This is a genomic window from Veillonella criceti (assembly GCF_900460315.1).
Lineage (GTDB): Bacteria > Bacillota > Negativicutes > Veillonellales > Veillonellaceae > Veillonella_A > Veillonella_A criceti.
The window spans coordinates 1250172-1307842 of the sequence record NZ_UHIO01000001.1; the positions used below are offsets into that span (position 1 = coordinate 1250172).

At 39.7% G+C, this 57671-nt stretch carries 58 protein-coding genes, 3 tRNA genes and 1 pseudogene (1 of these 62 only partly in view); 7 read left to right on the forward strand and 55 right to left on the reverse strand.

Annotated features, from left to right (window positions below; genetic code table 11):
- Nucleotides 1–7: 7 nt before the first annotated feature.
- From DYE54_RS05650 to DYE54_RS05710, 13 genes are all read right to left on the reverse strand, one after another.
- The gene (locus DYE54_RS05650) at nt 8–823 is read right to left on the reverse strand and encodes a M55 family metallopeptidase (RefSeq protein WP_115310323.1); all 816 of its coding nucleotides are present in this window, start codon (nt 821–823) and stop codon (nt 8–10) included.
- A 12-nt stretch (nt 824–835) separates the two neighbouring features.
- Nucleotides 836–1867, reverse strand: coding sequence for an ABC transporter ATP-binding protein (locus DYE54_RS05655; protein WP_281267706.1), 1032 nt, complete (start codon nt 1865–1867; stop codon nt 836–838).
- Nucleotides 1864–2979, reverse strand: coding sequence for an ABC transporter ATP-binding protein (locus DYE54_RS05660; protein WP_245935696.1), 1116 nt, complete (start codon nt 2977–2979; stop codon nt 1864–1866). The genes DYE54_RS05655 and DYE54_RS05660 overlap by 4 nt, the downstream gene beginning before the upstream one ends.
- A 9-nt stretch (nt 2980–2988) precedes the next feature.
- Entirely contained in the window at nt 2989–3894 is a 906-nt protein-coding gene (locus tag DYE54_RS05665; RefSeq protein ID WP_218564757.1) for an ABC transporter permease subunit, read from the reverse strand.
- A gap of 10 nt (nt 3895–3904) precedes the next feature.
- The gene (locus tag DYE54_RS05670; RefSeq protein WP_115310324.1) at nt 3905–4825 is read right to left on the reverse strand and encodes an ABC transporter permease; all 921 of its coding nucleotides are present in this window, start codon (nt 4823–4825) and stop codon (nt 3905–3907) included.
- Between the two features lie 142 nt (nt 4826–4967).
- On the reverse strand, nt 4968–6599 hold the full coding sequence (locus DYE54_RS05675) for an ABC transporter substrate-binding protein (RefSeq protein ID WP_218564758.1): 1632 nt from the start codon (nt 6597–6599) through the stop codon (nt 4968–4970).
- Between the two features lie 68 nt (nt 6600–6667).
- Complete coding sequence (locus DYE54_RS05680; protein ID WP_115310325.1) at nt 6668–7837, reverse strand: DmpA family aminopeptidase; 1170 nt, start codon at nt 7835–7837, stop codon at nt 6668–6670.
- A gap of 280 nt (nt 7838–8117) precedes the next feature.
- Nucleotides 8118–8732, reverse strand: coding sequence for a hypothetical protein (locus tag DYE54_RS05685; protein WP_147285262.1), 615 nt, complete (start codon nt 8730–8732; stop codon nt 8118–8120).
- A gap of 247 nt (nt 8733–8979) precedes the next feature.
- The gene (locus tag DYE54_RS05690; protein WP_115310327.1) at nt 8980–9390 is read right to left on the reverse strand and encodes an arsenate reductase ArsC; all 411 of its coding nucleotides are present in this window, start codon (nt 9388–9390) and stop codon (nt 8980–8982) included.
- 8 nt (nt 9391–9398) lie between these two features.
- Entirely contained in the window at nt 9399–10433 is a 1035-nt protein-coding gene (arsB, locus tag DYE54_RS05695) for an ACR3 family arsenite efflux transporter (protein ID WP_115310328.1), read from the reverse strand.
- 26 nt (nt 10434–10459) lie between these two features.
- Complete coding sequence (gene arsA / locus DYE54_RS05700) at nt 10460–12217, reverse strand: arsenical pump-driving ATPase (protein ID WP_115310329.1); 1758 nt, start codon at nt 12215–12217, stop codon at nt 10460–10462.
- Between the two features lie 31 nt (nt 12218–12248).
- On the reverse strand, nt 12249–12608 hold the full coding sequence (gene arsD, locus DYE54_RS05705) for an arsenite efflux transporter metallochaperone ArsD (RefSeq protein WP_115310330.1): 360 nt from the start codon (nt 12606–12608) through the stop codon (nt 12249–12251).
- A gap of 78 nt (nt 12609–12686) precedes the next feature.
- The gene (locus DYE54_RS05710) at nt 12687–12980 is read right to left on the reverse strand and encodes an ArsR/SmtB family transcription factor (protein WP_115310331.1); all 294 of its coding nucleotides are present in this window, start codon (nt 12978–12980) and stop codon (nt 12687–12689) included.
- A gap of 309 nt (nt 12981–13289) precedes the next feature.
- Between DYE54_RS05710 and DYE54_RS05715 the strand changes: the two genes are divergently transcribed.
- From DYE54_RS05715 to DYE54_RS10370, 4 genes and pseudogenes are all read left to right on the forward strand, one after another.
- Nucleotides 13290–13736 (forward strand): hypothetical protein, encoded by a 447-nt coding sequence (locus DYE54_RS05715; RefSeq protein ID WP_115310332.1) that lies wholly within the window; start codon nt 13290–13292, stop codon nt 13734–13736.
- Nucleotides 13737–13915: 179 nt separating this feature from the next.
- Nucleotides 13916–14311 (forward strand): flavodoxin family protein, encoded by a 396-nt coding sequence (locus DYE54_RS05720; protein ID WP_174900338.1) that lies wholly within the window; start codon nt 13916–13918, stop codon nt 14309–14311.
- Between the two features lie 84 nt (nt 14312–14395).
- Nucleotides 14396–14827, forward strand: a pseudogene (locus DYE54_RS10365) (oxidoreductase); the annotation flags it as partial.
- A complete protein-coding gene (locus DYE54_RS10370) occupies nt 14806–15258 on the forward strand; it encodes an oxidoreductase (RefSeq protein ID WP_281267711.1) in 453 nt (150 codons plus the stop codon). The pseudogene DYE54_RS10365 and the gene DYE54_RS10370, both read left to right, overlap by 22 nt.
- 80 nt (nt 15259–15338) lie before the next feature.
- Here the strand turns inward: DYE54_RS10370 and DYE54_RS05730 are convergent.
- From DYE54_RS05730 to DYE54_RS05900, 35 genes are all read right to left on the reverse strand, one after another.
- Nucleotides 15339–15415: transfer RNA gene (locus DYE54_RS05730), tRNA-Arg, on the reverse strand.
- 129 nt (nt 15416–15544) lie between these two features.
- A tRNA-Gly gene (locus DYE54_RS05735) sits at nt 15545–15618 on the reverse strand.
- Nucleotides 15619–15629: 11 nt separating this feature from the next.
- Nucleotides 15630–15706: transfer RNA gene (locus DYE54_RS05740), tRNA-Pro, on the reverse strand.
- 208 nt (nt 15707–15914) lie between these two features.
- Nucleotides 15915–16292, reverse strand: coding sequence for a VOC family protein (locus DYE54_RS05745; protein ID WP_115310333.1), 378 nt, complete (start codon nt 16290–16292; stop codon nt 15915–15917).
- An 11-nt stretch (nt 16293–16303) separates the two neighbouring features.
- Complete coding sequence (locus DYE54_RS05750; RefSeq protein ID WP_115310334.1) at nt 16304–17527, reverse strand: chloride channel protein; 1224 nt, start codon at nt 17525–17527, stop codon at nt 16304–16306.
- Nucleotides 17528–17546: 19 nt separating this feature from the next.
- On the reverse strand, nt 17547–17927 hold the full coding sequence (locus DYE54_RS05755) for a PaaI family thioesterase (RefSeq protein WP_115310335.1): 381 nt from the start codon (nt 17925–17927) through the stop codon (nt 17547–17549).
- A 12-nt stretch (nt 17928–17939) separates the two neighbouring features.
- Entirely contained in the window at nt 17940–19181 is a 1242-nt protein-coding gene (menC, locus tag DYE54_RS05760; RefSeq protein ID WP_115310336.1) for an o-succinylbenzoate synthase, read from the reverse strand.
- Between the two features lie 114 nt (nt 19182–19295).
- The gene (menE, locus tag DYE54_RS05765; protein ID WP_115310337.1) at nt 19296–20747 is read right to left on the reverse strand and encodes an o-succinylbenzoate--CoA ligase; all 1452 of its coding nucleotides are present in this window, start codon (nt 20745–20747) and stop codon (nt 19296–19298) included.
- Nucleotides 20748–20764: 17 nt separating this feature from the next.
- Nucleotides 20765–21607, reverse strand: coding sequence for a 1,4-dihydroxy-2-naphthoyl-CoA synthase (gene menB, locus DYE54_RS05770; protein ID WP_115310338.1), 843 nt, complete (start codon nt 21605–21607; stop codon nt 20765–20767).
- Nucleotides 21608–21741: 134 nt separating this feature from the next.
- Nucleotides 21742–22656, reverse strand: coding sequence for a 2-succinyl-6-hydroxy-2,4-cyclohexadiene-1-carboxylate synthase (menH, locus tag DYE54_RS05775; protein WP_115310339.1), 915 nt, complete (start codon nt 22654–22656; stop codon nt 21742–21744).
- Nucleotides 22646–24364, reverse strand: coding sequence for a 2-succinyl-5-enolpyruvyl-6-hydroxy-3-cyclohexene-1-carboxylic-acid synthase (gene menD, locus DYE54_RS05780; protein ID WP_218564759.1), 1719 nt, complete (start codon nt 24362–24364; stop codon nt 22646–22648). Before menD ends, menH begins: the two co-directional genes overlap by 11 nt.
- 15 nt (nt 24365–24379) lie before the next feature.
- Nucleotides 24380–25543 carry an isochorismate synthase gene (locus DYE54_RS05785; RefSeq protein ID WP_115310341.1) on the reverse strand — a complete coding sequence of 388 codons (1164 nt, stop codon included), beginning with the start codon at nt 25541–25543 and terminating at the stop codon, nt 24380–24382.
- Nucleotides 25544–25647: 104 nt separating this feature from the next.
- The gene (locus DYE54_RS05790) at nt 25648–25944 is read right to left on the reverse strand and encodes an ArsR/SmtB family transcription factor (protein ID WP_115310342.1); all 297 of its coding nucleotides are present in this window, start codon (nt 25942–25944) and stop codon (nt 25648–25650) included.
- A gap of 77 nt (nt 25945–26021) precedes the next feature.
- Nucleotides 26022–26648 carry a hypothetical protein gene (locus tag DYE54_RS05795; RefSeq protein ID WP_115310343.1) on the reverse strand — a complete coding sequence of 209 codons (627 nt, stop codon included), beginning with the start codon at nt 26646–26648 and terminating at the stop codon, nt 26022–26024.
- On the reverse strand, nt 26638–28176 hold the full coding sequence (locus DYE54_RS05800; protein ID WP_115310344.1) for a DUF2157 domain-containing protein: 1539 nt from the start codon (nt 28174–28176) through the stop codon (nt 26638–26640). The genes DYE54_RS05795 and DYE54_RS05800 overlap by 11 nt, the downstream gene beginning before the upstream one ends.
- A 62-nt stretch (nt 28177–28238) precedes the next feature.
- The gene (locus DYE54_RS05805) at nt 28239–28688 is read right to left on the reverse strand and encodes a universal stress protein (protein WP_115310345.1); all 450 of its coding nucleotides are present in this window, start codon (nt 28686–28688) and stop codon (nt 28239–28241) included.
- A gap of 117 nt (nt 28689–28805) precedes the next feature.
- Nucleotides 28806–30044, reverse strand: a complete 1239-nt coding sequence (locus DYE54_RS05810; protein ID WP_115310346.1) for a hypothetical protein — start codon at nt 30042–30044, stop codon at nt 28806–28808.
- 16 nt (nt 30045–30060) lie between these two features.
- On the reverse strand, nt 30061–30819 hold the full coding sequence (locus DYE54_RS05815; RefSeq protein ID WP_115310347.1) for an amino acid ABC transporter ATP-binding protein: 759 nt from the start codon (nt 30817–30819) through the stop codon (nt 30061–30063).
- A 12-nt stretch (nt 30820–30831) separates the two neighbouring features.
- Complete coding sequence (locus DYE54_RS05820) at nt 30832–31485, reverse strand: amino acid ABC transporter permease (protein WP_115310348.1); 654 nt, start codon at nt 31483–31485, stop codon at nt 30832–30834.
- A 117-nt stretch (nt 31486–31602) separates the two neighbouring features.
- Nucleotides 31603–32412 carry an amino acid ABC transporter substrate-binding protein gene (locus DYE54_RS05825; protein WP_115310349.1) on the reverse strand — a complete coding sequence of 270 codons (810 nt, stop codon included), beginning with the start codon at nt 32410–32412 and terminating at the stop codon, nt 31603–31605.
- 230 nt (nt 32413–32642) lie between these two features.
- Entirely contained in the window at nt 32643–33128 is a 486-nt protein-coding gene (locus DYE54_RS05830; RefSeq protein WP_115310350.1) for a hypothetical protein, read from the reverse strand.
- 29 nt (nt 33129–33157) lie between these two features.
- A complete protein-coding gene (gene trpS / locus DYE54_RS05835) occupies nt 33158–34144 on the reverse strand; it encodes a tryptophan--tRNA ligase (RefSeq protein WP_115310351.1) in 987 nt (328 codons plus the stop codon).
- A gap of 156 nt (nt 34145–34300) precedes the next feature.
- Nucleotides 34301–36133, reverse strand: a complete 1833-nt coding sequence (gene glmS / locus DYE54_RS05840; protein ID WP_115310352.1) for a glutamine--fructose-6-phosphate transaminase (isomerizing) — start codon at nt 36131–36133, stop codon at nt 34301–34303.
- Between the two features lie 348 nt (nt 36134–36481).
- Entirely contained in the window at nt 36482–37837 is a 1356-nt protein-coding gene (gene glmM / locus DYE54_RS05845; protein WP_115310353.1) for a phosphoglucosamine mutase, read from the reverse strand.
- Nucleotides 37837–39462 (reverse strand): NAD(P)/FAD-dependent oxidoreductase, encoded by a 1626-nt coding sequence (locus DYE54_RS05850; protein ID WP_115310354.1) that lies wholly within the window; start codon nt 39460–39462, stop codon nt 37837–37839. The genes glmM and DYE54_RS05850 overlap by 1 nt, the downstream gene beginning before the upstream one ends.
- A complete protein-coding gene (locus tag DYE54_RS05855) occupies nt 39446–40402 on the reverse strand; it encodes a CdaR family protein (RefSeq protein WP_115310355.1) in 957 nt (318 codons plus the stop codon). Before DYE54_RS05855 ends, DYE54_RS05850 begins: the two co-directional genes overlap by 17 nt.
- Nucleotides 40399–41217, reverse strand: coding sequence for a diadenylate cyclase CdaA (gene cdaA / locus DYE54_RS05860; RefSeq protein ID WP_115310356.1), 819 nt, complete (start codon nt 41215–41217; stop codon nt 40399–40401). Before cdaA ends, DYE54_RS05855 begins: the two co-directional genes overlap by 4 nt.
- Before the next feature lie 127 nt (nt 41218–41344).
- Complete coding sequence (locus DYE54_RS05865; protein WP_115310357.1) at nt 41345–41659, reverse strand: XdhC family protein; 315 nt, start codon at nt 41657–41659, stop codon at nt 41345–41347.
- The gene (locus DYE54_RS05870; RefSeq protein WP_115310358.1) at nt 41656–42378 is read right to left on the reverse strand and encodes an XdhC family protein; all 723 of its coding nucleotides are present in this window, start codon (nt 42376–42378) and stop codon (nt 41656–41658) included. Before DYE54_RS05870 ends, DYE54_RS05865 begins: the two co-directional genes overlap by 4 nt.
- A 19-nt stretch (nt 42379–42397) precedes the next feature.
- Nucleotides 42398–43204, reverse strand: a complete 807-nt coding sequence (gene yqeB / locus DYE54_RS05875) for a selenium-dependent molybdenum cofactor biosynthesis protein YqeB (protein WP_115310359.1) — start codon at nt 43202–43204, stop codon at nt 42398–42400.
- Nucleotides 43201–43809, reverse strand: a complete 609-nt coding sequence (locus tag DYE54_RS05880; RefSeq protein WP_115310360.1) for a nucleotidyltransferase family protein — start codon at nt 43807–43809, stop codon at nt 43201–43203. The genes yqeB and DYE54_RS05880 overlap by 4 nt, the downstream gene beginning before the upstream one ends.
- Nucleotides 43810–43818: 9 nt before the next feature.
- On the reverse strand, nt 43819–44577 hold the full coding sequence (gene yqeC / locus DYE54_RS05885) for a selenium cofactor biosynthesis protein YqeC (RefSeq protein ID WP_115310361.1): 759 nt from the start codon (nt 44575–44577) through the stop codon (nt 43819–43821).
- A 56-nt stretch (nt 44578–44633) separates the two neighbouring features.
- The gene (locus DYE54_RS05890) at nt 44634–46940 is read right to left on the reverse strand and encodes a xanthine dehydrogenase family protein molybdopterin-binding subunit (RefSeq protein ID WP_115310362.1); all 2307 of its coding nucleotides are present in this window, start codon (nt 46938–46940) and stop codon (nt 44634–44636) included.
- On the reverse strand, nt 46940–47395 hold the full coding sequence (locus DYE54_RS05895; protein WP_115310363.1) for a (2Fe-2S)-binding protein: 456 nt from the start codon (nt 47393–47395) through the stop codon (nt 46940–46942). Before DYE54_RS05895 ends, DYE54_RS05890 begins: the two co-directional genes overlap by 1 nt.
- Complete coding sequence (locus DYE54_RS05900; RefSeq protein ID WP_115310364.1) at nt 47386–48174, reverse strand: FAD binding domain-containing protein; 789 nt, start codon at nt 48172–48174, stop codon at nt 47386–47388. Before DYE54_RS05900 ends, DYE54_RS05895 begins: the two co-directional genes overlap by 10 nt.
- A 76-nt stretch (nt 48175–48250) precedes the next feature.
- Between DYE54_RS05900 and DYE54_RS05905 the strand changes: the two genes are divergently transcribed.
- Nucleotides 48251–49165, forward strand: coding sequence for an epoxyqueuosine reductase (locus DYE54_RS05905; protein ID WP_115310365.1), 915 nt, complete (start codon nt 48251–48253; stop codon nt 49163–49165).
- On the opposite strand, the gene yfbR is transcribed toward DYE54_RS05905, so the two are convergent.
- From yfbR to DYE54_RS05920, 3 genes are all read right to left on the reverse strand, one after another.
- The gene (yfbR, locus tag DYE54_RS05910) at nt 49144–49752 is read right to left on the reverse strand and encodes a 5'-deoxynucleotidase (protein ID WP_115310366.1); all 609 of its coding nucleotides are present in this window, start codon (nt 49750–49752) and stop codon (nt 49144–49146) included. The genes DYE54_RS05905 and yfbR overlap by 22 nt on opposite strands.
- Before the next feature lie 87 nt (nt 49753–49839).
- Nucleotides 49840–50718 (reverse strand): D-alanyl-D-alanine carboxypeptidase family protein, encoded by an 879-nt coding sequence (locus DYE54_RS05915; RefSeq protein ID WP_245935697.1) that lies wholly within the window; start codon nt 50716–50718, stop codon nt 49840–49842.
- Nucleotides 50719–50730: 12 nt separating this feature from the next.
- Nucleotides 50731–51651 carry a mechanosensitive ion channel family protein gene (locus tag DYE54_RS05920; RefSeq protein ID WP_115310367.1) on the reverse strand — a complete coding sequence of 307 codons (921 nt, stop codon included), beginning with the start codon at nt 51649–51651 and terminating at the stop codon, nt 50731–50733.
- 153 nt (nt 51652–51804) lie between these two features.
- On the opposite strand from DYE54_RS05920, the gene DYE54_RS05925 reads away from it, so the two are divergent.
- A complete protein-coding gene (locus tag DYE54_RS05925; protein WP_115310368.1) occupies nt 51805–52578 on the forward strand; it encodes an adenosylcobinamide amidohydrolase in 774 nt (257 codons plus the stop codon).
- Here DYE54_RS05925 and DYE54_RS05930 read toward each other — a convergent pair.
- On the reverse strand, nt 52575–53558 hold the full coding sequence (locus DYE54_RS05930) for an asparaginase (RefSeq protein WP_115310369.1): 984 nt from the start codon (nt 53556–53558) through the stop codon (nt 52575–52577). The genes DYE54_RS05925 and DYE54_RS05930 overlap by 4 nt on opposite strands.
- 210 nt (nt 53559–53768) lie before the next feature.
- On the opposite strand from DYE54_RS05930, the gene DYE54_RS05935 reads away from it, so the two are divergent.
- Nucleotides 53769–55205, forward strand: coding sequence for an aminoacyl-histidine dipeptidase (locus DYE54_RS05935; RefSeq protein WP_115310370.1), 1437 nt, complete (start codon nt 53769–53771; stop codon nt 55203–55205).
- Between the two features lie 168 nt (nt 55206–55373).
- Here the strand turns inward: DYE54_RS05935 and DYE54_RS05940 are convergent, their stop codons facing one another.
- The 3 genes from DYE54_RS05940 to DYE54_RS05950 all read right to left on the reverse strand — a co-directional run.
- Nucleotides 55374–55592: a winged helix-turn-helix transcriptional regulator gene (locus DYE54_RS05940; protein WP_281267707.1), complete on the reverse strand. Its 219-nt coding sequence runs from the start codon at nt 55590–55592 to the stop codon at nt 55374–55376.
- Nucleotides 55593–55810: 218 nt separating this feature from the next.
- Entirely contained in the window at nt 55811–56215 is a 405-nt protein-coding gene (locus DYE54_RS05945) for a MerR family transcriptional regulator (RefSeq protein WP_115310372.1), read from the reverse strand.
- Between the two features lie 311 nt (nt 56216–56526).
- Nucleotides 56527–57671, reverse strand: the 3' portion of a protein-coding gene (locus DYE54_RS05950) for an O-acetylhomoserine aminocarboxypropyltransferase/cysteine synthase family protein (RefSeq protein WP_115310373.1). Its footprint extends 133 nt past the window's final position; the window shows 1145 of its 1278 coding nt (coding positions 134–1278); the start codon falls outside the window, past its right edge; its stop codon occupies nt 56527–56529.

Below are 57671 nucleotides of genomic sequence, written 5' to 3' on the forward strand. Positions count from 1 at the left end.
CCTAGCCTTAATACACAATAAAGCTATGAGCCGTAATAATATCAAGCCAAGATTTACTGATTAAACGAATTGTAAAATCATCAACTTGTTCCATACCTGGATAAAAAGACATTTTATAGGCTCGCTGCCAATCTTTAAAAGTCACTTCATAAGTAAATGATTCTGGCCATTGAATTTTATAGCTCTGCTTTTTATATATTTCCTGCCACTTCCTAATAGCACGACTTAACCGGTCTTTAATGCGCTCTTCAACAATAACCGGTGATTCACAATAGGTAGCACCACCCACACCATGTTTTGTTTCCGCTGTTTCTATAAAGGGCAAAAACCTAGTAGCTTGCTCGCATATAGCTCTATCCCCTGCAAGAAATATAGGTGGTACCCCCATACTCAAAGCGGTATAAGAATTAAGCATGCATTCACTGAGCACTGCTCCATTGAGTCGAATATACAAACTCTGTCCTGTAGAAGTATGACTCCCACTAAACCCTACATCCCCTGATGCAGCATGATAGCCTATATATGCTACTGCATCAAAGCTACTATCCAGACCAACCATCATATTATAAGGATGTCCACTTTTGCCTCGAATCAATGTCACATAATGAGGCATCTTCAAGGGATCAATATTATTGGCCCCGCCATGCCCATCTTTTACAACAATTTCTTTAGCTCCTGTTGCATGTGCAACCTCACAAGCAAGGCGAACTTCTCGTGTCATTTGTCTACGCAAATTGTCATAACCAAATTCACCCACATGCCCCTCTTCACGAAATGCCCAACCAGCACATCCCTCTATATCAGCACTAATAAATAATTTCATATATATCGCTCCTTAATCATTTTTATATCCCATTTTATCATCATACAAATGACAATATACATAATGATCAGGGCTTGGTTCATATCGTTCTGGAACAACAGTTTCACAAATAGACATACATTTAGGACAACGTGTATGAAATTTACAACCCGATGGTGGATTCGTCGCTGATGGAATGCTTCCTTCTAAAATAATACGTTTCCTCTTTAATGTTGGATCTGCAATTGGAACAGCAGATAGTAAAGCTTGTGTATAAGGATGAAGCGGATTCTTATAAATCTTATTTTTATCTCCCGCTTCTACAAAAGTACCCAAATACATAACCCCAATACGATCACTGATATATTCTACTACACTTAAATCATGAGCTATAAAAATATAAGTAAGATTTAAATCCTTTTTCAATTCATTCAAGAGATTCAACACTTGTGCTTGAATCGATACATCAAGGGCTGATACAGGTTCATCTGCAATAATAAGTTTTGGTTCCACTGCCAACGCGCGGGCAATTCCAATACGTTGGCGCTGTCCTCCAGAAAACTCATGAGGATACCGATTCGCATGATAGGAATCAAGGCCTACACGACGTAATAAATCAATTACGCGCTGCTCTAACTCTTTATCATCTTTAGCCAAGTTATAAATACGAATTGGTTCAGCAATAATATCAAATACACTCATCCGGGGATTCAACGAAGCATACGGATCTTGAAAAATCATTTGAATTGTCTTACGAATAGGTCGCATTCGCTTACGATCAAAATTAGAAATATCTTGACTATCAAGCACTACATGGCCCTCTGTAATAGGATCTAAACGACACAAACCACGCCCTAGAGTAGATTTCCCACAACCAGACTCGCCTACAATACCAAAGACTTCATTCTCTCGAATAGTAAAACTTACACCATCAACAGCCTTTACAACACCCCCTTTGCCAAAAAAACTTTCGCTAGCTAAGGGATAATAGATTTTTAAATTCTCTACTGTGAGTATGTCTTTCTTTACTTCATTCTGTAAAGTAACATTTTTTCCTCCCATCATGCCTCAGCTCCTTCATGACTTAATTTATATTGAACCTCTTGGTTTCTCATAAGAGTCTGAGTAACCTCTTCATAAGTATCCCCATGAAACATTATGGGCTGTGGCAAAACTTCCTCGCATGGCTTTAATCTGTTAGGCTCATTTAACCAACAGCGGCTAAGATGACCTGGTGCCACTTCAAAAAATCTCGGCTCTTCCTGAAAACAACGCTCAAATGCATACGAACAACGCGGTGAAAATTTGCAACCTATCGGCATATGTCTAGGATTAGGCACATTACCAGGAATCACTGTTAATTCTTCTACTTTTTCTCCTAATTTAGGAATGGATGCCAATAACCCCTGTGTATAAGGATGAGCTGTATTGCCAAATAAAGAATACACATCAGCCGTTTCTACCACGCGTCCACAATACATAACAGCTACATGGTCACAAATTTCAGCTACTACGCCAAGATCATGAGTAATAAATAAAATAGACGTGCCAATTTTTTCTTTTAGTCGATTCATTAAGTCTAAAATCTGTGCCTGAATTGTCACATCAAGAGCCGTCGTTGGTTCATCAGCAATGAGCACCTCTGGTTCACAAATTAAAGCCATTGCAATCATAACACGTTGACGTTGTCCACCCGATAGTTGAAATGGATATTCTTTCATCATTTTATCTACTCGAGGTACTCCAGTCATTTCTAAAATATTACGAGCTCTATCATAAGCTTCCTTTTTGGACAAACTTTCGTGATTTTTAATACATTCGATAAGTTGATTTCCAATAGTCATAACTGGATTTAAACTTGTCATAGGTTCTTGGAAAATCATAGAGATTCGTCCGCCTCTAAGTTCCCGTTTCTTCTCTTCAGGAATGTGAACAATATCATCACCATTAAGGAGAATTTCACCTTCCACAACTTTACCTTTCGTTCCCATAAGCAAATTCATAACCGATAAAGCTGTTACACTTTTACCACTCCCTGATTCTCCTACAATACCAAGAGTAGATCCTTCTTCAAGAACTAATGACACATCATCTACGGCCTTTACCACCACATCATCAGTAAAAAAGTGGGTATGCAGATGTTTTATTTCTAAAATCTTCTTTTGTTCACTCATCATGCAACCCTCCTATTCAGTCAATTTTGGATCTAGCGCATCACGAAGACCATCACCTAAAGTGTTAAAACTTAATACAGTAAAGAAAATCGCCAACCCTGGAAAAATTGTAGTATAAATATTGGTAGCTATATATTGACGCCCATTAGATAACAAAAGCCCCCATTCAGGTGTTGGTGGCTGAGCCCCCATGCCAAGGAAACTAAGGCTCGATGCCGTTAAAATAGACGTACCAATAGACATTGTATATTGCACGATAATATCTGGAATCGCCCCAGGTAAAATATGTTTAAATAATATACGCGCATCGGAAGCGCCTAAATTTATAGCCGCCTTTACAAAAACCGCTTCTTTAATAGCCATCGTACGACTTCTTACAATACGTGCAAAAGTAGGTGTAGAAAAAACGGCTACAGCGATGACAACATTGTATAGACCACTACCTAAAATAGCTACAATAGCAATGGCTAAAATAATTCCTGGAAAGGCAAATAAAGTATCACAAATACGCATTACTACGGCATCAAGCCAACCTCTATAATAACCACTAAGTAAACCAAGTACAGTGCCTGTCACAGCACCAATGGTTACCGCTGATAAACCAACTGCCAAAGAAATGGGGGTACCCAAAATAACACGAGAAAATAGGTCACGCCCAAACTCATCCGTACCAAACCAATGTATACTGTTTGGCCCTTGTAAAATCGCAGAATAATCATATTCATTCACATCAAAAGGTACAATCCAAGGTCCCACAAAGGAGAGTACAACTAAGAAAAAGATAAAAAACAAAGCAATAACTGAATTACGCTGTTTAAAAAATCGTTGCGTCATAACCTTAGTCGGACTTTTAATCTCTTCATGCATATCCATCATACCAGGTGTTCCCGGTTGAATGGCTTGTAATTTTTCACTCATAAGGAACCTCCTAGGATAATTTAATTTCAGGATTCAAAGTAGCATACAACATATCCACCAATGTATTTATAATGATAAACTGAGCTGAAAATATCAGAATCAAAGATTGAATTGCTGGATAGTCACGATAATTTACTGATTGAATCAATAAGGACCCTAAACCTGGAAAAGCAAATACAGCTTCTACAACAACAGCGCCCCCTAACAAGAAGCCAAATTGCAGGCCTACAACCGTCACTACAGAAAGCATAGAATTGCGAAAAGCATGTTTCCATACCACTACCTTTTCAGTGAGCCCCTTAGCGCGAGCTGTGCGAATATAGTCTTCCTTCAGAGTTTCCACAATAGATGATCGAGTAAAGCGAGCAATAATTGCTGCAATACTAGTCCCTAAAGTTATAGCTGGCAAAATATAACTTTTAAATCCCGTCGCCCCTGTAGATGGTAACCAATGTAGTTTAACACTAAATATCATAATGAGTAAAAACCCCATCCAAAATGAAGGGATAGATATTCCTGACACAGCGGTAGCCATACCTGTATAATCTTGCCACTTACCACGATTTCGGCCTGACCACACACCTAATAACACACCTGCTACAGTCCCCCATCCAAGGCTCAAAAATGTCAATTTTAATGTATTGCCATAACGATACCCCACTTCTTCAGCTACCGGACGTTTTGTACGCAAAGAGGTTCCCAAATCCCCCTGTACTACACCAGTAATATATTTTAAATATTGGGCCGTCACCGGTTCATCAAGCCCTAATTGAGCACGTACAGCCAATACATCTGCTTCAGTAGCTTGTTCACCAGCTACTAAACGAGCCGGATCCCCTGGTATTAATCGTACAAAGAAAAATACGCAGGTCGTCACTAAAAATAAGGTCAACACCATACCCAGTAAGCGACGTGATGTATATTTAATCATAGGACCTTCTCCTTTCGAATAACAAACGTCCTTACACCTCTCTCTTTTTTAATAATTAGACCTTATAAACGAGTAGACCACCAGCCGTACTGGTGGTCCTTCTCTATTATATTTTCCCAAATACCCGATACACAGCTCCCTCTTATTCAGCCATGCGTGCCTTAGACATATTAATACCATTATCTGGATATAGACGAACATTTACGATTTTATTTGATGTAGCCCATGTAGCTGGTTCATTGGATACAGCAATCATCGGAATATCTTTCCAGAATAAGTCTTGAGCCTTAGCATATGCCTCTTTACGAACTTCATTATCAGATGTGGTTAGAGCTGCCTGAATATAAGAATCCATTTCAGGATTTTGGTAGTATGACAAATTATAATTAAGTGGTGGAATTGATTCCGATGCTAACAATGGACGAATACCCCAATCCGCATCCCCTGTAGATGGAGACCAACCAGCAATATATAAGTCATACTCAGCATCTTTCCCTTCACCTCTAAAACCTTGTACTTTTTGGTTAACAATAGCGCTTTCCATAGAAACAATCTCTACATTAATACCAATTTCAGCTAATTGTTGTTTGTAAAATTCAGCTTGTTTTAAACTAGACGTAGTATTAAAAATAAGTAGTTTTAAAGTTAACCCATTTTCATAACCCGCTTCTTTAAGAAGACTTTTTGCTTTTGTAACGTCATAAGGAACAGGATCATTTCCTTTGTAGAACTGTACATTAGGACCAATTACAGATGTTGCTACACTACCTAATCCATTCCGTACTACATTTAAAAAAGCTTGTTTATCAATACCATGAGCTATGGCTTGACGTACACGAATATCACTAAGTGTTGGTTTTTGTGTATTTATAAATAAATAACGAACTACGATACTTTCAATTTCTTCTGCTTTAATATTGGAATCTTCTTTAAGTGCCGCAAAACCTTCCGTTGGTACATCGAAGACCATCTGTGCATCACCGGATTGAAGCATAGCTACACGGCTAGCACTTTCAATAACAGGTTTAAAACTAATAGACTTAAATCCTGCATCAGCTTCAACAATGGCTTTGCCGCCAGAAACGTCTTTATTATAGCCCCACCATTCCTTATTTAGTTCCAGCTTAATGTGATCTCCAGGTACCCATTCTACAAATTTATACTGCCCTGTACCTACAGGGTGTTTAGCCGTAACATCTACACCTTGTGCTAATTGCTTCGGACTCATCATAACCATAGCTGGATGTGCCATATTATTTACAAAAGCACCAAATGGCTTATTAAGAGTAAACTTAATAGTATAATCATCTATTTTTTCAACCTTTTGAATAACGCCTGAAATAAAGTTAGTGCGTTTTAGGCCTAAACTCTTATCCACCCATTTATTTACATTGGCAATAGCTGCATCAGCATTCCAATCAGTGCCATCAGTAAACTTTACGCCTTTACGCAAAGTAAAGGTATATTCAGTAGCTTCCTTATTAGCTGTATAGCCAGTGGCTAGCATAGGCTTTAATTTCATATCATCTTCAAAACTATACAAACCGTCCATTACTAAACGTTGAATCCCACCAGAAAGAGTATCACTTGTATCCATCGGATCCATAGTTGTAATGTCTACAGGAATAGCAGCTACTACATCCTTAGATTGCGATATGGATTTTCCCTCTGGAATAGTAGTTGCCCCTGAATTTGAATCACTACCGCATCCCGCCATAAAAAGTGTAGCGACTAACAACAGACTACATAAGCTCATCCACTTAAATTTCTTCATGCTTTTCCATCCCCTTTACTCACAACCTATAATCTAATCCTGACTACTAGACTACTAATATTCATTACTTATATCTTGGCTATCAAATCCTCATACTGCTTAAGCACTTCATATAAGCTTTCATACTTATAACCATCTTTGCTCGTTGCTGCTTCTGCAGCTACTAAAGAATTTAGAATCGCCTCATAAGTTGCCTCAGCCACCCCTAAAAAAGCAGGATTTAACGCACTATCACGTATAATCTGTTGTGTATTAAATAAAGGCCCATCATAAGGCACACGATTTGCAGTAGTAAAGCCAATCATAACTTCACCACTGCCATGCCCTATATAAGCACCAGTACGCATAATACCTACACCAGCTCGCTTTATAATACGTTTAAGTTGCCGATCATTAACAGGTAAATCCGTAGCCACAATTACAATAATAGAGCCTTGATCACTTTCACTATATGCAAACTCACCATATTTACACAAATCAGCATCAGCCTGAGACGTCTCAAGATTTTGACCTGCTTGAATGCGCTGATATTGTTCGAGCCACCAACGCCCTAATGGTTTACCATTAAGAATAAAGTCTTTTGTAGCTCCAAAATTACTCTGCACTAGGACCCCAATAGTATATGACTGTTCACACTCTGAAGATGAGGTCCCTATTTTATTCTCAACTCCCCTCACCGTAATTATCCGTGAAGCAGAACCAATCCCTCCTTTAAAGCCAAAACAAATAGTACTACGTCCAGCTCCTACATCACCTTGAATAAAATCCTTGTTTGCCGTCTCAATTGCCTCCATAACTTCAGCATAACCAATGCAACGTTGCTGAATATCATGTAATACACTATCATTACATTCCCCCACCACTGGATTGATAGAGCCTACAACAAGTCCCTCATTTTTAGATTGTCCAATAATGTACTCATTAAGAGCATCACTAACTTTCCCTACATTCAATGTATTTGTTAAGGCAATAGGCGTTTCAAGAGTCCCCAATTCCTCAATTTGCATTAACCCAACACTCTTACCGAAGCCATTTTGCACAAAAGCAGCTGCTGTATATTTAGTAGTAAATGGATTCCCTTCACCTGGAATAACCACAGTCACACCAGTCCGAACCGTTCCTTCATTGAGTGTTTTATGACCTACCCTAACTCCAGCTACATCAGTAATAGAATTCCGAGCCCCTATTGGCAAGCAACCTAATGACACGGGAAAATCTCTAATCCTATGGTCTGACACCAAACCACCTCCCTCCACCAACAATATACATTTGTATTTCTATACGATAACACAAAAACTATAGAATTACAATAAAATCAGCGTTTAACTCAACATGTATACAGTATATCTTTTTATTTATAAATTCACATACTAAAATGCACCACAGATTGGCTTAATCTGTGGTGCATTACTTTATATCAGCTCCCACCCAATAACTATAAATTAGGTGAAACGCTGACTAAACTATACGAATACACTGTATCAAAACACTGTATCAATATCTCTATTTAATTCTATTCTAATTTCTATATCCTACTCGTTGTGCCAATTCTTCCATAACATCATGTACCATTGATAAATCCGCTACTTCTCCTCCATCAAAAGCTTCCACTTCAGATGTTTTTAAAGAATTAGTATCATAGTAAACGCGACATTTACTATAATAAATTTTATCTGTATTTAAATCATACACCATATAACGTGTAAACGCATCGGAAGTATCCTCATTCATAAAGCCATAACTCGCTAATTCTAACAATCCTTTTTCAACACAATTTGGCTGTACATATGACTTAAATGCTGAATTTACCAAACCTGTATACAACACATAACGAGATACATCGGTAAAATTATTTTTAATATATGCTTTAAAATACGAAACCGGCAAATTAGCTTTCATCGCCAAAATAACTGGTAACGCTCGTTCTGAAATTTGCTTTTTAGATTTTTCTTTAGTATCTTTTTGAAGTTTATCATCAATCTCTTCATTAGTTGAGTCAAGTTTGCCACGTAACAACTGTGCAATAATGTCTGAATTCACAACTTTAAGCTTATCACGACCATCGTAAACATGTGATTTATAATGGCCTAAATGCTTTCCTTGATCAGTGGCCCCAACGACATTCGACATCATTGGCATAGCGCCAATACACTGAAAAGTCCTACCTCTAATAAAGTACCTTTAAAACGATTATTTATTTTCATATGTAATCCTCGCTTTCTAAGAAACTATATCTATAATTCACAATATGCACATGAATTTTATATGTAATTCTTATAAATTATTGAAATATAGCCTAGTAACCGTACAAAATCTACTCATGAAAATCAGTACATACACAATCTGTCCATCATAAAATACACAATTTATACATCGTAACTTACATGTTATCCTTTTTTAAAGTACGTTCTATAAAGGCCTTAACTTTTATTTCAATTTTATGAATCGTATTCTTAAACTCTACTTCTGATGTTCCGGTAGGATCTTCCAAACCCCAGTCTTCTTTTTCACAAGAATAAGGTAATACGGGACAACCTACATTACACCCCATAGTAACAATATAATCTACAGGCGGAATGTCATCTAATAATTTAGGATATTGAGACACCTCCATATCAATCCCATATAGTTCTTTTACATAAGCAACCGCATCAGCATTAATAGACGCTTTCAACGTTGTTCCTGCTGAATAGGCCTCTATACTCTCCCTAGAAAAATGTTTCATTAGCGCTTCGGCAATCTGACTTCGACAAGAATTATGAACACATACAAAGGCAACTTTTGGTTTCATAAGACACCTCACTTAAATTTACTCTCTAAGCTATTTGCAATTTTTACAAGCAATAGCATAACAGGTACTTCTACTAGCACTCCCACTACAGTCGCTAATGTAGCGCCTGAGGATAACCCAAATAGTGCAATAGCAACTGCCACTGACAATTCAAAAAAATTAGAGCTACCAATCATCGAACAAGGAGCGGCAATATTAAACGGCAGTTTAAAATAATAAGCAAGGCCCAGTGTAATCCCAAAAATGGCAAAGGTTTGAATAATAAGTGGAGTCGCTATTAACACGATGTCTAATGGCTGATTCAAAATTGTTTGCCCTTGAAACGTAAAAATAATAACCAAGGTTAACAATAAGCCAATCATAACATACGGATCAAATTTAGGAATAAATACATTTTCTAAATACGCAAACCCTCGAGTTCGTATTAAATACTGTCTACTCAAATAACTAATTACTAGAGGCACTACAATAAATAAAACAACAGATAAAACCAACGTTTCCCAAGGAATTGAAATATTCCCCCGATTCAATAAAAAACTAACAATAGGAACATAAGCTAACAATATAATTAAATCATTTGTCGCTACTTGTACTAATGTATACGCTCCATCACCACGAGTCATTTTACTCCAAACAAAGACCATTGCGGTACAAGGGGCCGCCCCCAATAACACAGCTCCAATTAAGTATTCCATAGCCCGTTCCGTTGTTAGAATGGATTCGTAAAAAACAAAGAAAAATAGATATGCTATGGCATACATAGTAAACGGTTTAACTAACCAGTTAATAAACCAAGTTAAAAATAATCCTTTTGGATTTTTACCAATATTTTTAATGCTTGTGAAATCAATTTTGAGCATCATAGGATATATCATAATCCATAATAAAATGGTCGCCGGCAATGATACATTGTAAAACTCCCATTGCCCTAATAAGAGTGGCACACTAGGTATAAATTTACCAATCATTACGCCTAATACCATACAGACTAATACCCAGGTGGTTAAGTTTTTCTCAAAAAATGAAATATCCTCTGATTTCATTCTATACCTCCAAGTATCTCAACAAATTATAACTTCTGTAAAACATCGCCTTTTATAGACGCCCCATGCCAAGGTAATACAACAATATGACCTGCTGCATATTGAGCCACTTTATTTAACCAATGAATTTCATTCTTGCCTTTATAAGCCAACAAATGATTTGTGCTCTTTGTTTTCCAGAAGGAATTATTTACAATCCACCACTTAGTCTTTATATGTGCCCGTGCTAAATCATCAGCCAGTCGCTTAGCCTCAAAAACAGGGGTTGTTTCTGGTAATGTAACAATGACAACTTCTGTTTCTTCCCCTGTTAGCCTTGGTAAGATATTTTGAACTGATTTTGGAATATCTCCACTAGTTCTAGCCACTTCCCGATGATAGCTTAATGTCGAATCCAATAATAACAATGTATGTCCTGTTGGTGCTGTATCAATAACTACAATCTCATTATCAGCTCGTTCAACAATTTCTGCAAAAGCTCTAAAAACTGCAATTTCCTGCGTACAAGGGGATCGTAAATCTTCAGCAATATATGCTATATCATCCTCTGAAAGACCCTGCGCTTTAGCTTTAGCTAATACATCTTCTTGATAACGTTTCAATTCTGCTTGCTCATCAATATGACTTACCGTTAAATTTTTTGTACCTGAAACGACTTGTTCTAAATGCGCAGCAGGGTCAGTCGTCGTCACATGAACGTTAAATCCTTTAACTACCAGCTTTAAAGCTATACTCGCAGCCATAGTCGTTTTACCAACGCCACCTTTACCCATAGTAAAAATAACTTTACGTTGATTAGCTATAAAATCATTAACCATCGCATCAATCGTATGAATATCATTAAACTCAACAGATTCCTCTTTTTTACAATTAGAAAATGAAGTCTCACCACTTAAAAGCTTTCGTATACTGTCAATGCCAGAAACTGTGTATGCTTGCAATGGAATTATATAGGTATCTAAATCCTCTAATGAAGAGGCTTTCTGTACCATAGCACGAACTTGTTTATTTTGAAACGCCTGTGATATATCGTCATCAGCATCTATTAATACACCATTAATTAACAAAATCTGATGCGTTACCCCCAACTCGGCTAGTTCATTAGCGGCACGGCTCACTTCTAATAAAGGGCTCTCTTCTGGTCTCGTCACTAACATTAAAGTAGTTCGCTTTGGATCTGCCAATACGCGAACAGCCTCTTCATACATAGCTCTTTTATCTCCCACTCCAGATAGCTGTCCTAAGCAGGAAGCGCCATGAGTGCTATTACTAATAAAATTAGACCAAGCAGACGGTAATTGCAACATGCGCAATGTATGCCCTGTTGGAGCCGTATCAAAAATAACATAATCATACTGACTGGCAATGTCTGTATTAGTAATAAAATTAGCAAATGCATTAAAAGCAGCAATTTCAACTGTACAAGAACCAGACAACTGCTCTTCCATATTCTTAATAGCGCTGTCAGGTAAAATGCCACGATAAGGGGCCACAATACTTTCACGGTATTCACTAGCTGCTTCAATAGGATCTAAATTAGCTACTGTCAATAAAGGAATTTCATCAATGATAGTCCCTTCATTGGCTAATGGTCGCTCAAAAATATCTTGCAAATTAGAAGCAGGATCCGTACTAATCAAATATACTTTATAACCATTATCAGCTAATCGTACAGCGGTAGCACAAGCAAGCGAGGTTTTACCGACGCCCCCTTTACCAGTAAAAAATAAGTATTTTGTTAACTCTATTTTTAAAACATCATAATCTAGGACTTTCTCATTCATAATTTTTACCCCTATATAAACAGTAACTCAATTAACAACTTTCACAATCACAACAAGAACTTCCCATATTAGATGTAGCTTCTAAAGGCACATTAAATAATTGACTCAATTCATCATTCGTCAAATAGCGTCCTTCAGCAATAATTTCACCATGCCAAATAGAAATTGGTAGCGCTGAAATTTCATGAGAATTCAACCAATCTTTAACTAGTTCATTATTAGCAAATTCCATCGGATGACTGGCTAAATTAAATCGTTTAACTATACAGCCCTTTTTAGCTAACTGATTAATGACCGTAGAAATCCTCAATAACTCTGGATCTGTCGCCACACCACATACCCCTGTTTCACAACACATCGCTGGTTCATACATATAAAGAATCGTTTCCATAGTCTCACCTTCCTTCTGTCAAATCAAAAAATTTTGATTTGAAATCCATTTTTTTAGCCACCCTTAGGGGTGACTAAATTATTGAATCATTGTAACTGCCATGAATAAATCAGCAATCTGTTGACGGCCTTCTGGTGAAATACGATAAAATGTCCATTTTCCTTCTGGCCTACCTAGCACTATCCCCGTCTCACTCAATATCTTCATATGATACGATAGACCAGATTGTGTCAAATTAAGCTGTTCTAAAAGTACACAAGAACATTCTTCGCCATATTGTAACAACGCAAGAATTGCTAATCGTTTCTCATCACTAAAGGCTTTAAATATTTTAGCTGCGCTTGCTAAATCATTCGTGTCCGCTTTTGCCATAGCCATTACCTCAAATCAAATTTTATTGATTTGATTATATGCCTTCTTAGGAATCTTGTCAATATTAATTTCAAGTTGAAGCATTGCAATCAACCATAATCAACGTCTCTTACTCTTATAAGATAATTCAACTATAAAAAAACATTAGAATATACTAAATGGAACAGAATTAAGCGCTCTATATAAGATAAAAACAAATAGCTTTCACAATATTCTCATTTTATAGAATTTTTGCTATACTTAAGATAATTTCATTATCTATTTATTATCATTTTGTTCTGTCTCTATATTAAGTTAGGAGGAATCTCTATGTTAAAGAAACTACTTGCCGTATTTGCACTCATTATCATTCCAACCATTTCTCTAGCTACATATGAACCAGATTCACGAGTGTGGACTTGGTATCAATCTACACCGTATATAGGCTACTTTATTTCAAAAGAACCTGTTACTTTAATATCTGAGACCAAAGACACTCTTGTTTTGTCTGCAAGAGTTCAATTAGTAAATGGACATGTAAATCCCAATCAAATTAAATATGTAACATCTGTCGTTATTGGTACATACAATAAAAAAACAGGAAAACGAACTCACCAAGAGCTCGATATAAAAGAATTCTATGAAAATGGTAAAACTTTTACTAATTTACCTTCTAGTAGTGCCAAAATAGACGTACCAAATAACCTTGAATATTCTATTTATTGGACAAAGTTACAAATGATTTTAGATACATATAATAACCAAAAGAAAAAATAAAACTTCTAAATTACAATTATAAAAAATAATAAGAGATAGGAATATATTCAAAAGCTTCTCTAGGCTCAAAATAGACTTAAGAGAAAATATCGATATATTCCTATCTCTTTTTTATTTATTCAAAATTTCTCCACTAAGCAAGGCAGTTTTTGCTTATCTTCTATCACTTATAACTATAATTGATAACTTTCATAAATAATTATGTTGTAACAGGTGCTGACACTGAATTAATTTCTTTATACCCACTTCAATATCGTGGCTGTGTCAGCTGTTTTTACTGTAAACGAAAAGATAAAGAACATGGAACCTGTATCATTCGCGATGATTTAAGCCCCGTTTTAGAAAAAAAAATCAAAAAAGCCGATGCTGTTATGCTTGGTAAAACTATGCCATCTGCCTTTATCTATTCTATGAACGTGACCGAAGAACTTAGCTACCAATTTAATTTACGAGATAGTTTGAAACCATTTGAAATGTTTGCCCAAACTATTTTTGCTAAAGAACCAATTAAATATTATGCCTATAATACATTTCAGTTCGATGATTACAGTAAAATATCACATGACGATACTTAACTTCCCTAAACAATTTTAAGGCAGAAAATACTGCGTACTCGTATTTTTCTTTCCTAATTAGTATACTTAGCTCATGCACAAGGTGCAAAATCAATTGTCCAAATTGCCCATTCAGGGATTCGGGCCCAACGCCCGCTAACCCAAGGCTTCGATGTAGTAGGTCCCAGTGCGGAATTATTTAGTGGCGCTCGTGCCATGAGCACAGAAGAAGTCTACGAAATGGTTCAACACTTTGCCTATGCAGCTGAACTAGCTCTCAAAGCAGGTCATGATGGTGTTGAAATCCATGGAGCTAATGGCTGGTTAATTCAACAATTTTTCTCTGAAACTTACAATCAACGTAATGATGAATGGGGTGGATCACTAGAAAATCGTTTACGTTTTCCACTCGCTATCGTAGATGCTATTGATGAAATGAGAAAAAATATAATCGACCAGACTTTATTATTGGCTACCGTTTTTCGCCTGAAGAACCTGGGGAATACGGCCTCACTATTAAGGAAACCTTTGCCCTAGTCGATGCTCTTTTGGAAAAACCAATTCAATACTTACATGTATCTCTTTGGGATTTTTACAAAAAAATTCGTCGTGGTGCAGACACTACACAACTACGTATAGAAGCACTCCACAAACGTATTAACAACCGAGTACCATTTATCGGCGTTAGTAATCTCTATACGGCTGACGATATGCTCAATGCCTACAACACAGGTTATGTAGATTCCTTAGCCATCGGTAAATCTGTCATGCTAAATCCTAATCTTGTTCAATTAATCGAATCTGGTCGTGAAAGTGAAATTGAAACTACCTTTGATTGGGACAAAGCCGAAAAATATCGTTACACAAATGCTATGCTAGATGGCACATGTAGAGGCATCGATTTTATCCAAAATCAAAACAATTTGAACTACGCTATAAAAGCGAAGATTATTAAGAAATTAAATTAAACTAATAAAATTTAATCAACATAATAATCCCATGCAAAAGGAGCCGCTTCAAATCTGAAGCGACTCCTTATTTTTTAGTATGGTGATCCAGGAGGGATTCGAACCCCCGACCCACGGCTTAGAAGGCCGTTGCTCTATCCAACTGAGCTACTGAACCATATGAAATTAAAAAAAGAATTTTTCACCGTATATATTATACACTAACTATTATAGAAAATGCAATTCAAGTCAATTCGTATTCCTATAATCTCAGTATATTACACAGAAAAAAATCCACATAAAAAAATGGAGCGGGTGAAGGGAATCGAACCCTCGCGACCAGCTTGGAAGGCTGGGGCTCTACCATTGAGCTACACCCGCAATTAAAAAAATGGTCGGAGCAGCAGGATTCGAACCTGCGACCCCCTGGTCCCAAGCCAGGTGCGCTACCAAACTGCGCTATGCCCCGATTTAAAAGAAATGTATTCTTTTCGTCGTGCTTTTTATTTACTCTTTCGCAACAACAAAGTTATTTTATCACACTTAAAAAATGTGCGCAAGTACTTTTTTGAAAATTTTTAAGTTTTTTCTTACGCACATCTTAAAATTATAAATCAAGGTCATTAGGCCATGAATAACACCGTATCTAATCATTAATACGCCATGATAACAATACATCACTCATAACAACACAATTCCACTAAATTCCCATCACCATCACGCAGGTACACGCTTTTCATAGGTCCTAACGCACCATTTCTATTTACAGGACCTAGTTCAATCGGATATCCCTTCGCTGTAATCTCCTTTACAACTGCTTCAATAGTGCCATCTACAACTAAGCACAAGTCCAAACTTCCATAGGTTGGATATTGGGCCGCTGGTAAAAATTCTGCTTTTTTCGTATGAATGTTAAATTTTTGATTACCAAAATGCAAAGCATAACGGCCATTGTTTTCTTTCACAGTCATACCTAAAATTTCACCATAAAAATGCAGACATGATTTCAAATCTTGTGTAGTAATTACTAAGTGATCTAATCTGTTAATATGCATCGCCAAACTCCTTATACTCGTGTTTTCAACCACTGTTGTGTCAACATACCCATCCCCATGGCTAGTGCGATAGGAAATAATAACTCTACGGAAAACCGAGATAATTCTAACATAAATATAGCTGACGTAAGTGGCATTTTTTGTGCCAAACCCAGAAATACAACGGCCCCTAAAAAAGCAGCTAAACCAATGGAAATAGGTCCTACTATTGCACTCCAGGCTACAGCCATCGCTAACGCTAAGGTACTCCCTAACATCATGGATGGGGTAATTTTACCACCATAGGCCCCCACAGCCAAAGCTAGCAATACCGCTATCCATTTAGAAGCAAATAAACCTAACGCATACTGCCAAGATACTAACTCTGCAAATGTAAGTTGATTCCCCGGCTTACCATTGCCTAAAATAGCAGGAAAATACATAGCCATAACACCCACTAAACCAAATGCTACTACAGCTAAAAGAATTATCTTAGGACTTTGACGATTAAACTTAGGTAATTTAGCCTGCGTTTTATCAAAAAAAACAACCGCAATCCCAATTATAATCCCCAATATGACAGCAAATTCTGCAAACGAACCAACGATAGCTGGTTGTGGCATATCATACTGAATCGTATCACCAAGCCCCAAACGAACTATAAAAGTCGCGATACCACAAGCTATAAAGGCAGAGCTTAACGCGCGCACATTCCACGTCAATAACAGCGTTTCCAAAACAAAAATAGTAGCCGACACTGGCGAATTATATACGGCCGCTAAGCCCGCCCCAGAAGCACAGGCGATTAATAAGGCTTTATTCTCTTTTGTCACGTCTACATAGCGCATCACCCACGTAATAAGTGCTGACGTCGCCTCTCGTGGTGCCACTTCTCGTCCTAAAGGAGAGCCCATCCCTACAGTAATAATCTGTAAGGTAGCATGCAATAAGGTAGTTATAGGGGGCATTTCTTTAGTTACATCAGTAACCGCCGTTTTCACTTCTACCAATTTGCCCCCATAGCGATGTATCAAAAACCAGCCTACACCAGCCACTAAACCACAAGCTAGTAGTGCGCCTAAACGATGTAAGCCACTCACTTGAGCAACCCCCATACCAAAACTATAACCATCAGCCGTACTATAGCTATACATTACATGTTGTATGACATGTAATAAATTAGTAAATAAAATTCCGACTATCCCTGCAAATATGCCTACTAAGACAACTAAACCAAATATTTTACGCTCTAGCATACTAACTAAACTCCTGTACTCAATCTTTTTTTGCCATATTAATTAGGGCATTAACGACTGTCACCTGTGAAATTCGTTGTCCCGCTTCATTAGTCAATACAATCTCCCATACATGATTTCGTTTTCCACCATGCAATAAAGTGCCTGTTGCTTTTAGTACACCTTCAGCTTTCATAGCTTGTAAATGATGAGCCGTTACAGTTTGCCCCACACCTACATACGCCCCCTGCCCCATACGATTGCTTGCCATCCCTGCAATCGCTTCACAAAAAGCAATCGTGGCACCACCATTTAAATAACCAAATGGCTGTGCGTGAAACGCAGACAGTTCCATAGCACTTTCAAAGCCTGTATCTGTCAAATTCACATATTGTATCTGTAATTGATCTACTAAATTCATATGACTATCCTTTTACTCTCTATTAAATTCTTGGCAATCTATCGCATAGGCCTGTAACAAACTTCTATTAACTGTAGTTCCCAAGCCCGCTTCAAAAGTAACATCCATATGCCCATTTTTAAACTCAATAGGCGTAGTAATAATATCCCGTTCAAAGTAACGACTCATATTCGATAGGTCCCCAGCCATCCAGGTATCAGCCAAGGCCGCTAACTGTACATGCATATATTTTGAAACGCCACTTTCTACCATACTGCCTATCCAAAACCCAATATGCTCTCGACGACAATAGGATAAACAGCGTAAGGTTTCACGCAGCCCCCCTAAGCGCCCTACTTTAATATTGAGCAAATCTAACCAACCTGTTTTATGCATAGCTACTAAATCAGCTAAAGACTGTACACTCTCATCAAAACATAAAGGGGTTTTGATTGCTTGACGTAGCGTCAAGGGTAAATCTTTGTATACAGCTACCCCAGACTGTCCCTGAGGCACCTGAAAGGGTTCTTCCAAGGATTTCAGGTTGTATGCGTTCAAAGCCACAAGATCCTCAGCCTGAGTTACAGGAAAACTACAATTTGCATCGCCTGCTAATGTAATCTGCGGAAAGGCTTGTCGAACGGCTTCTACTCGCTTAAGCGCATCACGAGGTGTCAGCTTTAATTTGATACGCCTGCAACCTTGCTTGACATGAGTAGCAACGGCTTGTAATAACTCAGGAATTGGCATATCCCCAAGAACAACACCAGACTCAATCTGCTGTTTTTTACTACCAGCCACTAAGGTATCCATGGTCGATATACCTCGTTCCCCATAATAGGCATGGAGTAATGCATTTTCTAGCCCTGCCCAAGCCATAGGATATTGTAAACGACTCTTTTCAGTCAAAGCAAATGAACTATGCTTGCTAGCACCGCTTATTAATAAACGATAACAGTCCCAAGGCTCTGCCAGCGTTTTACCTACAAAAAATGGCAGCCACGCAGTCTGTAGTATTTTTTTACTGTCGGACAACGTTTCTGCCGTATAAAAAGGGTCAGTGAAAGCCACCACTTCGCCATAGCTTGTATAGCCTGTGGTGGTTGTCACTTCCACGATTAAACTTTCTCGATTTGTTACACTTCCCTGTGCAGTTTTAAAGGTAAAACGCAAGGGCAAGGCGATATGCCATAGCTTAATGGCCGCTATGGTAATCGACGAATCATTTGTGGCTATTTCATTTTGATTACCAGTAGTTAAGCTAGTCCTCTTCATCGCCTCGCACCTCCTACTTTATCGATAACATCATATAATTACACTGTAGGTCCTACATATTCCTTACATATATACCATAAATCAGTACATAAGTATATAGATGTATGGAACTAATTACATATCAGCCGCTTCTTCAATCAAAGTGCGGCGCATTATTTTGCCAGAATTATTCCGTGGCAATTTAGCCAAACGACAAATTGCCTTAGGTTGTTTATAACGACCTAGATGATTTGCTAAATGTTCTTTTACGGCCTTAACGGGGGCCTCGCCAGCATAATATAGAATAGGCACTTGTCCCCACCGGTCATCGGCTTTTGGCACAACGGCACATTCTATAACACCATCTAACCGATATAAACAATCTTCCAACTCTTTGGGATAAATATTTTCACCACCAGAAATAATAATATCTTGTCGGCGATTTACAATATACAAATACCCTTCTGCATCCAAATAGCCCATATCATCCGTATTAAAAAAGCCTACAATAGGTGGCCGCCCCAAATAACCTGTCATTAGCATAGGGGATTGTAACCAAATCTCCCCAATCCCTGTTTCATCAGGATTGCGTACTTCAATGACTACACCTGGCAAGGGTTTACCGACAGCGTCCCGTTTTGCAGGATGTGCCAATACATTAACCGTAGCACTTTGCGCAAACGTTTCCGTCATGCCATAAGTTTTAAAAATTGGCATATTCTTAGCAAGACAAGTGTCCACTAAGGCATTAGGAATAAACTCGCCACCTAATAGTACAACACGCAAAGCATGTGTCGTAATACGATCTACAATGCGTTGCAATACGGTGGGCACTAAGGACACCATCGTCAATTGCCCTGATGTAATGGCCTCAACTACTCGGTCTTCCTCAAAAGAGGACATAATGGTAGCGGCTGTACCATTATACAAAGTGCGCATAATAATAGATAAGCCTGATACATGAAACATAGGTAATACGACCAGCCAATTATCGGTAGAATCTACGCCTAGTACTTTAGCAGATGCTTTTACATGGGCTTCTATTTGTCCCCAGCGCAAAGGAACCGATTTTACAGTCCCTGTAGTCGCACTCGTATTCATAATAGCGGCAATGGCTTGGTCCATTAAAGGAGGCACTAATAAACCTTCAAAACTTTGGACCAAACGAGTCCTTGTTGCTTCGTCCATAGGAGGAATCTTAGGCCAAACACGCCAAGCTACTTCATTCACTGCACTATGATGAGGACGACAAAAACGGCCATTACATGTAGTCTCTACCTTCTCTTGTACGGTAGGGGATGCAAAAATCAACTTGACACCTAAGGCCTGCGCCTGTGCTTCTTGCTCTGCCACCGTTAAATGAGGATTGATTAAAAAGATTTCCTTGCCTAGCGACCAAAGAGCAAATAATGTAATCGCCATGTTGACTGAATTTTCACTACAAAGACCTAAGCGCGCATCGTCACGCACGACGGATTCTAAAAAGCCCGCTTGCAATACGGTACATTCATAAATTGTTTTATAAGAATAGCCATCAAGAAAGGGCTGATTGGGAGTTGCTTGCGCCCGCTCGCGTAACCATCGCATATACTAAAGGCCTCCTATCAAGGGAATTTAGGGAATTGCTTGAAATCAGGTTTACGTTTTTCTTTAAATGCATCACGGCCTTCTTTAGCTTCATCCGTAGTATAGAACATAAGCGTTGCATCACCACCAAATTGCTGTAAACCTGCTAATCCGTCGGTATCAGCATTGAAAGATGCTTTTAAGAAACGAAGCGCCATTGGCGATAATTGAAGAATTTCTTCACACCATTTCACAGTTTCTTCTTCTAATTGATCAAATGGTACTACTGTATTAACAAGGCCCATATCGAGAGCTTCTTGGGCCGTGTATTGACGACATAAGAACCAAATTTCACGAGCTTTTTTATGACCGACTAAACGAGCTAAATAGCCTGCTCCATAGCCTGCGTCAAAAGAACCTACGCGCGGACCAGTCTGACCAAATTTAGCATTATCAGAGGCAATGGAAAGGTCACACACGATGTGAAGTACATGGCCACCACCAATAGCATAACCATTAACCATAGCAATAACTGGTTTTGGCGTAATACGAATTAAATGCTGTAAATCAAGAACGTTTAAACGAGGAATACGATCTTCCCCAACATAGCCACCATTACCGCGCACACTTTGGTCACCACCGGAGCAAAAGGCTTCTTTATTAACATCGCCACCATGGTTAGCGCCTGTCAAAATAATAACGCCTACTTCTGTGTCGTCACGGGCAATTGTAAATGCATCAATCAATTCCACTACTGTTTTAGGACGAAATGCATTACGAATTTCAGGTCGATTAATGGTAATTTTAGCAATACCATTATATGTTTCATAAATAACATCTTCATAACCACGATCGAGTACTTGCCAATCAAATTTGCTCATAATAAGCCTCCTTCTAAACTATATACTCTATATATTCAATAAAATTTTACTATATCAACTAAACTAGCTGCTATATCGCTATATAATCACTATATAGCCACTATGTAACCACTATTTAATAATAGCTCATAGTATTAACTGATTTTTTTATCATTATAATCAGATAAAAATAGATTTACAATCTCATTAAACGCTTGAGGTGCCTCTACATGCACATTATGACCTACATTAGGTACAATTACATGAGATACATTTTCACAAACCCCAAATATCATTTGACCGATGTCCGTATATTTCGTATCTAATTCGCCTGACACATACAGTATTTCTATTGGTAACTCCGAAATCGCATGGCCCACATAGACCGTCTGGCCTTGCCCTGTACCACGCAATGTATGTGCTAATACCTCTGGCGTATTACTCAATCGGCGATCTTTAATCGTCTGTTGCACCGCTGAAGATATTAATTTTTGTGTTTCAAAAATAGGCAACTGAGACCACATGGCTTCAAACCATTCAATCGAATGGTTTTCTATTTTATGCGCTAAGGCTTCATCAGCCTTAGCCCGTTCTTGACGAGCCTTCATATCTTCTATACCGGGCGACGCCGATTCCAATAATAAAAACAACAATCGTTCAGGCTCATACATAGCCGCATATTGTAACGCTATGCGGCCACCCATTGAATACCCTAATATGCCATAGGGTTCGCGCCCTACCAATGTATGAATCAAGGTATATAAATGCCGTAGCACCGTATCTAACTGGTACATGACAGGGTCATTCGAACGGTCCGATACACCATGGCCTAAAAAATCAACACAATACAGCCTAAAGCCAGGAATTGTTAATTTATCCCATGTATCACCGGCTTCTGCAAAACCATGAAGACAGATTAAAGGCATACCTTCACCACGCAATGCCACATGATAAGAAACATTATCAATGTTAATGTACACATCATCTGCAGCCTCTAATACCGCTTCTACTTCTGACCGTTCACCTTGGTCATATACGCGTGTTTCGTCTGTATCAAATTCATGCTTCATACACACTTACCGTATACTTTCTGTGAAGTTCACGACTAACTTCACGATTTGTTTTCACTTCTAATATATGGATGCCACCCTCCTGTTGCGCCTCTTGTAAGAGACTAGGAAAGGATTCGTACGCCGTAACGACTTGATAATGTATTCCCATAAGGTCAGCCAAAGCACTATATGTAAGGCCTTGAGGCGTTCCAAATAAATACTCAAAATGAGTTACTCCTTTTTGTGGCAAATATTCAAAAATACCACCACCATCATTATTAAAGAGCACTATAACAAGATTTAGACCTTCTGTCTTCCCCATAACAAGGCCATTCATATCATGAAAAAAGGATAAATCACCAGTAACTAATATAGTCGGTTCACCATAAGCAGCACCAATCCCTAAAGCCGTAGATTCTATACCATCGATGCCATTAATCCCACGATTTCCATATACGGAAATCGAAGACGTGCCTCGTTGCCAGAAATAATCAAAATCACGAATTGGCATACTATTAGACACTACTACATTTGTGCCTGCAGTAACACATTGCTGTAAGCTATGGACAAAACGCCCCTCGAATAAAGTAGGCTCGGTAGCCACTTTATTTAATTGCTTACGCATTAACGCTTGCGCCCGTTGCCAACGCTTTAGATAGGTAGGCGCGGTTGATGGATTCATGTCTTGTCTTACCGTATCTAATACACTCACCATTTGAGTAGCCCAGGCCATAGGATCGACCTGAAGTACTACATTCGTCGTCAATGCGCCATTACGATACATTGCCCCTGGATCTATCTGATAGCAAATAGCCTCATGTTGCGCTTTTACAAATTGTTGTAGTCGTTTTGATACAGGAATTTGCCCCACTAATAAAATATACTCCGGAGTCAGTTCCGCTTGCCACTCTGAATCACTCAAAAAGGCATCATAGCTGTCTATCACAATTTCATCATCAATAGCCCGCATAGGCGATAAGGGATCCGCTACAATAGGCATGTGTAACTGCTGAGCTAATTTTAATAGACTGTCCCTATAATTAACTGACCACGATTCATAGCCAGTCAACGGACCACATACCATAATGCCACGTTTCCCCATAAGATCCTTAGCAAGACTTTCGCAAACCTCTATTGTGAGTTGTCCTTGACCTAATACTTTTTTAAAGGGTACTTTTTGACGTCCCTTTTCAAAATGTGTAGCACTCAACTCAGGTACTAACGGTTCTCGCAATGGCACGTTAATATGAACAGGACCAGGTACTACATCAGTAGCTGCCATATAGGCCCGATTCATCACTTGCCGCGGATATATAAAATCATCCGCCTGCGGACTTAACGTTTCAAAATATCGCACATAGGACCCAAAAAGCTTAACTTGATCCATCGTCTGCGGAGCCCCTATAAACTGTGCTTCTGGTGGTCGATCGGCCGTTAATACAATCAAGGGTACACGACTATAATACGCCTCAATAAGAGCTGGATAGTAATGGGCCCCTGCTGAACCAGACGTGCACACTAGAACTACTGGTGTTTGCGAACGCTTTGCAATGCCTAAAGCAAAAAAAGCGGCTGACCGTTCATCAATATTCATATATGTTTTGTATTGTCCATGAGCCATAAACAGCATGGCCATGGTCGTTGACCTTGAACCACCGCTAAAAACCACTTGACGGGCTCCTAGTTGGTACAGTTCATCTACAGCAGCTGCTATATATTCATTCATAGTCATACCTCAACATTATAATGCTTTTAAAATGGTTTGTAATTTAGTCGCGGTTTCTGTATATTCCGCTTCACAATCTGACTCAGCTACTACACCACAGCCAGCATAGGCATATAAATCCTGGCCATGAATTAACGCAGAGCGAATACCTACAATTAATAAGCCATCCCCTGCTTCACGAAATAAAGGTGTATTGCCACATACCCAGCCTACGGGCGAAGCATATAACCCCCGTTCATAGGGCTCATACGTTTTTAATACTTGTAAGGCTTTTTCTCTAGGTTCACCACCCATAGCTGGCGTTGGATGCAATGCTTTGGCCATCGTTAAGATGGAATCGTTTGTATCATGACCATATAACAACGTGCGCAAATGATACAAATTAGGTAATTCCATAATATGCGTATCCTGTACGTCTACCTTATCACATAAAGTAAGCATAGTTTGGCGAATCCGATCAATGACAATCTGGTGTTCACGTAAATTCTTAGCATCCGTAAGTAATCGTTCACCACCATCTTGAATATCATCTTTTTTAAGCGTCCCCGCTAGAGCATAACTCATAAAGTCCTGACCGCGTTTACGAACCAATACTTCTGGCGAAGCCCCTAAAAAGACAGCCTCACCTTTTGCATACGCAAAAATAAAGGCTCCTTGATTCTGTTCAACTAAATTATGAATAATAGAAGTTACCTGGAAAGGCCTATCACTATGAAAGGCCACTTTGCGAGACGCTACAACCTTTTTGACTTCACCGCTCTGAATCGACTTTTGAATGCCTTCAAATAAACGTTCCCAAGCAGGGTAATCACCAGTGGTTACCATTTCATATGTATGTTTTATGTGAGGCACGACTGTCTCTGTTATAACCGGTGCTATACTATCTGCGGTCACCCAATACGCCTTGCCTTCTTCTTTCACATAGTAATAAGTAAATACTACTAGCTCATTCCCCATATCCTGCCAAGTAGAATCATTCATCGTATCAAAAAAACTTTGACTATACCAAGCCCAAGGGTACTCGGGTAATTCGGCTTCTGTAATTCGTTTCACCCGACCAGCCGCCACAATCACACGATTGACCTGCGTATCATGCCAGTATACGCGCTCTGACCCTTCAAACTGTTGCCATACAGCTAAAGGATTGGTTACCTCTGTTGGAAAAATTGTATATTTCATAAAAATCCTCATTAGTAAACTTTGTTAACAACTTATTATACCACTGTCACGGACTAAAAGAAAACCGCCTCTATAGGCGGTTTATCTAATATATACAATTGTCTTTACTGATGCGAAACGTGTTCAATCCCTTGACTTAACAGTACCACGACATGGTCATCATTTAAACTATATAAAGCTGTTTTACCTTCTTTGCGGAAAGTAACTAAACGCGCTTGGCGCAACACTCGTAACTGATGAGATATGGCAGACTGTCCCATGCCCATTGCTTCTGCAATATCAGTCACACACATCTCCTTATTCAATAACTGTTGTACAATACGCAACCGTGTTGAATCGCCCAACACTTTAAATAAATCAGCCAATTGTTGCACATCTACTTGCGCTTGACTTACATCCATGACCCCACTCCTATTTTCTACGAATTTGACTTATCTTTTATTATATACCTAAACATATAATATAAGCCAGTCTTATTTTATTCACCAGCAATCGCCACCATACCCATAGTAGTCGGCTCTCCAATTTGTTCTACAGGCGTACGACTATCAAGTTCTTGTTGCGATTCACTTTCAGGTGTTGCCATTTCTAACGCTACGCCTCGTGAATATACACCGGTTACAATTCCATAACCATCTTTAATTTTCAACGTAGCCAATAAGGTTCCTTTATACGTCGTGTAAAATTGAGGATTTACTTTATTTAAATCTAGCGTTACACGGTTGAACAGCAATTGAAATTCTACCTCAGTACCATCAATTTTAGTGACTCTAGCTAAAATATAATCTCCGGTAGCTGGTTTTGTATCCGCTACTCCTTTTACTTCCAAAATACCATTGGCTTTAGGGCTAACCCACACATATACTTCTTGATTAATGGCTGGTAAACGACCACCTTGCCAAGAGGCTCGACTTCCTAAAAATTTTACTTCTAAATAATCAGACGGAATCCAACTCGCCGTCCGCGACAAAGTAACAGGCCACTGATATTCGCCACCACCTTGCAATAAAGAAGTAGACCGTTGTTGAATAAAGAAAGGAGACACTAACGTAATCGCTGCCACTACTAAAAAGAGTAGCCATTTCACATATACTTTATTTAGCATCTGATGAGTCCTCCTTTCGTACTAAACGGTTAGGATCATTTAGTTTTATTTCACTGGAAGGGATAGAAGAAGTACTCACACTTTCACCCACTTCATTAGCCGTCACGGTGGTTTCAGCCGTCTTATCTGCCAATGACGTAGTCTCCGTTTTAGTATCAGCTGCCTCCTCAACCATGATTTCACTAGCCTTCTTACGACGCATACGTCGTGAAGCATTTGCCACCGACGAGTTAATCCGTCCCTGCTGTGCTTGTTTACGCCACATATAGAAGAGATTGACTACAAATATAGCCGCCCCCACAATAATAAAGGTAAAGCCTCGTTCTACAAAGGTAAATGCAGGATCAAAGAAGCGGGCCCCAATGATAGCTAAGAAAGTAAAAATACAACCATTCACCAAGGCAACACGCTTAGCCATGGTGCCCTGCCACAATAGGACAATTGCTAAACAAATCACATAAAGATTAAAAATAATAGACACTGTTAATGGTGCAACACCGCCATGAGCCAGGCCCATAAGTATCCCCACTACAAGGGGACATAACGTAATCAATAATTCAGGCCCCTGCCGTTTCTGCCATAAAGCATGTAGGCCACCTACCACGAGTGCCAAAGCTAATATAGCTAACACAATACTCAACCAGCCTACATTAGCTACAGCTTCTTCTTGCCAGGTGCGCAAAAAAGTACCATATACCACTACATACATGAGCCCCAATACACCAACACCACGGAACGGCAACGACCAAATACCTTGTTCTCGTGATAAACTCCCCAGTGCATAGGTAGCGGCCGATAAAGCAGCAACAAAGAATAAACCTAATGATAATTGATATGAATTAATTGTAAAGAAAATAGCGCCAAAAATAGCCCCTACATACACCCAAGATAACCATAACACAGACAAGTAAGACTGTGTCCGTTTACGTAATTGCTCGGCAAAGAAAGGACTGCCAGCGGCTAATAAGAGCCATAACCAAATAGGCTCGCCCCAAATAGTCACATCATGAGCCGATACACTCCAACAAAGGGCAATCAACAAATAAACTATCATAGTAAAATTAGAGCCGAGTAAATAGACAACGGGCAACAATAAAACCATGCAAATGAGTGCATAAAAGCCCATGCCTTCACCCGTATAATAGGTATCAGCCATAAGCCACGTAGATAGAATCAGCGCTAAGGCATAAAATAAGCCTACACATTCAGCATATAAACTACTTCGTGGTGTTTTCCACACGCCAAGCCCCAGAGCAACAACAGCCACTAATAAAAGCGCAATACACCAATCCATACGGCCTGCTGGTGAAAAACTATACCAATAACCAGCAAACAATAAAAATAAACCTAAACTAATTAACAGCAACCCTAAAAGTAATACCAATAATCGGCGCCAAGAAGGGCCGTTCTTCGTTTCAATGGTACCATAAAAAACACGCATCTGGGCGGCATGTTCTTTACTAATCCATCCTTTTTCTTCCCATGTAGGTAATTGTTCATGAAGCCAAACAATGCGTTGTTTATTCATAGCGCCTCCATTCCAAAAAGAGGCTTTGCCCTATGGCGAGCAAAGCCTCTTATATGACAATCTTATTTTACAACGAGCACTGGACAAGTAGAATGACTCGTTACATAACTACTTACACTGCCCATGAATAAGCCTTTCAAAGGTCCTAAGCCACGGCTACCCATAACAATTAAATCAGCATTAAATTTTTTGGCAACGGCCAAAACAGCTGGGCCAGGTGAACCGACTTCAAATACATTTTTCACAGCAATATCAGCAGGTACATCTTTAGCCACTTCTTCAAGGATTTTCTTACCTGTTTCTTCCATATCTTCTGCAATTTGTTCGGACACATAGCCACCACTAATTGGGGTTTGGTCAAAATTAGAGATAGCAGAAACAATATTAGCTACATGTACAATGATAAGCTGAGCTTCATTGCGTTCGCAAATAGAAATCGCATGTTGTAATGCACGTTTCGAGTTTTCAGAACCATCAGCTGGTACTACAATTGTTTTGTATTCTACTTTCATATGAATCCCTCCCACTGGCGAATGAGCTTTCCTCATTCACTATGACTTCTTCTATATTTAAGTATTCTCTACCAATATATAAAAGTCCTTTTTTCTTTTGAAAAAAATTTTAAAATTTTATAACACAATCGTCCCACTAGTCATAAGACCTTTATGTTGAATACGAACTCCTTCTACAAGCTTCATTAATTCATCAAGAGGTTGCCCATTATCCGGTGTCATAACGCGAGCTACTACAGCTTGTCCTTTATCAGTCAATGTAATATAAGAAGCAAACTTAATAGCACTACTGTCCCCTCGTTGTAAAGTGCCCGCAATTAAACTGCCTGTATTATGATTATCAATCAAGGTTTTGTATACTTCAATCGTAGCCCCATAATTATTCACTAACTCTTCTACATAATAATCCGCCATTTCTTGACGCGCCGTCATCGTTGGATACGCTGTTGTCGAATCGAGCGTTACTGTTTTTTCCATAGGGAATAAACCCACTTCAATGCGATAGCTATCTTTAGACAATACAGCCCCTGTATTGCCCTTAGTTAATACCTTAAAGCCTTTTGGTTTTACAAAACTGATTTCATCATTTAATACTAAATCCCCTACATTGCGGTATTTCTCTTTAAGAAGTTTGAAGGACGGAACAATGGTTTTCACAATTCCCTGTGTCATATAATCTGTATATTTACTTGGATACATCATAGTCAATGTATAACGCTGCGTAGGGTCCTGCGCCATAATAAATTCTGCATCAAAGAAAGTAGAACCAGTTTCACCGGCATCGCTACGTACAAAAGAATCCCAACGAGCTGTAGTTGCTCCTTTATAATCAAATAAATCCCCGTCTAGTACATAGCCCTTAAGGTCCGGACGATTTTCACGCCATAATGTCAAATAGCGGTCTTTGGTCATGTCTGCTACTGGTTCATTATACCAAGTCGAATTCCAATCAGCTAAGCTCACATTGCCGGTTACAATATTATCTCGTTTCGTAAATGATACAAGAAATGGTTCTGCAATCGAGCTTTCAGCTAAATTAAAGAAGTAACCGCGTTCAGTACTGCCATCTTCCTTGCCTTGTGATTCATAACGCCCATTTGTTAAACGCCATGGTACTGTAAATGTAAAGCCCTCATGGTAATCACGCACTTCTGTCGTAACAGTTGTCGCATATGACTGATAGGCGGCTGGTAAACTAGCTTCACTGTGTACGCCACGTGCTTCAAAGGTCTGTGCTTGAGCTGTTGCCTTCGTTGTATCATAAGCAGGTAAACTCTTTGCATACGCCGTTCCCACTACACCTAATAGAGCCCCTACGGCTAACGTAGCCAGTTTTGCTTGCCAATGTTGCTTCATAATATAAGTCTCCTTTTTATAGCATAGAATCTAAAAATGCTTTGGTACGTGGCGACTTAGGGTTGGCGAAAATAGCTTCTGGTTCACCCTCTTCTTGGATAATTCCATCGGCCATAAAAATAATACGATCAGCCACTTGTCGCGCAAAGGCCATTTCATGCGTTACGATAATCATGGTCATATGCTCTTCAGCTAATTGTTGAATGGTCCGAAGCACTTCACCTGTCAATTCAGGATCAAGAGCCGATGTAGGTTCATCAAACAGCATAATACTTGGATTCATCGCCAATGCACGGGCAATCGCTACTCGCTGTTTTTGTCCACCAGATAACTTAGCTGGATATACATCTCGTTTTTCCCATAAACCCACTTTTTTAAGCAATTGTTCCGCTACAGGTGCTATTTCAGAACTCTTCATGCCTTTTACCATTTGAGGCGCGATTAAAATATTATCCCATACAGTCATATGTGGAAATAGATTAAATTGCTGAAATACCATCCCCATTTGTAACAATAGCTGTTGCTGTGTTTTTTTATCACTATATACAGCAGGACCTTCCCCTGTCGTTTGTACCAAAGGTGTACCATCTACTACTATTGTACCACGGTCTATCATTTCTAGCTGACCTAAACAACGTAAAAAAGTAGATTTTCCTGATCCAGAGGGGCCAATAATCGCCACAACCTCGCCTTTTGCCATAGATAAACTTACATTTTTCAGAACAGGTAAGCCCTCAAAGCTTTTTTCTATCTGTTTCATTTCAATAAAGCTCATAATGTTTCGCTCCTATTCATCATACACAGCATAACGCTTTTCTAAATAATTAAAAATGTTAGTTAATATAAAAGTCATGATTAGATAAAACACACCAGCAACAATAAAAGCCGATGTATCAAAATCACGTTGTACAATACCACGAGTAATACGAAGTACATCATTCATCGCTAAAATATACACTAAGGACGTGTCTTTTAATAAATTAATAGTTTCATTAGATAGTGGTGGCAATACACGCTTAATAACTTGTGGCAAAATAATTTTACGCATAGTTTGTATATAGGTAAAGCCTAAAACTTTAGCCCCTTCATATTGCCCTTTAGGAATCGATTGAATACCGCCACGGAAAATTTCACATAAATAAGCTGCATAATTAAGAACAAAAGAAATAACCGCTGCTGTCGTATCATCTAATTGCACACCCACATAGGGAATGAATGGTAGCCCATAATAAATAAATAAGATCTGTAACATAAGAGGGGTCCCACGCATTACATATACATAAAAAGCCATAATTTTACGTACAATTCCAATCGGTGATAAACGTAATAGAGCTGCCAAAATACCGCCAGGCAGGGATAATACTAAAACAACTACGAATAATGAAATCGTTACGCCTAATCCATTAGCAATAACTGGCGTAATCTTTAATAAATAGTCCATGTAACTGACTCCTTTCAAAGAAAGAAAGGAGGTAAGGTATACCTCCCTTCTATCACTGTTTTATTTACATATCCCAGTAAATGCTTACAGCACTTACGCCGTTATACACAAAGGATATTATTTAAAACCATCTTTATTTAACAAATTACCATTGCCAAACCATTTATCAGCAATTTTCTCAGCCGTACCATCGTTCATCATGTCTTTAAGGACTTCATTCATTTTAGCTTGTAATGCTTTATCCTCTAAACGGAAGCCTACCGCCATTTTGTCAGCACCATAATCGCCATTAGCTACACGGAATGTACCTGGTTTCTGGGTCATTGTGTATTGTCCTACAATGCCATCAACGACTAAAGCGTCAATCCGGCCTAATTCTAAGTCCATAAATGCATTAACGAAATCACCATATTTCTTAACTTCTTTGATACCCCGTTCTTGTGCATCTTTTTCTAAAATTGGCTCTACATTACTCCCCTGTTGGGTACCTACGATTTTACCTTTTAAATCCTCTTTACCTTGAATATCCGAATCATTACGTACTACAATGATTTGTTTATCTTGAATATATGGCGTAGAAAATAAAATATTCTTTTCACGATCTGGTGTAACTGTCACACCATTCCATAAAGCATCAATTCGTTTACTCTTAAGTTCAGCTTCTTTACTGTCCCAATCAATCGCTTTAAATTCAACGTCCATACCAGCCCGTTTAGCCGCTTCTTTAGCTAAATCAATATCAAAACCCACAATCTCACCTTTATCATCACGGAAGCCCATAGGTGGGAAATTATCGTCTAAACCAATGACCATTTTTTTAGGGAGTTCATTTGCACCATTACTACTTGTATCAGAACCACACCCCGCCGTAAACACTACCATGGCCAACATTGTCATACCTAAAGCGGCTAATTTTTTAATATTCATACTAAGTCCCCTCTTTCTTATAGCCAATGCTCTTAAAATTTATGAGTTTATTTTACTTCATCTAACTAAAGTTGTAAAGTATTAAATTTTAATTTTTAAGTCTTATTTTTCATATTACACTAAACTAAAACGCATACATATAAATCCTCAAAGTCTTCAAAATTTTTAAAACACGCCAAACTTTTTAACCTCAATACTAAAAAAGGCCCAACCTAAGTTGGACCTAATTATCAAGCTCGATGGCTTCGTTCATCAATCAATGTTAGTAGTTCTAGTTTCTGATTGTACTGAACAAATTGCAAATCAACCATAACAATCAGAATACCACCACTGTCTGTTACCATATGAATTTCTTCCCAGTTTGCTGTAAACCCCATAATTTGACTATACGGAATAAAGGTGTAATAGTTATCACCATTCCACAACATATCAATCCGTTCCCACAAACTGGCTGGCCGGCGCCGTATAACAATCCCATTTTGGCACACGTAAACTAAAGGCCGTCGCTGTCTTGTCATACGCCACACGCAAAAGCCTACAATGATATAATCAAGGGCAATCTGATTCCACACATCACCACGTTCCGCATGCCACATGGCCCATGTGGCTACGGCCCCAAAAAACAACCACATTACCCAAGACACTACTATATAATCGGCAAACGTTCCCTCAACTTCGCCACAAGGAAAGCGTTTGGCTACTTCTTTTTCATCCATAGCCACACCTCCAACCCCAAGACACCCTTTTATTTACGATGAAGCCCCATAGCTAATTCTACTTCACGATATGTCTTACTTGCTGTTTCACGAGCTTTTAATGCGCCTTCATCCAAAATACGATCCAGTTCTGGACTATCAATTAATTCATTATAACGTTCATGAATTGGTTTTAACGTATCTACTAATAATTCAGCTACATCTTTTTTAAAGGTGCCATAACCTTGCCCAGCATAGCGCTGTTCAATTGTATCATAGGATTCCTTCGTAATCGCCGCATAAATTCCCATTAAATTAGAGATGCCTGGTTTATTTTCTTTGTCAAAATGAACGGAATTATCAGAGTCAGTCTGCGCCCGTTTAATCTTTTTAACAATCGTCGCCTCATCATCAAGTAAACGGATGGTGGCCATCTGATTATCATCGGATTTACTCATTTTCTTCGTTGGCTCTTGTAAGCTCATAACACGAGCACCACCAACACCCATTTTAATTTCAGGTATAGTAAATACTTCACCATATACACGATTAAAGCGTTGCGCTAAATCACGGGTTAATTCCATATGCTGTTTTTGGTCTTCCCCTACTGGCACATAATTAGTTTGATATAGCAATATATCAGCCGCCATCAAAGGAGGATATGTCAATAAACCAGCCGGGATGGAATCACCACGTTTTTGAGATTTATCTTTATATTGCGTCATCCGTTCTAATTCGCCTACATAGCTAATTGTAGTCATAACCCAACCTAAACGAGCATGTTCAGGTACTTCAGATTGTACAAATAAAGTCACTTTCTTAGGATCTAAGCCTACCGCTAAATATAAAGCGGCTAAACGACGCGTATTCGTAAATAATTCTTTAGGATCTTGTGGCACCGTAATCGCATGTTGATTAACGATACAATAATAACATTCATCACTATCTTGATAATCTAAAAAATTGCGCAGTGCCCCTAAATAATTACCTAAAGTTAATTCACCACTTGGTTGAATCCCTGAAAAAATAACTGCCATGAAAAATTCCTCCTATAATAGTTTCTGACAATAGATATATGTTCTGCCAGAAAGCATATCTTTTATATTCATTTACTATTGTACCCCGAATATGTCATTCTGTACATGAAAAATAACCGTGGCTACAAAAATGTAGCCACGGTGTAAAGAGTTTGATTATTCTACGGTCACAGATTTAGCCAAGTTTCTTGGTTTATCTACATCAGCGCCACGAGTAATCGCTGCATAATACGCCAATAATTGTAAAGGTACAACTGCTAAAATTGGAGCCGCATATTTATCAGCACGAGGCACAAAAATCGTATGATCCACATACTTTTCAAGCTCTGTATCACCTGCTAAACCAAGGCCAATAACAACAGCATCACGAGCTTTAACTTCTTTGACGTTGCTCATCATTTTTTCGCGTACATCATCTTGTGTCGCAAGAGCAATCACTGGTACGCCTTCTTCAATCAAAGCCAAAGTACCATGTTTTAATTCCCCACCAGCATAAGCTTCTGCATGGATATAGGAAATTTCTTTTAATTTTAAAGATCCTTCCATAGCTACTGCATAATCGATGGAGCGACCTAAGAAGAATGCATCTTCGCGGAAGCCATAATTACGTGCAAACGCTTTAATATCATCTACGGATTCAAAAATTTCATTGCATAAATTAGGCAATTCATGTAAATCCGTTAAAATTTGTTCCCGCAAGGAAGCATCTAACTTACCATTTAATTGGCCAAGATATACGGCCAATAATAACAAGGCTACTAATTGAGTTGTATACGCTTTAGTAGAAGCTACTGCAATTTCAGGGCCAGCCCAAGTATAAATCACTTGATCCGCTTCACGAGAAATAGAAGATCCTACTACATTCGTTACGGCCAATGAACGAGCACCTAAGCGTTTAGCTTCTTTTAAAGCAGCCAATGTATCACTTGTTTCACCCGATTGGCTAATTACGATAGCCAATGTATTTTTATCAGTTAATGGATTACGATAGCGATATTCAGAGGCAATATCAACTTCTACCGGAATACGCGCTAATTGTTCAATATAGTATTTAGCCACTAAACCGGCATGATAAGCAGTACCACAAGCGGTAATCAAAATGCGATCAATAGACGCTACATCCGCTGGTTCCCAACCAAGTTCTTCATAGATAACTTCTTTATTATCTTTAGAAATGCGGCCGGTTAAAGTATCACGAATCGCTTTAGGCTGTTCGTAGATTTCTTTTAACATGAAATGCTCAAAACCACCTTTCTCTGCAGCTTCCGCATTCCAGGTCACATGGAATACTTTTTTATTAATTGGATTACCAGCGCGATCACTGACGCTAACCGAATCTTTAGTCACAATCGCCACTTCGCCATCATTTAAGATGTATGTATCACGCGTATGATTAATAATGGCTGGAATATCAGAGGCAATAAAGTTTTCCCCTTTACCAAGACCAATAACTAATGGATTATCCTGTTTTGTACAAATAATACGGCTAGGATCATCTGCACACATAATAACTAAAGAGTAAGACCCTTCAATACGATCTAACATACGACGAACCGTACCTTCAAAGTCACCATCGTACATATCAGCTAATAGATGAGCCACTACTTCTGTATCTGTTTCTGACTTAAATTCATAGCCTTTTTTAAGTAGTTCTTCTTTAATAGGCAAGTAATTTTCTACAATGCCATTATGTACAACAGCAAATAATCCCTTAGCATCTGTATGAGGGTGGGCATTCATGTCCGATGGACGGCCATGCGTTGCCCAACGCGTATGACCAATCCCCATAAAACCAGGGTTTGGATCTGCTTTAACAACACCTTCCAAATTAGCCAAACGACCTACTTTTTTCTGTACTTTAATTACATTATCTGGGCCTAATACAGCAATCCCAGCAGAATCGTAACCACGATATTCAAGCTTAGACAAACCGTCTAACATAAACGTGGACGCGTCCTCAAATCCAATATATCCTACAATACCACACATGGTTGTTTCCTCCTAAAATAGACTTACTTCATAGCTTCCTATAAACCCTTTGTTCCTCTGTCACCACAGGACTTTGTAATTTATATAACGACTGAAGCTGGCCGAGAGGCATCCGCTGATTCTTCGATACTCCTCTACCTCGTCTACTGAAACGGCTGTCCCCGCTCAGTGCTTGCGCTATTCGCCTTTACGAATTTGGTACTCTCCTTTACTTAAGGTCCGACAGTCTACATAGTTTTTGTCTCATAGACAGACTACGTTACAGTATATTATACGGCATAGACCTATATATTGTAAAGAAGGGGCCCTAAGGCCCCTTCTTTACTGCTTTTTCAACAACTATAGCCGTTACTCTTCAACCAAACCTTGTTCACGACCAATGGTCTCAGCAATAGTATTACAAAGTCGTTCCAATTGTTCTTGATCGGGTCCTTCTGCCATAACGCGAATTAATGCTTCGGTACCAGACGGACGAACTAATACCCGGCCATTTTCACCAAGTTCACGAGCCGCTTCTGAAATTTCTGCTTTAATAAGTGGATTTTCATCCCAACCAGTTTTAGTGACTACATGAACATTTACTAATAATTGTGGGTATTTAACCATAACTTTAGCTAATTCAGACAATGGCTGGCCAGATTTTTTTATAAGCGCCAACATTTGCACCGCTGTCAATAAACCATCGCCCGTACTATTATAATCTAAGAAAATGACATGACCGGACTGTTCACCACCAATAGAATAGCCGGCTTCTCGCATTTTTTCCAATACATAACGATCACCTACAGCGGTAGAATACGTTTTCATACCTAATTCGTGCGCCGCTTTATGAAAACCTATATTACTCATAACGGTGCCTACAATCATATCATCTTTTAAACGGCCTTGCTCTTTCAACTGTTTAGCACAAAGCAACATAATTTGGTCGCCATCTAAGGTTTGTCCTTTTTCATCGACTAATAGACAACGATCGGCATCCCCATCATTGGCAATACCTACATCAGCCCCATACTTAAGAACGGCAGCTTGTAACCCTTCCATATGAGTAGAGCCAGCATTTTCATTAATATTAACACCATCAGGATCTACATTAATAGCAATAACCTTAGCCCCTAATTTTTCAAATACTTCAGGACCTACTGCTGAAGCAGCTCCATTAGCACCATCATATACAACGGTCAATCCTTCTAAGGATACATCAACTGTGCTCTCTACAAAAGCCGCATATTCATGAGCTAATTCACGACTATGCAAAATGCGCCCAATATCAGCACCTGTGGGGCGTTCTAAATCATTTTCACTACTCTTTTGACATAATATTTCCAATTCATCTTCCACTGCATCAGGGAGTTTAAACCCTTGTCCATCAAAGAATTTAATTCCATTGTCAGGGAATTTATTGTGCGAAGCTGAAATCACAACACCCGCATCCCAACCATGTTTACGCACTAAATAAGCCACTGCTGGCGTTGGTACCACACCAGCTACCACTACATCACCGCCAACAGAACAAATACCTGCAGCCAATGCATTTTCTAACATGGCACCAGAAATACGAGTGTCACGACCAATTAAAAATACAGGGCGTTTCTTTTGACGACCGAAATAAGCAGCCGCCGCACGACCTAAGTGATAGGCTAACTCCGGTGTTAAAAAGGCATTAACTACCCCACGTACACCATCAGTACCGAACAATCTAGACATTATGCTTCTCCTTCCTGTGCCGTTAACGGCTTATACGCGACCATAACACGAATGGCTGTTTCCGCACCATCCAAAGCGGCACTCATGATGCCACCCGCATAGCCGGCGCCTTCTCCCATAGGATATAATCCTTTAATTGTAGGTGACTCTCTATCGTCATCCCGTAAAATACGCAAAGGTGAGGACGTTCGAGTTTCTACACCAGTCATACAAATTTGTGGCTCATCAAACCCCTTAATTCGACGACCAAAATACGGTAATGCCCGCTCCATAACATCAGTCACATACGTAGGCAAGCACTCATGTAAATCCGCGGCCACTACACCAGGCCGATACGAATGAGGAGCTTCAGGCTGTCCCACAGGTACGGTTCCTACCTGATGTGCTAAGAAGTCGCCCACCGTTTGTAATGGAGCCTTATAATCACGGCCGCCCAATTCATAGGCTTTCGCTTCCCACTCCCGTTGAAAAGCTACGCCCCCCAATGGATGTGTGCCAAAATCATCTGGCCCAACAGTAACAACTAACGCACTATTCGCAACGCCACTAGCACGCGCATATAAACTCATACCATTTGTTACTACATGACCTGTTTCAGAAGCCGACGCTACCACTTCGCCACCAGGACACATACAGAAACTGTACGCCGTGCGTCCTGTCTCTTTATCATGGTATACTACCGAATATTCGGCTGCCCCAAGACCTAGTTCAGCCGGCTCAATCCCATATTGAGAAATATCAATCATCGCTTGTGGATGCTCGATACGCACGCCAACGGCAAATGGTTTACTCTCCATGGGAATGCCCGCATGATACATCATTTCATAGGTATCGCGCGCACTATGACCAATACCAGCAAACACTAAATTAGTTGAAATCGTTTCAGTATCATTAACAACTACGCCTGTCACCTGACTTTTTTCAAGTATTAAATTAGTGACTTTAGCACCAAAACGAACGTCACCGCCCCAAGCAATAATCTGCTCACGCATGGCTTTTACCATACCACGGAGCACATCCGTACCCACATGGGGCTTATGTTTATACAAAATTTCTTCCGGCGCCCCAAACTGAACAAAATACTTAGCAATCTCGTGGAGTCGTGGATGGGTAACTCGTGTTGTTAATTTCCCATCAGAAAAGGTTCCTGCGCCACCTTCGCCAAATTGTACATTCGATTCGGGCTTAAAATGACCAGTTGACCAAAATTCTTCCACATCTTTGGCTCGTTGATCCACATCTTGCCCTCGTTCCAGTACAATTGGGCGATATCCCTCTCGGGCCAAGTAAAAGGCCGCCAACATACCGGCCGGTCCGAAACCAACGACCACCGGCCGATGCACTAACCGCTGCTCACCATGCACAATAGTTTCTGGTTCAATAGGCTCCATGGTGCTCACATTTTTATCACGGCCTAAGCGCTTCATGATGTGGCCTTCATCACGAACTGCCACAAATAAGGTATATACAAAAGTAATGTGTGGTTTCTTACGCGCATCCACAGCTCTGCGAACTACGTGAATTTGCTCTATCTGGCCTTTCAAAACAGGAAATTTATGAACAAGTAAGGCTTCTAATGGATCCTTAGTTTTTACATCCACTCGAAAATTAATTATTCTTAGCATTAGTGTCTCCTAAATATTTTTTTACAATTTCCACAATCACATGTACTTTTGTAGGGGTCACTGCATAGGTATCACCAGCAACTACATCATAGTCGCCTTCAAGATTTGCAATTTGACCATTTAATGGAATATCGACTGTTCGAATTTCTGATAAATTCTTAATATCCCCTTCTTTGCCACTAACGAGTACTTGTTGTGGCTCTACAGTAATACTCTTAATAGCATATTCATTACCTAAAGAACCCGTCACATTGGCAACAACTGGTAAATTCTTTTCAAAACGAATCTGTTCTAACTCAATCTGAGCTTGTCCTTGACGTGGCGTAATGGTTACATTATCAACTGTTTTACCAGCTCCATCAACAGCGACCATCATACCTGAAGCCGTAAAATTAGAACGACGGTCATTCATCTTAATCCGTAGTATAACATGAGCCACACTGTCTACTTCTTGTTTAGCACCACTAATCGTGACAACCTTAGGCACTGTATTAACCGATTTAATCGCAATATCATCAGGTACTTTGCCTAATTGTTGCACTTCTACCGGCACTTCTTTAAGCATATACTCATCTACATTTACATTGACTGTATCTGGCGTCATACTTACTACCGTAATCCCCGCTGGAGGCGTAAACAGAATTGGTAAACTCTGCTGGCCCGGTGACACATCGCCCATATCCAAATGGGCTTTCAAAGCGCTCTGATTAATGGCTAGTATAGAATTTCGAGGCCCACGCAAATGGACATGAACTTCTGACGGAATATTATCTACTACGTATTGAGAATTTAAATTCTGCACTTGTACAGGCACCGTATAATTAATATCTACAATAGGGTTTTGTTCTTTCATGACAAAGAACCACAATAAAATAGCGCCTAGTAAAGATAGAATTTTGGCCATCCAATGGCCTTGAATTTTATGGAAAAATTGCATCATTTCTTACCCCTCCATTTCTTAAGGAAGGACAAAGCTGACTTAGGTCGTTCCATGAAAGCACGTAACGATTCACGCAACTGTTCTTCTGGTAAATGACGATAAATATGACCACCATAAGTATAGGATATTTTACCAGTTTCTTCACTAACTACAAGTACAACCGCATCCGCTTGTTCACTAAGGCCAATCGCCGCTCGATGTCGTGTGCCCAGTTCAGTACTTAACGATCTATCTTGCGTTAACGGCAATAAACACGCTGCTGCCATAACCCGATTATTGCGAATAACAACGGCACCATCATGGAGTGGCGTGTTAGGAATAAATATATTATTTAGTAATTCACGCGATACTTTACCATCAATTTCAATGCCTGTATCAATGATTTCACCAAGGCCTACTTCCCTCTCAAAAACAATTAGAGCCCCGATTTTTTCGCGCGACATAACTTTGGCTGATGCCATCACTTCATTGACTAAATTATCAATTTCCATTTCACTAACATCTTGTGATTTTGAAAATAAACGACCCCGGCCCAATCGTTCTAACGCACGGCGCAATTCAGGTTGAAATACAACTGGTAATGCTACCAATAAGACTGTCATCCCCTGTTGCAATAACCAGCTAATCACGTGCAAATCAAAAAATCGACTGGCCACATTAATAAGGCCAAGTACAACTAAACCTTTTAAAAGAGCCATGGCCCTCGTATCACGAATCTGTTTATATAAATAGTATATTAAAACCGCTACGGATAAGATATCAACTAAATCACCAAAGCGGAATGTTTCAATTAAGCCTTGCAGCTGTGTCATCATATTAAACCACTCCTCTAGGGGTACGATAAATAAATAAGAGTACACTGTGTATATGCACAGGTACTCTTTTATTTTACCTTATTTTCAGTTCGCTGTAAAATATTGTCAACCAAGAGTGTGACCTATTTTACACATTTTGAGTCTCAATCCAAACGTCTAAATTGCCCCCACAAACCATGCCTTCTTTTACGGCCACATCATCATTTAAATCCACTAAAATACGACGATGTGCTTCTTTTTTCTGCAAGGCTTCTAAGGCATTAAGCCGAATTTCATTTTCTGCTCGGCCGCCACCAATCGTACCAAAAATAGAACCATCAGGATGGACTACCATCGTAGTCCCTGCTTTACGCGGTGTAGATCCTTTGGTCTGTAAAATAGTGGCTACCGCTAATGTATCGGTTTCACGGCCTTGTAAATAACGCACAAATTCTCGTTTCATCGACCTTGTCCTCCTCGCGATAGAAAACCTGCTTTACGCCCACGGGTAACAGCTAAAAACTCACTTACAATAGATACGGCGATTTCTTCAGGCGTTTCAGCCCCTAAGGACAAGCCAATCGGTGCATAGATTTTATCTAATTCCGCCTGGGTCCAGCCACTCTCTTTGAGGACTTCAAACGCATGGAATACACGTTTATGGCTCCCCATAACCCCCATATATGTTGAATCTACTAAATGTCGCACTTGATTGAGACAAATACTGTCATATTCATGAGCACGCGTCACAATAATAATTCCCTTATAGCTATTTAATGGTAATTGTGATGCTAAATCATTGAAATCTAGGCACATACGGCGTACCCGTTCATCAAAGAAATCTGGTCTCAAATATTCAGCGCGATCATCAACAACCGTTACATGACAACCAATAAACAAAAGCATATCAGCAATACAGCGACTCACATGACCAGCACCTAACACTAGGACTTCAGGGTCTTTTTCCACCGGTTGTACAAAGCATTCCATGGCCCCCAAATTCAAAATACTAGGTCGTTGATCTGGTTTTATCGACAACCCATCTATAGGTTGCCCATACACTACATCCCCGGTTTCCCCATATACTACTTTATCCCCTTGACGATTTCCTGTCAGCACTGTCACCATGATTGATTTTTTATCTTTAGCCAGGCGCTGCTCAATTACATCATATAAATTCATAGAACTCCTCATTTTGTCACTACTTCTGTTCTTGCTCATAACAAAAGGCCAATACCGCCTCTAAAACTCCACCAGCTACTGCCAATGCTTTATCTGAAATCGTGTAGCAATGGAATTTTTCACAACGGGCATCAACATCGGCCAGTTTAAACCCTTTGGTCACCATTAAGCCTGAAGCTAATACACCTCGTAAAATACCAGCTATCTGAGATTTTACAGGTACATCATCCACAAAGCCAATCGTTTCATCAGCTTCTACTTCTTCACCAATATGGCGTTTAGCTGTAAATAAACCATCACAAGGAGCATGCATAACTCGCTCAATCGTATAGCCGCCTACACTACCAGGAACACCTGTATTAGGCAAAGCGCTCCCTTCATAAATACATCGACCTAATGTATGTCCACGCATTGTCTCTACCACCACATCCACGTCATCACCAGCCGTAAAACCAGGGCCACAGGCAATAACTAATGAGGCATCATCATTATGGGTACCAACATTGCGTTTAGCTAAAATGGCATCAACTACAATATCCGGTTGTAAAGCGGCTAATACCGTTTCATAGGCTTCCGTAACTACAGGGATAATTTCATCGCCCCTAGTAATCATAGATTCTGCTTCAGTTAGCGTGACATGCCGAGCTGCTAACCGTTCTAATAACACTTCACCACGATGAACCGCTGCGCCATAACAGACTTTGCGACGAATCATCGTAGGAATGGGTAATTCATTAATTACAACACGAAAACCAGCGCGACGTAAGCGGTACACACAACCTGACGCTATATCACCACCGCCACGCATCAAAACTAAAGGTTTCATAGTTTACCCCACATATTATATAACTGTTCATATTCAAAAGGCGTATCTACATCTACGCCCACAGGCTCTTCAATAGCAACGAACCTAATATAGGGCTTACCAATTCCCTGCAAAATTTCTCGACCACCATGATCAGCGGTAATTCTTTGAAGCGCTTGCTTCCAATCAGGGCCAAAAATAACTGGATTACCACGCTGGCGATCCCTACCATATAAAGGACAAATAATAGACTTAGCGCACTCAGGCATTAGTTCATACGCTTCTACCAATTGTGCTACGACTTCTTTCGTCATCAATGGTTGATCCACCACGGCACAAAGTACAGCCCGTGACGAAGTCCCTAAGGCCTGAATACCACAAGCCAAAGAGGTCCCTTGACCCAAAGATGCTTTGTCATTAAACACGATTTCATATCCATGAGAACTAGCAATGGATGCCAACTCATCAACAGACTGTCCAGCCACTACCACTCGTTGCCCACCTAATTGGCTGTAAGCCTCACAAGCAACATCTAGCAATGTCCCTTGGCGCCAAGGTAATAAGGCTTTACACGTACCCATCCGCCGGCTCAAACCAGCAGCCAAAATAACTACATCCACTGCCATGTAGAACCTCTATTGCCACCGTAATACACGAGCAATTTCACAACTTGCTTTATAACCATCAGCCAGTACAATCATAGCCAGCTTACTGTCAGCTAACCGATCCAAAAAATCATCAATAATCCGATGTTGAACCGTATCATAGCCCGTGCAGAATAAAATGCGACGGCCTCGACTATATTGAAATAGGCCCTGTGGATGAAGGACTAAACGCGCTAACATTGACGGTGTAACAACCGCGCCTTCAGGGCGCTCCATAATCGCCGAAACTTCCTCTATATTGTGAACATGCTCTGGTGTAAGTTGAGTCCCCAACATTTGCAAATTAACAACACCAATGGTTGTATTTGTCTGCGTAGGAATAACAGGTTCAGAATTTTTAGGTGCTTTTAGCCATTTTTCTTTGGCCCCATCGGCTTCGACTAGAATTTGCCACTTTGGATGAACCATGTGCATCTCATCAATTGCTTTAGCAGGCAAAGACGTCACCTTAGTCCCGTCTACGCCACTAAACCACGCTGCACAACGCCCACGATGCATAGCTTTATGACAAGCTTCTTCAGCCTCATTAAAGTCAGTCCCATAGTAAGGGTTCCACAAGGCCACTTGCGACTCATATAATTTCGTCGTAGTAGTCACTAAGGTTGGTTGTCCTTCTAAACCACCATACTCGACTAATTTAGCGAGTACCGTCGTCTTACCACCGGCCCCTACAATGGCCGTAATCCCTGGCTGAATTAACGAACTCCAATGTTTTGCTTGCATCGTCATGGCTATTCCTCCTCAGTATGAGCCTTCTATTCTGCTCGAAATTAAATGCCTACCTTTTATTCTTTCGCCATCAAAGCCTGAAATACCTTTTCTGAAATCATAGGTAATGTAGTTAATTCTGCACCACATGCATTTAAGATAGCGCCCTGAATAGCGGGGCAAGAGGTATTAATGACCACTTCACCAATGGACTTAACCCCAAAGGCACCTGTTGGCTCATGTGATTCCACAAAATCTACATGAATACGTCCCATATCACGGCGTGTTGGAATTTTATAACTCATAAAATTATTAGTCTCCAATAAACCGCAAGACGAATAGCGAATTTCTTCAGTTAACGCCATTCCTATCCCTTGTACTATACCACCTTCTGCCTGTACTCTAGCTAAAGCTGGATTTACAATGGTTCCACAATCTACAACCGCATAAAAATCAAGTGGTGTCACTTGTCCCGTTTCCATATCTACACTTACTTCAGCAATGCCTACCATAAATGGTGGTGGTGATGTATGACTTCCCCAAGTAGCAAAGCCAACTAATTGTTCAGGACTATGCCCCAAACTTACCATCAATTTAGGCGCTAATTCCTGCGTTGTCATAGATTTGCGGCCATCTTTAGTATTAGCCATGACGCCATCAAATTCAATCTCTTCTTCGGGCACTTCCAAATACCTAGCAAAGGCACGAATTATTTTTGCCTTCAAATCTTCAGCCGCTAACTTAGCTGCAGTCCCCGTTACATAGGTCGTACTCGATGCATAAGAACCTGGGTCAAAAGGCACTACATCCGTATCTGCTTCATAACAAGTCATATGATCTAGCGGACAGCCTAATACTTCGCAGGCCATCTGCATAAGAATAGTATTAGCCCCTGTGCCCATATCAGTCGAGCCTGTATATAACGTATAATAGCCGTCATCTTGTAATTTAATTTCTACAGAAGCCGTATCAATTTTCGCAACACCAGAACCTTGAAAAGCCAGCGCCATTCCTAAACCACCACGATGTGTTTCATCAATTTGCCAACTATGAGGTCGTTCATCCCATCGAGCCATTTTTTTCGCTTTGGCAATGGCTTCTTTCAATAGTCCCGACTCTAACACTTCATCAGGTTCATAGACCAAGGATGTTTCACCAACACCAATCAAATTCTTTAAGCGTAATTCACTCTCATCCATCCCCATGGCCTTTGCCAACTTAGTCACCGCACATTCCAATGGCCAAAGAGCCTCTGTTGCTCCATACCCACGGAAAGCACCGCCAGCCATATGATTGGTATACACAATATTAGACTCATATCGTACGGCTTTACCTTTATTATAGAGGGGCACAGACTTATGCTCGCCCGCGGTAAACGTTGTAAAGGCATGTGTTCCATACGCGCCAGCATCGGATGTCGCTACCATATCAATGACCTGAATAATGCCATCTTTCGTAGCGCCTAGACGAACCTTCCATTCCCTAGCATGACGGCTGGTAGAACAATTACTCGCTTCGTGACGAGTATATACTAAAACAGCTGGTTTCTTTAATGTCCAAGTTACAAATGCACAATACAATTCAGTACAAGCGGTTTGTTTGGAACCAAAACCACCACCAATACGTGGTTTAATAACACGGATTTTCGTAGCAGGTATTTCTAAAGCGCGTGCTATATGGCGACGCACATGAAATGGAATCTGCGTTGAACTAGTACATACTAAACGCCCAAACTGATCAATCGTACAAAAAGTTCTAAATGTTTCCATCGCCGTTTGTAACGTAGCTTGATCGAAATAGGTTTCTTCCACTACATAATCACATTTAGCCAGTTCTCCTTCTAAATCCCCAGCTACACGGCTATAAGAGCAAGCTAAATTGCGTTTAGGGTCACCCCCAACAGGTATATTGTAATGTAAATCATCTTCAGGATGAACCACAGTTGGATGATCTAGCGCCGTATGAATATCTAATACAGGCTCCATCACATCATACTTCACATGGATTACTTGCATCGCTTGTATAGCCGTCTTTTCATCTTTAGCCACCACAATCGCTACAGCATCCCCCACATACCGTACATATTGGTCTAAAATCAAAGAATCATACGCCGATGGTTCTGGGTAACTCTGCCCGGCTAAGGTAAACCGTGTTTTAGGCACATCTTTATAGGTAAAAATAGCTTCAACCCCAGGTATACGTAAGGCCGCTTTCAAATCGATGTCAATAATTTTGGCCATAGCGTAGGGACTGCGCATAATTTTTATCACCAATGCATGGGGTGGGATAAAATCTTCTGTATAGGCAGGACGGCCACTTAAAATCGTACTTGCATCTACTTTTTTATAGGATCGCCCTACATGCTTACGCTTTTGTTGTTCCATTATGCTTCCACCTCCGCTAAATAGCGTCGAATGCCACGTAAATGTGACTCATAACCAGTACAACGGCATAAATTGCCTACTAGGAAATCTCTAATTTCATCATCCGTAGGGTTTGGATTCTTACGACGTAAAGCCATCGCACTCATCATCATCCCCGTTGTACAATACCCACATTGATCGGCACCTTCAGCAGCTAAACAATCAGCTAACAAAGCAGCTTCTTCCGCTAACCCTTCCAAGGTCGTCACCTCATGTCCATCCGCTCGAAATGTAGGATAAGAACAAGATAATATTGTATTACCATCAAGCCATACGGTACATAAACCACAATTCATCGTATCACAACCACGACGCATGCTAAAATAGCCTTGCTTACGCAATGTAGCTAATAACATTTCATCTGGTTCTACTGAAGTTTTTAAGACTTTACCATTTACTGTTAATGTTACGTCCACTGCTCTACCTCCTGCACTAAACGTTTCACAATTACTTTCGTCATAGCCTGGCGATAACTAGCCGATGCATGAGAGTTCGTTTGAAACGGAATTTCATTAGCGGCTACCTCCATAGCTTCCTGTAGTCCAGCTACACCTTTGGCCGTTAAAATTTCACCCGCTTGTACAGCTTCCTTAGCGACAGCCGGCCGACAACCAATATATATATGATACCCTGTTTCATCTTTACGCAAAGCTCCGGTCAAATACGGAAAATCAGATACGGACTTACGTAAATTTTCCGCCACTACGAGCGCGTCGGTTTTAGGAATTCGAATTTCCACTAATACATCCCGTTCGCGTAACGCTAAGAAATCTACGAGACTCATAACCCCGTGTTTATATAACACGACTTCTGCCTGCAATGCCAACAAGGATGGAATTATGTCAGAAAAGCCAAATTTAGCTGCTACCGATCCACCTAATGTTGCCATATTACGAAATTGAACACCCAACACCGAATGAACGACCTTAGGTAAAACCCCCTTGCTAAAAGTTTTAAATGGTCCAAATCGTTCCACATCACCTTGTGTCGCCATAGCACCAATGGCATAATATGATTCTTGGTCACGAATATAATCAAGACCTAATCCTGACATATCAATAACCATAGGCCAACGCCAACTCCCTAAGCCAATCCACGCACCACCAGCCAATAGTGGCATAAAGCGATGTTTCATCGCTAAATCATAGGCTTCTGCTACCGTCTTTGGTTGCAATAATTGCCGATACATCAACATGATAAGCCTCCTACATCTATACCTTTATAAAATAAGTATCGCTTTTTTTTACAAAATTTGTAATAATAGCCTTATTATGATAACACGAAATATAATTAATAATATAGCTAAACAATTAAATATCCCCGCCATAGGAATTGCCCCTTGGCCATTGCCTAAGAATGCGTCGCAATTTATTGACACAAATAAGCCCTGCCCATTCATTAATGGCACATTAGAAGAGCGCCTCACTGGTAATACTCAACTTATCAACCCCCGAAGTGCTATTGTCTGCCTCTTTCCCTATTACATAAGACCTGAGGACATGCCCGCTAACCAAAAGATTAACTTACCCCGTTATGCGTGGGGCCCAGACTATCACTTAGTCATACCAAATTACTTAACCCGCTTTGGTAACGCCTTACAAGCCTTAGATAAAACAGTGGAATTTGAAATTCACTGTGATACATCACCTTTAGCCGATCGATATATGGCCTATTTAGCCGGCCTTGGTGTCTTTGGTAAAAATCGTGCCCTCATCCACCCTACATGGGGCAGTTATACCTCCATCGGCACCTTACTGACTTCTTGTGAAATACCAGCAGATACACCTATGGAAGGCACCTGCCTCAATTGCCATAGTTGTATTAAAGCTTGTCCTGGTCAATCGCTAGGCACGCCCGTTTTCGGCTATGACACCTGCAAAAGCTATTTAACCCAAAAGAAAGGTCATCTTACAGACAGTGAAATAGCCACCTTACAACGATCATCACTTATTTGGGGCTGTGATATCTGTCAAGAAGTATGTCCTCACAATCGAAACGTTCCTACAACACCGATTCCAGAATTTCAACAAATTGACCCCTATGTTAATCCTATCGATTTAGAGTCACTAACTAATAAAACATTTAAAGCAGCCTTTGGTCACCGTGCCTTTGCCTGGCGTGGCAAGGCAACCTTACTGCGCAATGCCCAAATTATCGATAAGGATTATTCCTCTAAAGACGAATAATTTAACGTATCTAACGAAGCCGTTAATGGTTCCATATATAAATCTAAAAACTGCTCCACTGCTGGTAATTCCATAGCGTGGAGTTTTTTTAGAATGCTTTCATACGCTTCATTAAATTCACCATTACCCGCTTGTTTTTCAATAGCACACTTCATAAAAGCAGCTAATGTATCAGCGGCTTTTACAAGTTTCGCTTCTTCTTCTGTCATCTGCCCTAGCAATATGGGTTCATAAATAGCCTGTAATTCCTTAGGCAACGTACGTAATAGTTTTTCTTGGGCCAATCGTTCTACGTCCCCATATAAGGACCGTAAGGTAGGATGAAAATATTTAATTGGGGTTGGCATATCACCTGTAAAAATTTCACTTACATCATGATACATAGCGAAGACGGCCAAACGATTCACATCCACTGCGCCTCCGTTTATATTGTGTAGCACCCCTAAATTATGAACAATAAACGCCACATCTAAACTATGCTCTTGATTATTTTCTACTTCTGTATTGCGCATCAAGCCCCAACGGCGAATAAATCGCAATCGATGAAGAAAGGCAAAAAATGCACTTCTTTTCTTTGTTAGTTTCAAACTAACCCCCTCGTATCTCAACCTTCAATATTTATTATATATCTATAGATATATAGAGAACTGTGAACAGCTATAAACTTTATACAATCACGATGGCTCATTAACAACAGCAAACCCATAATTCAATAAAGCCGGTGCATCTACCCATCGATTATCATCATTTAGTAAGACAACTATCAATGTATGCCCATCACGAGTCGCTGATGCAATCAAACATTCACCAGCCGCTTCAGTATAGCCCGTTTTTAGCCCATTGGCGCCTCTATATTTACTGCGAATAAAATGATTGGTAGTACGTACCCACTTAGGATCACGATTTTCATAGGGGACTTTATAAAAATCATCACCTACAAAATCGCGAAACATAGGAATACGCATACCATAGGCCGCTATTTTAGCTAAATCTAACGCTGTAGAATAATGTCCCACTTCAGTGAGTCCATGGGGATTCAAAAAGTGACTATTCGTAGCCCCAGCTTCCTTTGCCACCTCATTCATAGCTAATGAAAAGCGATACACCGAGCCACTAACATTTTCCGCGACGACAACGGCCGCATCATTGCCACTAGCAACCATCATACCTTCAGCAACTGCTTGTAGTGGTAATTGATCTGTAGTCCGCACCCCTAAATTAGATTCTTCCATAGACACAGCATAAGGACTGATCGTGGCCAGCTCATCAAGTCTAGTTCCTTGTTTTTTCAAAGCCGTTAATAACGTAACCATCTTGGTTGTACTGGCCGGATGCAAACGCTTATTTTCATTATGAGCCACTAATATACGGCCTGTTTCTGCTTCAATCAATACGGCCGCCTCTGCACTAAACGCGGGGACTGGTCGCACCATGCTTGACACAACATTTGTAGTAACTTCTGATGCGGCCAACACAGGAGTGTCAGCTATGCTGAAAGCCCCTAGTAATACACCGAGCATCATAGACCACACGAATTTTTTACAACACTTCATAATTCTAAATCCTTATTTCATATACTGACTCATATCACCTAATGGTTTAGCCGTTTCATCTATTCCGCTCCGCTGTAAATGAACAACTCGTTGTGGATATGGAATATCAATGCCCGCTTCATCAAAACGGTCTTTAACAGACGACATAGTGTCATAAAAAACAGCCATATAATCACCATTTTTAACTACAGGGTATGCGGAAATACGGACGGAATTATCACCAAATTCGCTAATGCCAATTTCTACCGTTTCACGGTTAACGATACGGTCATCCTCTTGAAATACACGACGAATAACATCAATAGCCTGATGATGATCATTGTCGTAGCCTATATCAAAAACAAATGGCACAACTCGTGTTTCATAATAGGTACTATTCGTTACTTGCTGAGACGTCAATATCGAATTAGGAATAAATACGGTACGCATTTCTTTCGTCATAATTGTCGTATTCATAAATTGAATGCTTCGCACTGTCCCAGATGTAGTCCCTACTGTAATAAAATCGCCCGCTTTAAAGGGTTTAAAAATTAATATCAATAGACCCGATGCAAAGTTAGATAGGTTATTCTGTAAGGATAGACCAATAGCTAAGCCAAACGCACCAAAGGCTGCTAATAAGGAATTCGTCGGGAACCCCGCCGAATTAAGAGCTGTCAATAACACAATCGCCAAAATGCCATAATAAATTATCTGACTCACAAAGGAAATAACTGTATGGTCATAATTAGCTCGAGTCATCATACGCATCGCTACATCACGAATAAAACGAGCAATGTACATACCTACTAAAAATATAATAATGGCCACAATAATACTTGGCCCATGATCTACAAAGAAGTTAATTAGTTTATCTAAATAACTTACACTATCAGCTACCTGCGTTTTAACAGTAGATGAAACCGATTCAGTCGTTGCACTAGCTAATAACATATAAACTCCTCTCTCTCAATGAATCGCCTTGTACGACCATTCACAAAGAATTAATATAAAACAATAATGACAAAACTAAAAAAAGCATATATGATAACAGTATGTTAACGCTAAGGTATAGACTTACCAAATATATACTAAATAGGAGATCCTATGACTACACATACTGTTAATAATCCATATCAAGTACCTACCCAACTCGATGTAGGTGGTCAAGTAACTGTAAATAATACGTCTATCGTAGTAACCTTTGATGATGTTCGCTACAGTTTGAGCACAGGCCCATTAAATGGCGGCCTCCATCATATTATGGCCATTCGCAATCAAAATCTACCGTTCTTTGTCAATACTGAAAAAGAATTACCTGGCGGTTCTGCGGCAGGCTATTTAAGTGCAGAATTTGAGCAAGAAGATCAGCCCCTCAATTTCTGCACCGGCCTTATTACCAGTGCCACCATGGAGTTTCATGTATATGCCAAAGTAACAGCAGGCGATGTAATTGTAGAAACGATTGCGACCGCTGGGTTTGAAGCAACGGCTCACTGTGCTGGTGATGGCTATTACTACGAAGAAAAAGAAGGTGAGTTCCACCAACCAGGCACTATTAATTTATTAATCTTTACCAACAAAGCCCTCACCGATGGAGCTTTAACTAAAGCACTCATTACCGTTACCGAAGCCAAAAGTGCAGCCTTTCGGGAAGCAGAGATCAAAAGCCTAATCAGTGGTGCTTATGCCACAGGCACTGCCACTGACGGCGTAATTCTCACCATTGATACTAATGGCGATATCCTAACGGATGCCGGCACATATTCACTCTTCGGTGATACCTTAGCTAAATGTGTACGTCTTGCCATGACGCGTTCTTTTGAAAACATTAAGCGCAAAGCGCTACATGATCAAGCCCTAGCAGAAAGTCAGGCTTAATACTGTTGAAAATAACTTTGTAATTGCTTACAATCAGTTGTTTTAGTGAGTCCTAACATCAATAATAGACGTGCTTTAGACGGCGCCAAGGTATCGCTGACGATAAACCCTGCTCGATTATCACTCGGCATAGTGGATACCATACCATAGCCTGTACGCGAAGCCCGAACGACCGGTATCTCACTATGTTCTAAAATTTGTTGAATTTTCTCAGGTAAAATACCATGACCAAGCCCTGCGATGACTAAACCGCGGGGCTTTCCTTGTAATACCCGATGAATTAAATCAGACTCAATGCCCCCATATAAAGTAATTAATTCTACTCTTGGTAACTCATCAACTGTTAAAGGCGCAAATTCACTATGCGCAGTATGTTTTCTCAATGACTGATAATAAAAATGGGGTGCCCCCGCTTGAATAAAGCCAACATGGCCAAAGAAATCATTACCAAAAGCATTTACATCGGTCGTATGACGTTTTACAACCTCACGAGCACAATTAATCGTCCCATTCAAAGTGACCAAAACGCCTTGCCCTACGGCCTGTGGCGAACGAGCGACTTGCACGGCTTGCAGTAGATTAAGGGGCCCATCCGCGCTAATAGCTGTGGCTGGTCGCATAGCACCTACCATCACAATCGGTTTCACCGTGCGAACTGTTAAATGAAGAAAATAAGAACCTTCTTCTAATGTATCGGTGCCATGTGTAATCACTACAGCGGCCACATCTTCACGGTCTACATAGGCCTGCACAGTATGTGCTAATTTAGCCCAAATAGACAGTGTCATATCGGAACTATCTATATTACACAGTTGATGGCTTTCAAAAGGTCCATAGCCTTCTACACCAGGTACTGTAGCTAACACTTGGTCAATACTTAATTCACCTGCTTGATAGCCCGTTAAATCTTCAGCAGAACCACTTTGGCCGGCAATCGTACCCCCGGTTCCAATGACAACAATTTTTTTGTCATATACCATAGCGTAACCTCCTCTATGTTTACAGTTTTTTCACATCTATTATAACAAAGATTACTTCCTACTGGCTATGCAAAGAGGGGATTTTCTCTACCGGTCTCCATATAAACTATGCAAGATTTTTATTACAAATTCTCGTAAATATGGTACTATTAAGATATGAAAATATTGTATAAACAATTGGTAACCCTATTTTAAAAACGAGGTGTAACTATGAGCGCAACAAAAGTATTAGAGTTTTTTAAAGCAATGAACCAAATTCCTCGTGGCTCCGGCAACGAAAAAGGTGTAAGTGACTGGCTCGTACAATTCGCCAAAGATCGCCAACTTGAAGTAGAACAAGATGCAGCGAATAATGTAATTATCCGCAAACCAGCCACACCAGGCTACGAAAATAAACCAAGCATTATCCTGCAAGGTCATATGGATATGGTGTGTGAAAAAAGTGATGCTTCTACTCATAATTTCTTGACAGATCCAATTGAATATATTGTAGACGGTGAATGGCTACATGCCAACGAAACAACGCTAGGCGCTGATAATGGTATCGCCGTTGCTATGTCATTGGCTATCCTTGATTCTGACACTATTGCTCATGGTCCCTTAGAATGTCTCTTTACCACGGCCGAAGAAACAGGCATGGATGGTGCCTTAGCTATTAAGGAAGGCCAAACTAACGGCCAATATCTATTAAATATTGATACTGAAGTAGAAGGTGAATTCGTTGTAAGTTGTGCAGGTGGTTGCCGTGTCGATGTAGAAATTCCTCGCCTTCGCGACAATCGCGACTCCCAATTTACCAAAGCACTAACCTTGACAATTAGCGGATTTTTAGGTGGCCACTCAGGCATCGAAATCCATAAAGAACGAGCTAATGGCAACCAGATCCTAGGCCGTTTACTTTATGAATTAGCTAGCCAATACAATTTCCAATTAGCATCTTTCACTGGTGGCACTAAACATAATGCCATCCCTCGGGTTGGTTCGGCCACGATTCTCTTGAAAGAAGCCGACGTAAAACCAGTAACGGATTGGATTCAAGCCAAAGTCAAAGCTTATCGTAGCGAATATACCCCACAAGATGAAAATATCGATATCCTCATTAGCGACTCTGAATTACCAGATACAGTTTATGGTGGGGACACAGCTGAATCTTTATTAACATTCTTATATTTAGCACCTAATGGCGTATTCGCTATGAATCATTCCTTAGAAGGCTTAGTAGAAACAAGTAACAACGTCGCTATCGTAGAAGAATTAGAACACAATATTCACCTTCTCATTTCTATTCGTAGCTTATCTGCTAGCTCGCTCGATTTCTTAACTAAAAAAATCCAATTATTGGCTAGCACGCTAGGTTTACCTGTTAAAATTGCCGGCGCTTACCCAGCTTGGGAATATGAACCAGGTAGTCCACTTGAAGAACAAGCTATTGCCATCTATGAAAAGGTTACTGGCGAAAAACCAAAGGTAACCGCTATTCATGCAGGTCTAGAATGTGGTCTCTTAAAGGCTGTTATGCCTAAGACTCAAATGATTAGCTTTGGCCCAACCATTACTCACGCTCATACGCCTCAAGAACGATTACACTTACCTTCAGTAGAACATATCTATGAATATCTAAAAGTATTATTGAAAGAATTACATTAATCGTATTTCAAAATAAGAATTTAATATTTAACACACAATAAAAACAGTCCCTCTGTGACTACTAAGCTAACAAATAGCTAAGGTCGTTACAAGAGGGACTATTTTGTCCTGCAAGCCAGTGTTTATATTTCACTACAATTAATTATATCCTCTATTTTATCAAGCTATTTAATCTTTAATTCGTAGTCCTTTATCATTAGGTGCCAAAATCTCAATATCTTCTCCTGCCTCTCGCCGTTCTTCAATAAGTTTTGTCCCCCAATCAGACATAGACTCTAAAATATGTCGTAAACTACGCCCCCGTTCTGTTAAACTATATTCAACACGAAGTGGTACTTCATTATATACTTCACGATGGATGATGCCGGCCTTTTCAAGCTCTCTCAAATTCAACGTTATACCAAAGAATTCATTGATAGAGAAGGAAAATTCACATTATCTTTCTTTGCTAAAGAGTTTAAACGTCAATTAGCCTATTTAGGTACTTCATTCTGGTCGTGACAAAGATAAAGTAGCCTTTCTTTTTCTACATCTGTTCATCAATAATCAGCGTCGTAAAGAAGGGCTACCTTTATATATGCTCTTAGTATAATTGTAAAAATATTCTATTCATTATCTTGTGTAGCTTTCCAATCATCGACTAGTTTAGCTGTCGCTTGGTTGCAGTCTTTATACACTACATCAATTTTATAGTCTAATAATTTTAGACATTCTTGAATCTCTTCCATTTTTTCTAACAAATGATCTCTCGTTTCAACCAAAATATCGCGACGAGCTTCTTGCGTATGATTGCCTTCAATGGCTAATTTCACATACTCCACAATACTCTCTAAAGGCACGCCCGCCTTTTTAAAACAAAGTACAAATTCAAGCCATTTAACGGTAATTTCGTCAAAATCACGAATCCCAGAAACCGTACGTGATACTGCCGGGATTAAGCCAATTCGTTCATAATAACGCAATGTATCGGTTGTAATGTTAAATTGTTCAGCCACTTCTTTAATTGTCACTATATCATCTCCTTATGATAGGTAAATTACTTATATTACACAACGCAATAACTAATTTAATAGTGTCCGTCCTTGGATGAAACTTTCCTATTCAAAATTTCCCGATTCAATATAATATTAATATTTCTTACTTTATTTTAATACTTAGAGCTAACTTCAAGTCAAGCAAAAAGTGACTATAACTAAATGCTAATTATTCAACATTTATGTTATAGTCACTGTTACACTTATGTCAATTATTACTCATCAAAATCTATTAATACCACCAGTATTCCGTATAAACGTATGGATTTTTATTAGTGGCTATCTGTTTATACGTGTTCCAAAGCTTGTGCCAAGTCATCGATTAAGTCCTCCACGTTTTCAATTCCTACGGAGATACGAATCATATCTGGTGTTACGCCTGCTGCCTTTTGCTCCGTTTCATTAAGTTGCGCATGCGTGGTACTGGATGGATGAATAACCAAGGATTTAGCATCGCCTACATTGGCAAGATTTGAAAAAATTTGAAGTTCATCAACAAATTTAATGCCTTCTTCTTTACCGCCTTTAATGCCGAATGTAAAAATAGAACCAACACCCTTTGGATAGTATTTATCAGCTAACGTTTTATATTTACTGTCTTTTAATTCTGGATAGTTAACCCAGGCTACTTTAGGATGATTAACCAAGAAATCAATAATTTTACGAGTATTTTCTACGTGGCGTTCTACACGCAAGGATAATGTTTCAATGCCTTGAAGGATTAACCAAGCTGCTAGTGGTGTTAAAGCAGCCCCTGTATCACGAAGTAATTGAGCTCGTACTTTTACAGTAAATGGAATTGGTAAATCCGCATATACAAGGCCATTATAGTGAATATCTCCAGCCACAAAATCAGGATAACGACCACTTGCTTTATAATCAAATTTGCCGCTTTCTACAATGACACCAGCAATTGTTGTACCATGACCACCTAAGAATTTAGTGGCAGAATGAACAACTACGTCAGCCCCATGTTCAATTGGGCGAATAAGATATGGTGTGCCAAACGTATTATCAACGATTAGAATAATACCATGTTTATGGGCAATGTCAGCAACAGCTTGAATATCAATAAGGTTAATGTTAGGATTACCAATAGATTCAATATAAATAGCTTTTGTTTTATCGTCAATGGCCTTTTCATACGCCGCTAAATCATCAGGATCAACAAATTTAGTGGTAATGCCAAAACGTGGTAATGTAGAGCTAAATAGGTTATAGGTACCACCATATAATGTAGAGGCCGCTATAATATTGTCGCCAGCGCCAGCTACATTCTCAATGGCATATGTAATTGCTGCCGAACCAGAACCAACGGATAAGGCACCGACGCCACCTTCTAAAGCCGCTACACGTTTTTCAAGTACATCATTAGTTGGTGTACCAAGACGAGAATAAATAGCTCCTGGATCACGAAGGGCAAAACGGTCAG

Bases quoted from the DNA above. Each gene is read 5' to 3' on its own strand.
- arsB (WP_115310328.1), bottom strand. From the start codon at position 10,433: ATGAAATCAGAGGATATTTCATTTTTTGAGAAAAACTTAACCACCTGG.
- DYE54_RS05850 (WP_115310354.1), bottom strand. From the start codon at position 39,462: ATGCTAAGAATAATTAATTTTCGAGTGGATGTAAAAACTAAGGATCCA.
- menD (WP_218564759.1), bottom strand. From the start codon at position 24,364: ATGAATGAATATATAGCAGCTGCTGTAGATGAACTGTACCAACTAGGA.
- yqeC (WP_115310361.1), bottom strand. From the start codon at position 44,577: ATGACGATGCAAGCAAAACATTGGAGTTCGTTAATTCAGCCAGGGATT.
- DYE54_RS05815 (WP_115310347.1), bottom strand. From the start codon at position 30,819: ATGAGCTTTATTGAAATGAAACAGATAGAAAAAAGCTTTGAGGGCTTA.
- DYE54_RS05785 (WP_115310341.1), bottom strand. From the start codon at position 25,543: ATGAAATATACAATTTTTCCAACAGAGGTAACCAATCCTTTAGCTGTA.
- DYE54_RS05685 (WP_147285262.1), bottom strand. From the start codon at position 8,732: ATGATGTCGAATGTCGTTGGGGCCACTGATCAAGGAAAGCATTTAGGC.
- DYE54_RS05890 (WP_115310362.1), bottom strand. From the start codon at position 46,940: ATGGAACAACAAAAGCGTAAGCATGTAGGGCGATCCTATAAAAAAGTA.
- DYE54_RS05810 (WP_115310346.1), bottom strand. From the start codon at position 30,044: ATGAAGCAACATTGGCAAGCAAAACTGGCTACGTTAGCCGTAGGGGCT.
- DYE54_RS05710 (WP_115310331.1), bottom strand. From the start codon at position 12,980: ATGGCAAAAGCGGACACGAATGATTTAGCAAGCGCAGCTAAAATATTT.
- DYE54_RS05655 (WP_281267706.1), bottom strand. From the start codon at position 1,867: ATGATGGGAGGAAAAAATGTTACTTTACAGAATGAAGTAAAGAAAGAC.
- glmS (WP_115310352.1), bottom strand. From the start codon at position 36,133: ATGTGTGGTATTGTAGGATATATTGGATTTGAGGACGCGTCCACGTTT.
- arsA (WP_115310329.1), bottom strand. From the start codon at position 12,217: ATGAATGAGAAAGTCCTAGATTATGATGTTTTAAAAATAGAGTTAACA.
- DYE54_RS05690 (WP_115310327.1), bottom strand. From the start codon at position 9,390: ATGAAACCAAAAGTTGCCTTTGTATGTGTTCATAATTCTTGTCGAAGT.
- DYE54_RS05920 (WP_115310367.1), bottom strand. From the start codon at position 51,651: ATGTTATTAGCTAGTGCAACGACTGAATCGGTTTCATCTACTGTTAAA.
- DYE54_RS05675 (WP_218564758.1), bottom strand. From the start codon at position 6,599: ATGAAGAAATTTAAGTGGATGAGCTTATGTAGTCTGTTGTTAGTCGCT.
- arsD (WP_115310330.1), bottom strand. From the start codon at position 12,608: ATGGAAACGATTCTTTATATGTATGAACCAGCGATGTGTTGTGAAACA.
- DYE54_RS05800 (WP_115310344.1), bottom strand. From the start codon at position 28,176: ATGAATAAACAACGCATTGTTTGGCTTCATGAACAATTACCTACATGG.
- DYE54_RS05855 (WP_115310355.1), bottom strand. From the start codon at position 40,402: ATGATGCAATTTTTCCATAAAATTCAAGGCCATTGGATGGCCAAAATT.
- DYE54_RS05925 (WP_115310368.1), top strand. From the start codon at position 51,805: ATGACTACACATACTGTTAATAATCCATATCAAGTACCTACCCAACTC.
- DYE54_RS05745 (WP_115310333.1), bottom strand. From the start codon at position 16,292: ATGCATATTAACAGATTAGATCACTTAGTAATTACTACACAAGATTTG.
- DYE54_RS05750 (WP_115310334.1), bottom strand. From the start codon at position 17,527: ATGCTAGAGCGTAAAATATTTGGTTTAGTTGTCTTAGTAGGCATATTT.
- DYE54_RS05755 (WP_115310335.1), bottom strand. From the start codon at position 17,927: ATGAATTTAGTAGATCAATTACAGATACAATATGTGAATTTGACAGAT.
- DYE54_RS05790 (WP_115310342.1), bottom strand. From the start codon at position 25,944: ATGGATGTAAGTCAAGCGCAAGTAGATGTGCAACAATTGGCTGATTTA.
- menE (WP_115310337.1), bottom strand. From the start codon at position 20,747: ATGCGATGGTTACGCGAGCGGGCGCAAGCAACTCCCAATCAGCCCTTT.
- DYE54_RS05915 (WP_245935697.1), bottom strand. From the start codon at position 50,718: ATGAAGTGTTGTAAAAAATTCGTGTGGTCTATGATGCTCGGTGTATTA.
- DYE54_RS05820 (WP_115310348.1), bottom strand. From the start codon at position 31,485: ATGGACTATTTATTAAAGATTACGCCAGTTATTGCTAATGGATTAGGC.
- DYE54_RS05660 (WP_245935696.1), bottom strand. From the start codon at position 2,979: ATGATGAGTGAACAAAAGAAGATTTTAGAAATAAAACATCTGCATACC.
- trpS (WP_115310351.1), bottom strand. From the start codon at position 34,144: ATGGCAGTTATTTTTTCAGGGATTCAACCAAGTGGTGAATTAACTTTA.
- DYE54_RS05880 (WP_115310360.1), bottom strand. From the start codon at position 43,809: ATGGCAGTGGATGTAGTTATTTTGGCTGCTGGTTTGAGCCGGCGGATG.
- DYE54_RS05935 (WP_115310370.1), top strand. From the start codon at position 53,769: ATGAGCGCAACAAAAGTATTAGAGTTTTTTAAAGCAATGAACCAAATT.
- cdaA (WP_115310356.1), bottom strand. From the start codon at position 41,217: ATGATGACACAGCTGCAAGGCTTAATTGAAACATTCCGCTTTGGTGAT.
- DYE54_RS05715 (WP_115310332.1), top strand. From the start codon at position 13,290: ATGTTAAAGAAACTACTTGCCGTATTTGCACTCATTATCATTCCAACC.
- DYE54_RS05830 (WP_115310350.1), bottom strand. From the start codon at position 33,128: ATGGATGAAAAAGAAGTAGCCAAACGCTTTCCTTGTGGCGAAGTTGAG.
- DYE54_RS05930 (WP_115310369.1), bottom strand. From the start codon at position 53,558: ATGGTATATGACAAAAAAATTGTTGTCATTGGAACCGGGGGTACGATT.
- DYE54_RS05900 (WP_115310364.1), bottom strand. From the start codon at position 48,174: ATGTTGATGTATCGGCAATTATTGCAACCAAAGACGGTAGCAGAAGCC.
- DYE54_RS05905 (WP_115310365.1), top strand. From the start codon at position 48,251: ATGATAACACGAAATATAATTAATAATATAGCTAAACAATTAAATATC.
- DYE54_RS05825 (WP_115310349.1), bottom strand. From the start codon at position 32,412: ATGAATATTAAAAAATTAGCCGCTTTAGGTATGACAATGTTGGCCATG.
- menB (WP_115310338.1), bottom strand. From the start codon at position 21,607: ATGAGCAAATTTGATTGGCAAGTACTCGATCGTGGTTATGAAGATGTT.
- menH (WP_115310339.1), bottom strand. From the start codon at position 22,656: ATGAAGCATGAATTTGATACAGACGAAACACGCGTATATGACCAAGGT.
- DYE54_RS05650 (WP_115310323.1), bottom strand. From the start codon at position 823: ATGAAATTATTTATTAGTGCTGATATAGAGGGATGTGCTGGTTGGGCA.
- DYE54_RS05665 (WP_218564757.1), bottom strand. From the start codon at position 3,894: ATGAGTGAAAAATTACAAGCCATTCAACCGGGAACACCTGGTATGATG.
- DYE54_RS05795 (WP_115310343.1), bottom strand. From the start codon at position 26,648: ATGCTAAATAAAGTATATGTGAAATGGCTACTCTTTTTAGTAGTGGCA.
- DYE54_RS05865 (WP_115310357.1), bottom strand. From the start codon at position 41,659: ATGAAACGAGAATTTGTGCGTTATTTACAAGGCCGTGAAACCGATACA.
- yqeB (WP_115310359.1), bottom strand. From the start codon at position 43,204: ATGAAACCTTTAGTTTTGATGCGTGGCGGTGGTGATATAGCGTCAGGT.
- menC (WP_115310336.1), bottom strand. From the start codon at position 19,181: ATGAAGAGGACTAGCTTAACTACTGGTAATCAAAATGAAATAGCCACA.
- DYE54_RS05870 (WP_115310358.1), bottom strand. From the start codon at position 42,378: ATGAATTTATATGATGTAATTGAGCAGCGCCTGGCTAAAGATAAAAAA.
- DYE54_RS05670 (WP_115310324.1), bottom strand. From the start codon at position 4,825: ATGATTAAATATACATCACGTCGCTTACTGGGTATGGTGTTGACCTTA.
- glmM (WP_115310353.1), bottom strand. From the start codon at position 37,837: ATGTCTAGATTGTTCGGTACTGATGGTGTACGTGGGGTAGTTAATGCC.
- DYE54_RS05805 (WP_115310345.1), bottom strand. From the start codon at position 28,688: ATGAAAGTAGAATACAAAACAATTGTAGTACCAGCTGATGGTTCTGAA.